Source organism: Pseudomonas sp. LB3P25, from assembly GCF_054897985.1.
Genome location: NZ_CM142711.1, coordinates 3,603,467 through 3,660,088 on the forward strand (window position 1 = coordinate 3,603,467; position 56,622 = coordinate 3,660,088).

Consider the following 56,622-nt stretch of genomic DNA (forward strand, 5'->3'; position numbering starts at 1 on the left):
GCCGTACATCAAAAACTACCTTGAGAATCGCCAGTTGCTACGCGGGCTGGGCAATACGGTTCGGGTGGTGGTGGAAAACACCGACGGCGACATCTATGACCCGAAATACCTGGAGGTGCTCAAGCAGGTCAACGACACGTTGTTCCTGACGCCGGGTGTGGACCGGGCCTGGATGAAGTCTTTGTGGACGCCGGCCGTTCGCTGGACTGAAGTCACGGAGGAGGGCTTCCGTGGCGGCCCGGTCATGCCGGACTCCTACGACGGCTCGGGCAGTGGCGTCGAGCAGCTGCGCTTGAACATTGCCCGCTCCGGCATCATCGGCAGTCTGGTCGGCAACAACTTCAAATCGACCATGATTGTGGTACCGCTGCTGGAGAAGGATCCGGTCACGGGCGCCGCCATCGACTATCACCGTTTTTCGCGGATGCTCGAAGAACAACTGCGTGACAAGTTCGAGTTTGCCGGCAGCAGCGCGGTACACAAGGCGGGTGAAGAGGGCAAGGGCCCGATCAAAATCCGCGTGATCGGATTCGCCAAACTGGTGGGCGATCTGATCGATGGCCTGCTGCTGATCATGATGTACTTTGGCGCGGCAGCGCTGATCGCCACCGCCATCATCTATGCTTTCACCCGTTGCGTGCGCAGCACCACGTTGGTGATTTTGTGCTCAGTGGTCGCGGTCGTCTGGCAACTGGGTTTGATCACTTTGTTCGGTTACGCGCTCGACCCGTTTTCGATTCTGGTGCCGTTTCTGGTGTTCGCCATTGGCGTGTCCCACGGTGCGCAGAAAATGAACGGGATCATGCAGGACGTCGGTCGCGGCACTCACCAATTGATCGCCGCGCGCTATACCTTCCGCCGGTTGTTCCTGGCCGGACTGACCGCGCTGCTGGCCGATGCCGTGGGCTTCGCGGTGCTGATGCTGATCGACATTCCCGTCATCCAGGATCTGGCCGTCACCGCGAGCATTGGCGTGGCGGTGTTGATCTTCACCAACCTGGTGTTGCTGCCGGTGCTGCTGTCTTATTGGGGTGTCAGCCCGAAAGCGGCGGCGCGCAGCTTGCGTCAGGAAAACAAGGAGCTCAAAGGCAAGGGGCTCGGCAGTCTGTGGAACCTGCTCGACCGTTTTACCGAACGCCGCTGGGCGACGGTGGCGGTGGTGGTTGCGGGGTTGATGGCGGTGGGTGGCTTCGTGGTCAGCACGCACTTGAAGATCGGTGACCTCGATCCGGGTGCACCTGAGCTGCGTGCGGACTCGCGCTACAACCGCGATAACGCCTACATCACGGCCAACTACTCACTGTCGAGCGACCAGTTCGCGGTGATGGTCAAAACCGCCAGCGAAGGCTGCCTGAAGTACGAAACCCTGGTGGAAGCGGACCGCCTGGGCTGGTTGCTGCAACAGCAACCGGGGGTGCAGACCACCGTGTCGCTGGTCAATGCGGTGCGGCAAATCACGGCGGGGTCCTACGAGGGCAACCCGAAAATGCTGACCATCGCCCGCAACCAGAACGTGCTCAACTACGGCGCGCAACAGGCCTCGGTGAACAACCCGGAGTTGTTCGACAACGATTGCTCGATGATGCCGGTGATCGCTTATCTCTCGGATCACAAGGCTGAAACCCTCGATCATGTGGTGAAGGTTGCCGATCAGTTCGCCCGCGAACACAGCAATGGCGATCGCCAGTTCATGCTCGCGGCCGGCAGCGCCGGGATCGAAGCCGCTACCAATATCGTCGTACGTGATGCCAACCGCACCATGCTGTTTTATGTGTATGGCGCGGTGATTGTGCTGTGTTTCATCACCTTCCGCAGCTGGCGTGCCGTGGTGGTGGCGGTTGTTCCATTGATGCTGACGTCGATTCTCTGCGAAGCGTTGATGGTCTGGCTGGGTATGGGCGTGAAGGTCGCCACCTTGCCGGTGATCGCCCTGGGCGTCGGTATCGGTGTCGATTACGCGCTGTATCTGCTCAGTGTTCAACTGGCCCAACAACGTGCGGGTCTGTCATTGACCGAGGCGTACAAAAACTCCGTCGCGTTTACCGGCAAGGTCGTGGCGCTGGTGGGTATCACGCTGGCCGCAGGTGTGATCACCTGGGCCTGGTCGCCGATCAAGTTCCAGGCGGACATGGGCATCCTGCTTACGTTCATGTTCATGTGGAACATGATAGGGGCGTTGGTACTGATTCCTGCGTTGTCGCACTTCCTGCTCCGACGCGCATCTTAATACGCAAAAAAAAAGAAGCCCGGCACGCAATACGCTGCCGGGCTTTTAGTTTGCGGCATGGAACGATCTTCTACTTGTCGAAGGAGCGGACGGTCGCAATCAAGTGGACACGTCAGCAAATTGGGACGGGGTGGGGGAGGCTGTGGATTCAACAAGCCGATGCAACAGATTGGCTAAATATTTCATTGGACGCTTGGTTAAACGGTTTCTGATTTTTGAGCTGCTCGATGCAGGTATCAAGCGGGTGATCACCGCCCATTCGCACTAGCCACGCATCGAATGGCGTGACGAACAGCTCTACCCGAAACCGGACAGCACGGGAACGCGGCGCTTCAAACTTCCGGTGACGTTGGCTCTGCTTGAGGTGTTTGAGACCTCAATCGAGCCGCGTCTGGTCTCGCTATTGGAATGAGTTTTTCTTGGACTGTCTTGGCAAGAAACACATTTCCACCGCCCGCAGTTTTGCAAAGAGGCGTAATACTCAAACAGCAGGTATCGACCCAAAGCGGGCGTCAACGATGCGCAGGTCGAACATATTTAGATGGGGGAGATTGGATGCAACTTTTCGTCAAACTGATTGAGCGAGACGAACGTAATAGTCTCTAGCGTGTCCAGCGATCTCAAGTGTTGACGATACTGCTCCAACAAATTTGCGCGGGCCTCTTGGGAGATGTACGGCACGTGATGCGCAACAAAGGTCGGTAACACAGCCATCCCGGTATAAGCCAACGTGCCGCGTAGGATCGGCTTAAGCATATCGTTGAGTTCACCGTGCACGCCGTCCTTGACCAACATGTGAGGTTGACCGCCGATGGTGATGGCGAGCATCGCCTTTTTGCCAGCCAAACCTCCTTGGTCGTAAAAGCGCTTGCCGCCGTAGCAAACGCCGGAAATGAGTACCCGGTCTATCCAGCCTTTCATGATCGCCGGCATCGAGAACCAATAAATTGGGAAGTTGAAGATCACAAGATCAGCTTTGAGCAACTTGTCCAGCTCCTCCTGGATATCAGGTGCAAGCATGTGCTGCGAGTGATTATGACGCTGCTCCAGGGCATAGGTCAGATACTCGGGATTGGCGCGGCTGCCAAAATCGGCGGCGCTGGTGATTGGATTCCATCCCATGGCATAGAGGTCGGAAACCTCTACGGAGTGTCCTTGGGTCTGTAGTTCTTCGACCGCCAGATTCTTCATAGCTGCGTTAAACGACAGCGACTCGTTGTGCGCCTGGACAATAAGAATATGCATGGCTAGCTCTCCATTGAGCTTGGGTTGGTTTCCTCGGTAGTCTGTTTTATAGGTAATGAGGACTCACCCCCCGTGGTCGGGGGGAGAAGAGGCTAGGTGGATTGGATGCGGTTGAGATAGCCATAAATATAGATTTTTAGCAGGATCTCGGGATGGTAAGCCGGTCGGCCGGTACTTACTGGAATGACACCTTCAAAACTCAGCTTGCCCAAGTCGAGTTCGTCGAAGAAGACATCGACTACACGCAGCGGGTTGGTATCCGTGACGTAATCGCCGAGGCTTTCAAGGAGCAATGTACTTTGGCCCCGATGTTCACCTTGGATGGAACGCTTCATGGGCGATCCCTGCGATGAAATCCTCAGAAATCATAGCAAGGTTTCACGAAGGCGTTTTTACACACTCTCGGCCGATACCTGCCATTCGCAAGGGGCCGATTTCGACCCCATTGCTGACATTTTAGATCGCTAAAATCAGCCCAAAGAAGTCCCCCGAGGTGCCCAAAAAATCAGGTGCGATTCACTCACTCAATGGCAAATCATCGGCATGCCTGAATAAACCCAGTATGCCGAGGCTGTGATGCCGCAGACCCGGGCAATGGCCTGCCAACGTCCGTTTTGCCAGAACCACTTGCGCAAATAATTTGTCATCACCGTTGCACCGCCGCCCGGCGTACGCCCGCGACCGCATAACAAACACCGACGAAGTAGACGAGGATGCTGAGCCCCTGCGCAGCGAGCCACAGGTTCTTGCCGGCCTGCACCGGTTCGAAATAGAAATTTGGCCAGATCTTGTTGCCGACGTAAAAGCCCACGCCTGCTGTCACGAGTTCGGCGATAAGGCCATATGCACAGAGCTTGGGCGCGATGCGCTCGAGGCTGGAAACGCTCGGCGAAGCGCCTTGGCGGACCGTGGCCAGATAGCACAACCCAATAGCGAGCATGCCGAGGCTGCCGGTTTTGAGCGTCATCTCGGCCAGGACGGCGGGGCAGCCCCACCACAGCGTGACGTTCTTGAGGAACACCGGGCCAACATCTCCCTGCTGGGCGCCGACCATGTAGTGCAGGATCGGAATGAAACCGACTGCAAATCCGGTGATGAACAGGCCAAGCCCCCAGCGGATAAATGTCCAGCCCAGTTCGGCGGGCGTGACGGTCGCTTCGTCACCGAGGATGGCCATTGTTGCGTTGCTCATATGAATGTTTCCTGTTGTATAGAGGGGGGCCACTAAGGGTGAGTGGCGAGTGACTGTGTCTCTGCCTGGCAGTCACGTGGCGGGTTCAGACCTTTCGCGCGTACCGCAGCGAGTTCCCGCTTGGCGATATCCAGATCGGCGAGGAATACAGGATCAGCGTGCAGACGGGCGACTGCGGCTGCGCCGATGAGCCGCCCCGCGTCGACGTCGCTCTGCCAGTGCACATTGCAAATCACCCGGCTTTGTCCATAGGCAAAACCACGTGCCAGAAGGGCATCGGTACGCTCAGGCGCCATCTCGGACAGGATCAGTGCCCATGCCCAGCCGACGGCGCTGTGTCCGGATGGGTAGGAACCGTCTTTTTTCAAGGGTTCCGCGTCCGGGGCACAGATAGGTGCCTGATTCACCACCAACGGCCGTGCGCGAACGTAAAAATTCTTGGCTGCATAGGTTGCCAGTCCGGCATCGGTCAGCGAGCGACGCAAGAGTTGATACAGGTAGGGTGTGTCTTCGCTGCTGACCGTGGCATTCAATGCACAACTAAACGTCTCGGCAGCTTGCGGAAATCGCAAATCATTGTCGGCGGTTGCCAGAGCCCATCGCGGTGTATCCCGTAAGGCGAGGGTGGCATGAGAAATCGCTTCGTCACGCGCCATGTCTACGGAATTCTGTTCGGGAGGGGCCGGAAGCAGTGCGCGACTGTCGGGTAAGGATTCAGGCGACAGATAACCGGTCAACAGACCGGGACGAAACTCAGGTACGGCTGTCGGTTGAGCAGGCGCCTCGGCATACGCAGCAGCCACACATAGTGCGAGACTGGTTCCCAACCAAAAGGATCGGTGATTCACGGGTTACCTCATTTATCGATTCAAGACGCGTTATGAATGAATCAACGCAATGAGGAAAAACTCACCTCTGGCCTGAAACACGCGTAGTGATTCAACTGGCATTCATTCGCCGTCAGTAACTGCGGCTTTATCTGAAAAGCACTCAGTACGTCGACGAGGATGGGGGTGGCGGCCAACAACAAAATTGCAGAGAACATTATTATTGTTTTCATCTCATCTACCTGCTTGCGAGTAGTGTTGGAGACTCTTCGGAGCATTGAACTGTTATTACCGAAAATTACATGATCTGATTCTTCAGTCCCCCCCTTCGTTGGGGGGGAGGGGCGGGGTCATATCCTAGCTCTGCTCGGCATAAAGCCACTTGCGGTTGCGGTACAGATAGGCAATCAGGCGGAAGTAGGTTTCCGGCATCCAGCGTTTGAGTCGCCAGGCCCATTTGGCGTCAGGCTGGGTCATGACGTAGAGGCGGCCCTTTTCCAGTGCGCGGATCACATCGTCGACGATGTGCTCGGAGGTGAATCGGGACTTTTTCAGTTGGGCCAGCAGGCGCTTTTCCATGGCGCGCTCGCTGGTGAGCGAGTCGCCCAGCGATGTTGCGAACACGGTCGGGCACACCACGGTGACGTCGATATCAAAGCCGCTGAGTTCGGACTTGAGGGTTTCCGATAGAGACACGACGCCAGCCTTGGCCACGTTGTAGGGCGACATTTCAGGCCCGGACAAAGTACCGGCACTCGATGCGGTATTGATGATGCAGCCGCCGCCCTGAGTCTTGAGCAAAGGCACGAAGGCCCGGCAGCCATAAATCACGCTCCACAGGTCGACGTTGATGACTTTTTCCCACTCTTCCAGGGGAAGGTCATCGATGGCGCCAGCAGACGCAATGCCCGCGTTATTGAACACCAGGTCGACTCCGCCCCACAGTTGTTTGACGGTGTTGGCGGCGTCCTGCAAGGACTCTTGCCGGGTGACATCCAACACCATGCTGAAGGTCTCGGCGCCGTGTTTGCGCAGCTGCGCCTCAGCCTGGTCCAGTCTTTTCGCGTTGATGTCGGCGATCAGCAGTTTCCAGCCTCTGCTGGCGAGGTGCATGCAGATGGCCAGACCAAAACCGCTGGCGGCGCCCGTCACGAAGGCGCGTTTTGCCGGGTATTTCTGTTCGAGTTTCATGATTGCTCGCAATGCCGTTGTCGTTGCTGAAATAAACCGGTGGTAGGCGTAATGCTGTTCACTTAAGAGCCGTCCCCACTTTTGTTGTGAGGGGATTTACTGTGGCGAGGGGATTCATCCCCGTTGGGTCGCGAAGCGGCCCCCAGCGTCCGTTCAGACAGACTGAGTTGTTCTGATTTACGACTGCTTCGCAGCCGAACGGGGATAAATCCCCTCGCCACAGATGTACTCAGTGCACAGCCCTGGTCTTGCCTTGCCAATACGCTTTGCGCAGTTCGGTTTTCAGGACCTTGCCCGCCGGGCTGCGTGGCAACTGCTCGGTGAAATCGACGCTTTTCGGGGTCTTGACGCTCCCCAGCCGCTCTTTGACCAGCGCAATCAGGTCGTCTCCCGTGCAACTCTTGCCAGGCTTGAGCTGGACAATTGCCTTCACCGCTTCGCCCCATTTGTCGTCAGGAATACCGATGACAGAACAATCCTGAACGGCGTCATGGGTTGTCAGCACCTGTTCAATCTCGTTCGGATAAACGTTGAATCCGCCGGTGATAATCATGTCCTTCATGCGGTCGACAATCGTGATGTAGCCGTCCTCAGCCATGACCCCGACGTCACCTGTGTGGTGCCAGCCCTGCTGACGGACTTCGGCAGTCGCCTGGGGATTCTTGTAATAGCCCGGCGTCACCAGATCGCCGCGGATGCAGATTTCCCCCGACTCACCGCGCGCCACTTCCTCACCTTCGTCATTCAGGATGGCGACAGTGTTGAGTACACAGGGCCGGCCAATGGATTGCAGGCGTGCTTCATTGATGGTGCCGTCCGCGCCGATGTAGTCCCAGGGCGCCTTGGCGGTAATCGCCGCTGGTGCTTCGGACTGACCAAACGCCTCGGACATGACCGGGCCGAACACCTGCACGGCTTCTTTCAGCTTCTCCAGTGACGTCGGCGCAGCACCGACCAGAAAATGCTTCAGCGACCGGTAGTCCCGCTGGCGGATGTCAGGCAACGCCAGCAGCATGTACAGCACAGTCGGCGGCAGAAAAAGATGGGTGACCTTGTATTTCTCGATCGCGTCGGCAACCGCTTCAGGGACGGCACCGGCCATAATCGCGTTGGTCCCGCCGCGCGCGAAGTGCAGGCACCCGGTGAGGCCGGCGGTGTGCGTCATTGGCGCCACCACCAGATGGCAGGTGGTGTCGTGATAGTCAAAGTGCGCGTAGAAGTTGCTGAAGAACGTGTGGACATTGCGATGGGTGATCATTACACCCTTTGACTTTCCGGTCGTACCGCCTGTGGGGTACAAGGCAAACGTATCGTCCAGGCTGCCCGTTCCCACGGCTGGGGTATAGCTCGCCGGCGCACCTTGCGACCACACCGCGAGAGACGTCCCCACGCCGCAATCGCCGTCGATGCAAACAAGCTCCCGAAGACCGGGGCAACGTTCTTTCAGTTGCGCCGCCTCATTGGCATAGGTGCTATGGAACAGCAGCAGCTCGCCCTCGAAGTCATTGAACAAGTCCGCATTGGCTGACACCGTATTGCGCGGATTGACCGGCAGCCAGACGCAATGCGCGCGGAACACGCCCAACAGTGCCAGGAAGGCGACAGTGCAATTGGGCGCAAGAATGCCGACATGGCCACCGGCGCTGAACCCGTTATGGGCGATTGCGCCGGCAATGGCCTGCGTCACTGGGGCCGCTTGGACATAGGTCACTGCGCTGGCATCGTTGCCAACGTCGACGAAGGCCAGATTGTGCGGGTAAAAACGTACGGCGTTATCGAAGTGATCGATGATCCGCATGGCAAATGCACTCCATTAAACAGGTTTCCACAACGACTGCTTTTTCGACACAGCGTTATCCTCGGGCTGCACATCTGGCAGCCCGGGAATGTGGTTGATTGGGTCGTTGGTGGAATCAGTTGGCGCGTTGGTAGGCGCGGCTCAACCAGCGCATGCCCTTGAGCTTGAGAACGTTAGTTTCGCCATCCTCAATCATCGATGCCCGTGCGTCGCGCATGAGCTTCTCGATCGGGTATTCCTTGGTCAGGCCATTGCCACCGAACAATTGCAGCGCTTCACTGGCGACCTGGAAGGCGGTCTCGGTGACGTAGGTCTTGCTGGTGATCGACGCCAGCAGGTGAGGGCCTTTTTCGCTGTAGTTGTAGGCGAACACGCGATGGGCAATAGCGCGTGAGAGCTCGACCTTCTGCCACAAGTCGAAGGTCCGCAACTGCACGCTCTGATGGTTGATGATCGGCGTGCCGCCTTGCTTGCGCTCGTGCACATACGCCAGCGCATGCTCGAAGGCTGCACGGGCCACGCCGGTGAAGGTCGCCGCCATTTCCATGTTGCCGAACGTCAGGGCGCCGAAGAAGCTGGTGATGGCCGCTTCACCCTCGGCGAGGGCATATTTCCTCGGCACCCGAACTTCATTGAAGTAGATCTCACCCTGGGGTAGGGCACGCTGGCCGAGTTTTTCCAGCGGCTTGCCCTTCGAGACGCCTGGGAGATCAAGCGGAATGAGGATGGCGATGTGATTCAGCCCAGCGCCATTTTCATGTTCCAGGCCATTGCCGTAGTCGCAAGGGATGTAGGCCAAGGCAGTCTGGGCCAGTGGCGCATACGAAACCCATGCCGAGGACTGGCCTTGAATGATCACGTCATCGCCGACGACCCGCGCGTAAAGATTGCCGCGCGATTGTTTGGTGCCACGCGGGACCAGGTCGGCGTCGATGTCGACGATGTCGCTGCCACGGTCAGGCTGGGTCGCGAGCCAGCAGCCGGGGAGTGCGCCAAATCGCTCGATGAGTTCCGGGTTCCCGGAATTGTGCGCCGCATACGCCGGGAAAGAGGACGCCAGCGTGGCGATGGCCAGCCCCGAATCGCCCCAGCCAAGTTCCTCAAAGATGATCGGCATGATGCGCGATTTCTGTTGACTGTCCATCGCTGCAAGCGCGCCCAGATCGAGCAGTCCCGATTGGTGCACCTGACGCATGTAGTCGAACAGGGGAGAGCCCGGTGCAACCACTTCCTCGGCAGCCATTTGGTCCAGCTTGGTGCCAATCGGGCGCATGACGTTCTTGGCGAAGCTGTGCGCCACTTCCTGAATGGCCCGTTCTTCTTCCGTCAAGTCGCTTTCCAGACCGCAAAGGCCCAGCACAGGCTCGACAATTTTCTCCAGATCGAACATCGATAATTCCTCTTGTTGTTGTTCCAACCGATTGACCGAGAGTAATCCGTAACGAAAACGCCGACTTATCGAATCGGGCACAGCACTTGTCCCTGTGACCCTTATTTAAGGGGGCTCGATAAGTCGGGAGGGGGATCTGTTAGATGCGGTTAGCCAGCGCAAATCGGGTGTTGCTCAGGTACCGCCAAAATAGCGCTGCGTAGAGAATATCTCCCGATGCCAAGGCCGGTAACGGCCAGGGGATACTACCCGCCAGCCAGTGGCCATAAATGAGAATCACAAACACCGGTTTCAGGAGCGCCCCGAGCAGGATGTACGGGCGATAGCGCACTGGATCGACGCTGATCATCCAGTACACCCAGCCGAACATGACCACCAGAGCCATGGTGATCTGAATAAACAGGGCAGACGTCGGCGTGATTTCCAGTCCCATCAAATCCGCAACCGGACCCATGGCCACCAGCAATGGAAGACCTGCGAGAACGTTGAAGCAAGCGGCGGATTTGAACAGACCATTGGTGTAATTGTTTGACATGGTGCGTTCCGGAGTCATGGCCTCACTTCCTCGATCTCGCCTGGTCGCCAGGTCTTGTTGAACCACGGCTCAAGTGGTCCGTAGAGGCGAAGTACGGTGTTCCAGCCTTTGCCCGGCGTGGTTTGAACCCAGTTGCTTTCCTTGCCGGGCGGCGCCTTGGGGCCGAAGTACAGGTCCACCGAGGTATCGGGGTTGATGACGATGCCTTTGCGCTGGCTGCCGATACTCGGGAACTGCTGGTCGGTCTGCAGCATCGAGCGCGTCTGATTGTCGTAGAGCACGACCGACCAGAAGTTCTTCGCCGGGATATTGGGCGGCAGGTGCAGCCGGTAGGTCTTGGCTCCATCAAGGGGCTGCTGGTTGGCGTCTACGAATGCCAATGCGTATTGCGACCCGACGCCCACCATTTTGGCGATCATCGCCGGGGTGTTGCCGGTGGCGTAGAAGTAGAAGTACGTGCGTGCGTCGAACAAGCGGATACCGTCCTTCTCGAAACGATGGCTGCCGCCGATGAAAGGCGTGCCCCAGGCGCTGTTCGGATAGAAATACGAATCCTTGATACGCGATCGGAAGGTGAGCGTACGCGCCGTGGCGCTGCCGACGGCTGCAGCCTCGGTGAGGATCTTCTTCATCCGCTCGTCAGGTGCGAAGGGTTTGCCTTTTTCAATGCCGATAGCAGCCAACAGGCCCAGCGTTTCCGGATCCATCGCAGCGTTCGCTTCCTCCTGCACCACTTCGTTGACCTCGTCGAAGAAGGTGATGTCCAGGGCGTGGATGGTATTGAACGCCTTGCCGGAGACATTGACGAAGTTCGTCGCCGGCGGGGTGGCGGCCTGCGCCAGCGGATAGATACGCAGGTGCTGCTTGATGTTCTCGACGCCAGGTTTCGGGTCGCCATTGACCTGAAACGCCCGGGTGATGAATAAGTTACCGATGGTCGGTGACCTCAACACGAAGTAGCCTTCCGGTACGGGGCCGTCGTAACCCGGTGGCAGCAGCAAGTACTTGCCGCCCTTGCCTTTGTCGGGTCCGGCGTTGCCGAGGTCGCCGACGTAACGGAACCAGAAGTCATCGACGATGCTGAGCGTGTTGGGTGGGCTTTCGATGACGATCGGGCCGTCCTTGAGGTCGATCCAGGCCCAGCCGTAGATGCTTTCGCTGTTGCCCGTCAGGAACAGCGACTTGGCATCCATCAGGTCTTCGAACAGCGCAACGGTCTGGTTGGCCGGTCCGAATTGGGTGATGCCCTTGCGTATCGCCGACGCCGAAGCCGCTGGCATGGCCGTGAGGAAAGCCTGGACGCCGCGCTGGAAGTCGAGGTTGTCGTAGACCTTCTGCACTGTCGCCTCGTCCGGGAATCCGTCAGTGAATTTGAGGGGGCCGAGCCGCGTCTCGAGGCTATTGGGTGTCACGATCGAAGGCGGGATGTCCGTTTTGTAAGTCTGGGCGAATGCCGACGACACCGTGGAGGCACCGAGCAGCATCAGCATCGCAAGTCTGGTGTTCATTCATTTATTCCTTATATTGTCCGCGCCAAGGGCTCACTTGATCTCTTCGATTTCACCCGGTTGCCAGGTCTTGTCGAACCAGGCATCGAGCGGACCATAGAGGCGAAAGAGGGTGTTCCAGCCTTTGCCGGGGAGGGTCTGCACCCAGTTGCTGTCTTTGCCGGGCGGAGGCTTGGGACCGAAGTACAGGTCTACCGAGGTATCGGGGTTGATCACGAGGCCCTGTTTCTGGCTGCCGCTACTTGGGAACTGCTGGTCGGTCTGCAGCATTGAGCGCGTCTGATTGTCATAGAGCACGACTGACCAGAAGTTCTTCGCCGGAATGTTCGGCGGCAGGTGCAGCCGGTAGTTCTTGGCCCCATCGAGTGGCTGACCTTTGGCATCGACGAATGCCGCCGCGTATTGCGAGCCGACGCCGACCATCTTCCTTACCAGCGCAGGGGTATTGACGGTGGCATAGAAGAAGTAGAACAAGCGTGCGTCGAGCTGGCGGACGTCGTCTTGCAGGAATCGATAATCACCGCCGGCGAAAAGCTTGCGCCAGGCACTGTTGGGGTAGTGATAGGCATCCTGCGAACGGGGCCTGGTGGCAATCGCGCGCGCCGTAGCGCTACCGACCGACGCCGCTTCTGTGAGAATTTTTTTCATCCGCGCGTCGGGCGCGAATGGCTTGCCTTTTTCGATGCCGATGGCGGCGAGCAGGCCGAGTGTCTCAGGATCGAGCGCCGCGTTCGGCTCCTCCTGCACCACCTCGTTGACCTCTTCGAAGAAACCGAAGTCCATCGAATGGATGGTGTTGATGGTTTTGCCGGAGATGTTGACGAAGGTCGACGCCGGTGGATTGGCGGCCTGGGCCAGCGGATAGATGCGCAACTGCTTCTTGAAGTTCTCGACCGTAGGTTTCGGATCACCGTTCACCACAAAACCACGGCTGGCGAACCAGTTGTTGAAGGTGCGGGATTTGAATACGTGGTAACCCTCAGGCACTTGTCCCTCATAGTCCGGAGGGAGCAACAGGTACTTGCCGCCCTGGCCCTTGTCAGGCCCGGCGTTACCGAGGTCCGTGACATAGCGGTACCAGAAGTCATCGACGAAGCCGAGTGTATTGGGTGGGCTTTCGATCACGACCGGCCCGTTCTTCAGATCGATCCATCCCGAGGCGTAGACACTCTCGCTGTTGCCCGTCAGGAACAGCGATCTGGAGTCCATCAGCGTCTCGGTGATGAACAGCGTTCCGTTGTCTGGACCGAGCGACCTGAGGCCTCTGCGCATTGCCACCTGCGACGCGGCGGGAATCGTCGAGATGAACGCCTGCACACCGCGCTGGAAGTCGAGGTTGTCGTAGACCTTCTGCACGGTCGCCTCGTCCGGGAATCCGTCGGTGAAGCGCAGGGTGCCGAGCCGTGTCTCGAGAGTGTCGGGTGTCACGATCGAAGGCGGAATGTCGGTCTTATAGGTCTGGGCGACTGCCGCCGAAGCCACGAGTAAACCGAGCACGATGAAGAGGGAGGATTCAAGTCTGCGTGTGACGCCTGATCTTCCTGCACGGCTCGTTTGGGGCAATGTCATTCTTCTTGTTCTCCATTGATGCGGACGAAGTCATCCAACCGATTTTGGCTGGCTTATTCTGAGAACTGCACCGCATCAATGGTTTGTTAATGCACGACAAACATTTGTGATTGGATGTCACACGGCCTGAAGCGAGGCCGGATGGACGCGGCGCCAGGCACTCGGCGACATTCCATACCAGCGCTTGAACGCGTGTGATAGCGAGCTTTGCTCGGCATAACCGAGCAACAACGCCACCTGGGAGATTCGCAGCGTCGGATCACTGAGATACAAGGCCGCACGTTCGCGGCGGATATCGTCCACCTGTGTCTCGAATGCCAACCCTTGGTCATCCAGGCGACGCTGCAGGGTACGAACGCTGACGAAGTAATGGCTGGCGATGGTGTCGAGGGTGCAGCGGCCGGTGGGCAGAAGTTTACGAATCAGCGCGTCCATCTGGTGTTCGAGGTCGAGTCCAGACGCGTCTGCAATCCGTTCCAGGTAGTCTGTGACCAGCGCCTTCATCTCTGGATCGTTGCCGTCCATCGGGCGCGCAGTATCACTTGCAGAAAATTCGAAGCCAAAAGCAGCTTGCGAAAATTTCACCGGGCAACCAAAAGTGCGGGAATAGAAATCCTTCGGCTGCAAGGGAGCGTGGGTGAAGAACATCGTCCGCGGCCGAGCATTTGCACCGGCCAGTATTTGAAAAACATTGACGCCCGCCATGAGGCACCATTGTTCGAACTGGCGCGCGATGCCAACCCTGGGCACTTTGACCTGATAGGTCAGACGCAGCCCACTGGCGATGCTCTCGCATTGGAGTTCCACGGCCGGGTTCAGCAGGCTGATGAACCGGGCAGCCGCACCGATCGCCTCGCCTACGGTAGCGCATTGGGTCAATGCCAGCATCACCGGACCGAGCGGCGCGCGACCCTGCACCGTACCGAGGCGAATGCCGAAATCCGGGCATTGCAGGTCGTCGGCGCAAGCTTCCATCAAGCGGATCAGCGCTGAGCCAGGAATCGGTACTTCACTTTGATCAAGCCCTTGCAGCGGCAGTTGGAAGCGTTTTTCGTAACCCGCCACGTCGCCACCCAGTTCTTCTATCAGGTTCGCGAAGCCCTGCAGCACCCAGCCGCGCATGTACGGGGTCATACCACTGCTCCTTGATCTCGTGGCTGCCATAAATGGCATTCAATCACAAATGTTTGGCATGCATTAACAAAATTGGCGCCTGCGCCGGTGCCTAAAATGGTGCCTGTCAGTCGAGGCAATAGCGTTCGTTGCCGAGTTGGACAATCAGAGGTTTTTACATTGACGATAAGCAATGAGTACTGCGATGTGGTTGAAGCGCATCGGACGCTGAAAGACGGCGTTGCGCCGGACACTCCAAACCGTGGTTCATCGATCATTGGTGCCTATGCCATTGCGATTGCTGAAGCGCTCGAAAATCATGGTGCTTGCGCGGATCAGGTCTTTCGCTCCTGCGGGGTGATGTTGCCAGCGACCACCGATCCGATGCTGCGCATCGATAATCAAACCATTGCAAAACTGTATGCCGCGGCCGTACAGGCCACAGGCGATCCGTGTTTCGGCCTGCGGGCCGGGGAAACCTTGCGTCCCGCCAATCTCCATGCGATGGGCTTTGCACTGCTGGCCAGCATTTCGATAAGGGACTTCGCGCAACGGTTGAGTTCGCTCTACCGTGTCATTTCACAGAATGCCAACATCCGCGTAGAGGAACGAAACAACACGTTCCTGCTCATCACTTCAAGCGTTCCGGGTGCGCACGTGTGCCATGAAACACACGACGCCTACATCGCCTTGATCTTTACGCTTTTACGGACCATTTCCGGCAATCGGTTCCGTTTAAGCAAACTCGAATTGATCTGGCCTGCCTCTGAAGGCATGGCACAGGTCTTTGCCGAATACTTCCTGTGCGATGTCGAATTCGGCCGGCCTGAAATCGTGATGACAATGGATCTCGACCTGGTGGACAAGCGGCTCCCGGGCGCCAACGAGGAGCTTGCATTGAGCCATGACCGCACGGTGATGGAGTACCTTCAGCGAATTGAACGGGGCGATATCGTCAATCGTGTCCGGGCCATTGTCAGCAGCGAATTGTCCTCGCGTTCGCTGAACAAGGATCGAGTGGCTGAGCGACTGCACATCAGTACCCGCGGTTTGCAATTGAAGCTCGCTGCCAGGGATACCAGTTTTCAGGAAATCCTCGACCATACACGGCGCACCAATGCGCTGGCCTTCATGTCGCGCAGTTCGGTGTCGGTGACGGAGGCGGCTTTTTCCCTGGGATTTTCCGAAGTCAGCAATTTTACCCGTGCCTTCAAACGATGGACCGGCATGGCCCCGAGCCAATATCGCCAGAGCCTCGGATTGGAGCGCTGATCGGAGCTTCATCTCCAAGCCAGCATCGGAATCTCCACATCTTTCAAGGTCTGCCAAATACTGTGGCGAGGGAGCTTGCTCCCGCTGGGTCGCGTAGCGGCCCCAAAAAGGCCACTGCGTTCTTTCAGAAGGAACTCAGCGCCCTGATTCAGGGCTGCTGCGCAGCCCAGCGGGAGCAAGCTCCCTCGCCACAAGTTTGGTGTGTATTGCGACGAGATGTGTAGATATCTATGCAGGGCAGAGGGCAATCGGGATCAAGTGTCGAAGGCATTGAGCACCTGATACGGGTCGAATGGCACGTAACGCGATTGCCGGTCACGCATGACGCTGACCATCGCGACCTCGGGGTCACGCGGCATAATCAACCGGCCACCGCTGGCCACCAGGTGGTCCAGTAAACTTTCTTTCTCGTCGATCAGGGATTCGGGGTTGCGGTCGTAGGCGCTGGTGACATTCAGTTGCAGCCATCGCAGCCCCGGCACCAGGTCACCGGCAAATATCACTGGGCCGCCCGGCATGTCGATCTCCGGCAAGAGTTGCCCCGGGGTATAGCCATCGCTGACATGGAAGCGCCAGCCAGCGCCGAGCTGCTCGCAGTCGGGGCCTTCGATCAGCTCCAGCCGACCGCTGCTTTCCAATTGCCGCACTATCTGCGGCACAAACCGCGCACGGTCGAGTGGATGGGGCTGCCGTGCCCGTGTCCAGTGACGTTTGCTGGTGATGTAGCGCGCTGCGGGAAACAGCAAGCGAGGTGTCTCGCCGTCCTTGATCATCGCACTCAGGTCGGCCGGTAATTGCGCATGCAGATGAGTCAGCAACACCACATGGATGTCGTGCTCATTCAGGCCATACCGACCCAGGGAATCCAGCAGGCCAGGGCTCCCCGGCTGGCAGCGACAGGTGCGTGGCGCTGGAGCCAGCAGGCCATCGACACCGGCCAGCACGAGGATATTGCGCCCGTTCTGCTGCACCAATAACCCGCGAGAGGCCAGTTCAACCCGGTTGTCATGATCGGGCTTGACCCAGCTGGCCCAGGACTCGCGCGGGGTGCTGCCGAACATTACCCCCCCGTCTAGCTTGCGGCGCTTGCCGTCCAGCGTGGAAATCGTGCAATTCACAATCCGTACCTCTTCGAACGCATACCGATGACATTGACGCTGCGCAATCTCATCGGAAGATGGACACGCCTGATGTTCACGGACGCTGTTTCACTTGCATCAAAGGTTTCCAGTGCAGAAAACCAAAGAGCAGCGTCAGGACCAGACTTGCACCCAGCGAGCCCCGGTAGCGCTTGACGTACTTGAACATGACGATCACCTCAAGCAGATGCGCGAGCAGCAGGACCGCTGCAATGGTTTTCCAGAATGACCATGCAACGGGCAGCAAGCCCACGGCACTTGCGACGCCGAGAACATAGACGCCGATGCACAGGAGTTTCAGCAGTGCTTTCAAAATGAGTTCCCCTTATTACCAGGATCCGACCGGTCGGCAGAGACCACGTGACGTTCATCGCGTGCGTATCTGCCAATCAACCCAGGCTTCAATATTTCTTGAGAATGTGCACGAATCCCGCGCTGCCCAGTCCGCCGTTGTGCTGCAACGCGACCCTTGCCCCCGGGACTTGTCGTGCGCCAGCCTGGCCGCGTAGCTGCCAGGTCAGTTCTGTCAGTTGAGCCAACCCCGTCGCGCCCAATGGGTGCCCCTTCGCCAGCAGGCCTCCCGATGGGTTGATCACCCATTGCCCGCCATAGGTACCGCGCCTGGACGCGACAAAATCATTCAACTCTTCTTGCTTGCACAGACCCAACGCGACGTAAGTGGCCAATTCATTGCTGGCAAAACAGTCGTGCAACTCGATGACGTCGACATCCGACGGCCCGATGCCGGCATCTTCATAGGCTTTGTTGGCCGCATTACGGCTCAGAGCTTGAAACATCACATCCATGACGCTGCCTTCAAAAAAGCTGCGCTGGTCGCTGCACCAGCCCTGACCGACGAGACGTACGTCAGCGCGGATGCCATGGGCGCGGGCAAACTCCGGCGTGCAGACAATCACCGCGGCGGCGCCACAGCTTGGTGGGCAGGCGAAGTTTTTGCGCAGCCCGCGAAAGATCGGTTTCGTCGCCAGGATTTCTTCGACCGTCAACGGTGTGCGAAAAATGGCGTTTTCATTATTGGCGGCGTGCTCGCGGGATCTGACGCACACCTCGGCCAGGGTCTGTTCGGTCACGCCCATTTCCAGCATGGCGTCGATCTGGGCGCCGAACATGCAGACCGCCGGCGGCATTTCGCGCTCCTCGGCGCTCAGGTTCATGAGGTTGGCGATAACCTCCGAATGCCGCGCCAGTGGGCTGACCTTTTCAGGGAAGACCATATCGATCGCGCCGGCGGGCATCTGTTCGAATCCGAGCGCCAGGGCGCATTCGACCTGCTGCCCCTGGACGGCCTGGACCGCCAGGGCAAAAGCCGAGGATCCACTGGCGCAATTATTGTTGACGTTGAAAATCGGGATGCCGCTGATGTCCACCCGATAGAGTGCTGTCTGTCCTGCGCAGCTATCTTCGTAGACGTAGCCACAAAAGGCTTGCTCGATCAGCGCATAGTCGATGCCGGCATCCTTGAGCGCCGCCCTTGTGGCTTGTTCGCCCATGACATCGTAGTTCTGCGATTGACCCGGTTTGCGGAAGGGCACCATGCCTACTCCGGCGATAACAATATCGGTACTCATAGCGACTCCTTCATCGACGTGATGGCCAGTATCCACAATGCTCGACGTTTGTAATTGCAAGGGGAGCAAGCTGATAACAAGTCAGGCACGCCGGGACAAATCGACCTTATCCAGCGTCCGTCTTGCTTGGGACAAGACTTGTGCTTGCAAGGACAAGCCCAGGGGCAGGCGGAGGGATAGTTTGACGGTGAACAAGAAAGCCCATCGGGCATGAGTGAGGAGATTTACCGTGGAATTTACCGGAAAGGTTGTCATCGTTACGGGCGCCGCCAACGGCATTGGTCGTGCTTCAGCCATCCAGTTTGCCCGCCTGGGTGCGTACCTGGTGCTGGCGGACGTGGATGAAAAAGGGTTGCAGGAGACCCTTGAAGTGATTGGCGACAACGCGATCGTTGTTCCCACCAATGTCGCGGATGAAGCTGCCTGTCAGACCATGGTGGACAGTGCGATCGATACGTTCGGGCGGGTTGACGTGTTGTTCAGCAATGCCGGCATCTGCGGGGTTCGCGGACGGACGGCCGATGTGTCCGTGGCCGAGTGGCGCCGTGTCATTGACATCAATCTGAACGGCGTATTCTTCTGCGCCAGGGCGGCGATTCCGGCCATGCTGGCCAACGGCGGTGGGGTCATCATCAACACGGCGTCGGTGGATGGCCTGGTGGGCATGGCGACTCTGCCGCACTACACGGCCGCCAAGCATGGCGTCATCGGGCTGACCAAGGCCTGTGCGCTGGAGCATGGACGACAGAACATTCGCAGCGTCGCCATCGCTCCCGGTTACATCCGCACCGCGATGACCGAGGACAACCTCAGCAAGAACGAGCAGGCTATGTTAGAGGCTATGATTCCCCAAGGTGGCCGTGCGGGCACTCCGGAGGATGTCGCCAACCTGGTGACCTGGCTGGCCTCGGACAAGGCCGCGTATATCAATGGTTCGTGTCACACCGTGGACGGCGGGCTGACTGCAGGCTTTGCGCTGCCGGATTGAGTTTGGCGGTGCAATCGCGATCAATAAAATGAAGCCGCGCAAGCCGTTCCGGGGCTATCGTCTATACGCAAGACCATTACCCTTGGAACAAGTAGCTGAGTAGGGCATTGATGGCATCAACCATCGAAGCCCGGTCTCTTTCACACCGTGAACGGATTGTAGAGAGGCATTGCCAACGTGGATCGCATAGAGCCTGAACTGGTGCTCAAGACAACCCCTCCGCGCAGCCAGAGGGGCGCGCAGTTGCGCGATCGACTCAGCATTGATGCCCCCGAACTGGCGGACAAGGTGGCGATCAGCGTGCAGGGGCCGGCCGGCTTCGGCAAGACGATGCTGTTGGCGCAATGGCGACGGGAGTTTTTGTCGCGCGGGGCAGTGGTTGCCTGGCTGACCCTGGATGCGCGTGACGATGGCAGCCGTCTTGCCCTTGGGCTATCGGCAGCCATGGCTTTGGGCAGCGGCCGGCAGTCCTTTGCAAGTACCAGTGATGGATCCTCCGGCCATGGTCGCGACGAGCTGGAAGGGCTCACCCACTGGCTGGCTGAAGTGGCCGACCTCGGCGGCGAGGCAGTCATGATCCTTGATGAAGCGGACGTATTGCCCGAGCCTACCATCCGCCATTGCCTGACTTACCTGCTGCACAATGCCCCGGCCAACCTGCGCATCATCATGTCTTCGCGTCGTCGCCTGAGCCTTAACACCACTGATCTTCTGGCCCGAGGGCTCTATGTCCGGATCGCGGTGGATGTCTTGCGATTCCGTGCCGAAGAGACCGTCGCATTGCTAAGCACCCGTTTCGGAGCACGCATCGACGCTGATCTGTGCCTGCGCCTGCATGAAATCACTGAAGGTTGGCCGCTGGGGTTGCAACTGGCGATTTCGGCGATTGAGAAGAGTGCCCATCTGGAAACCGCCGTTGAGGATCTCTCGGCGTGTTCCGGTGATATCCAGGGGTATTTCGTCGATAGGCTGGTCACCCGCCTGTCGGCAGAACAGATCGAATTCATTACCTGCCTCTCCCTGCTGGAAGTCATTCATCCTTCACTCTGCGCCGCGCTTACCGGCAGTGAGCGGGCAGGGGAGATGCTGCATGAGTTATGCGCTTCGACGCCAATCTTCGCCGAAGGGGTCGACAGCGACTGGGTTCGCTTTCATCCCTTGGCCCGAGAGTTTTTGCAGAGCCGTTTTCGCGACTACCCGCAGGCGCAACGAAAGGTTCTTCATGAGCGGGCCGCTAACTGGCTGGAGGCGAATGCCTTTTTCGAGGAGGCGGCGCGGCAATACTTGCTGGCCGGGCAGGCCAGCAAGGGCTACTTGATGATCGAACAATGTCTTTACGAGGTCATGCTGCGCGGCCAGTTCAGCCGGGTGCTGGAATGGGTCGAAGAGCTGCCTGCCGAGGAAGTGGAGTCCCGTCCGCGTTTATGCCTGGCGGCGGGCTGGGCTCTGGCGATGAGTGAGCGGCATGTGGAGGCGGCGAGGTTGATCGCCTGCATCGAACAGGACCCGGGCGCGGATGAAGAAACGCGCTGCGAAGCGGCGGCGATAGCGGCCGCTGCAGCCTATTTTGCCGACCAGCCAGACGAATCAATGGCGCTGCTCGCTCCGTGGATGGACAAATTGTCTTCCGGTTCGATCAAGCTGCAAGCCATCGTCGCCAACCTGGTCGCCCGCATTACGTTGTTCCAGGGGCAACCGGAAAAAGCCCGACGCATCTTTCAACGCGCGCCGCACTATACGTGGACTCCCGGGCTCGATGGAATCCGCGGCTATGGTGAGTGGGTCGTGGGTATGACCTATTTGTACGAAGGACGTATGCCGCCGGCCGAGGCCGCTTTTCGCAAGAGCTTACAACGCGCCGATCAGGATATCGGCCGGCGCAGTTCGGTGGCGGTGATGCTCGCCTGTGGACTGGCCACGGTGCTTCTGGAGCGCGGTGAAATACAGGAGGCCACGACGGTACTCGCCAATCGTCTGGATGTCGTCGAGCGGTTGGCGTCGCCAGATGCGATTGCGATGGGTTTTCTCACAGCTGCACGTCTGGCTGCATTGCAGGGGCAGCCACATCGCGGCCACGACTTGCTGACGGCATTGTTCGCGCTAGGCGAGGAGCGGGGCATCGCACGTTTCTGCATGGTGGCCCTGGGTGAGCAAATCCGCCTCCATGCGCTGCATGGCCGAGGTGATACTTGTCAGGCGCTCTGGAGAAGACTGGACGCGCTGGTGCCAGACGTCGCTCGCCAGCAGCACGGCCTGCTGGGACAGGAACTGGCGCTGTTGGCCGGGCTAAGCAACGCCTACGTCTGTCTCGTCCAGCGCGACTGGCAGGCCATGCTGAGCGTGCTCGCTGTGGCAAACGAACTTGCCGAGCGTCTGCAGCGTGGTCGCGAAATCGTTCAGGTCAAGTTGCTCAAGGCCTTGGCGCTCAAAGATTCAGGAGGGGAAGGGCTGCCCTGTTTGCTCGAAGCTGTCAGCCTGGCCGACACCTACGGCCTGCAGCGTATCCTGCAGGACACCCTCCCGATCTCGTGACGTGGGCGCAGAAGGTCCGCAACAAAGATGCTCGATTGCTTGCGCAGGAAACCACCCCGTCAGTTCCGGTTCGACGGCAGGAGCCCGTTGCCACAGGCGTTTCCCCCAGCCGACTGCTGACGCCCAAAGAGCGGGAAGTGTTGCAGTTGCTGGCACGCAACCTGACGAACAAACAGATAGCCCTGGCACTGAACGTCGGTGATGAAACCGTGAAGTGGCATCTGAAAAACCTGTACGGAAAATTTCATGCCGGCACCCGCAGGCATGTGGTGGACCGCGCCTACATGCTGGGTATTCTTGAGTCGTCTGGTTGAGTGTGACGCGTCCGGGTTTACCTGATTCAGACCTGAATATCTGCCAATTACATCGGACTCTCCACTTCTCCAAATCGCGCCAGCGAACTGGCGCGACGTGCTCCTGCGTGGCTGATCAGAGCTTGGTGACAACGGCGCGAGCCAAACCGCGTTCTTCGCAGAAGCCCAGCAGATAGCGGTGACCAAATGCCTTGGAGCCGGACGCGAAGCCCACTTTGGCGGTGTCACCGTCGAGCAGCTTGATCACACCCGCCACCTGCAAGGCACCGGTAGCAATGTAGGCCGTGGTACCGAGCACTTCGGCGCGCACGGCCGAGAGCTGCCCGCGGCCGATCGCGGTGTCGACCGTACGCATCAGGGTCGTGCGCTCGCGTGGCGGCATCGCCGGGGTCGTCGCCTGGACGATGTCCTTGAGTACCTCATCCTGAGCATCAGCCGGAAGATGTTTGTATTCGGCTTCCCACTTCTTATGCAGCGAATGCACCATCTTCATCGCGTCGTTGTCGTAGAAACCGACGCAGGAAACGCAGGAACGTACGCGCGGATCATTCTCGAAATAGATCGGCAACGAGGTGCCGCCCCATGGCAAGGCGAACACCGGTTGTATGAAGTGGGGCGAAGGGATCAAGAACGATGCATCGACCGGGTGTGCCACCAGTTTCTTGTCCCACAGGTAGCAATGCTCGGCGCGGTACATCTCGAAGATCGAAGCGGTGGAACCGACAGTGACCCCGGCGCCGATACCGCGCTGGCCCCGGCACAACGCCGAGGTTTCCAGCGAGTCGATGCCGGGGTGTTCGAGCGCCAGTTCGGCGGCTATTTCCGAGAAGGTATTCATGTACGCCAGTGAAGGCGAAACGAGGAGGCCGGCCTGGGCGTAGCGCTCGCCAAACTGGTCGCGAACACTACGCACGTACGACTGCTCGCCGGTGGTGTCCAGGTAGTGGCAGCCGGCATTAAGCGCGGCCTCGACAGTGGTGAGACCGAATTTGGCGAACGGTCCTACGGTGTTGCAAACGACCTTGGCACCCCGAAATGCCTGAGTCAGCGACTCGACCGTATGGTCGACTTCGATGATTTCGTAGGTGGCAGACTCCAGTCGCACCACACGCTGCGCCATCATTTCACGGGTACGCCCGGCATCGCGCGCCACAGCGGTAAACGCAATGTTCTGATCGATCAGCCAATCCATAATCAGCATGCCGGTGTAACCACTGGCGCCATAGACAACGACGGGATACTTAGCCATTTTTATTCTCTTGATGTTGTTGGGTATGCAAGACAGGCGGAGCGATGCATGACAGTCGGAGGGCCACGATATTCAAGACCTACTTGTTAAAGGCCACGTCGACCTTGTCTGGCATATCAGGGGGTACATCCGATAATGTCGGTGCCGTAACTGCCGTCACTCCGCGCTGCAACTTGAATGTTCAAGTCTTGAATACAGGCTAAGCGGTAGATGACACCGCTCACTGCACCGCCCAAAAATAGTGAGTTCGATACCCTTGACACCCCCCCACGGCGGGGGGCATTGAAATAGTTCAGCATTCTGGGCGCGCCCACAGGATGGGGGCGACGAGGACTGACAAGCGCTCAACGCATGCTGGCAAATAGATCGCGTTATGTGGTTCAGAGTGGGCCGGCGAAGAACCTGTCGTACAGAGTCCGCACAGCCAGCTACCGCAGCAGCGAACGTGGCGGTCACGCGAATGTCCGTTACTCATCCGGGGGTCTTTAGCCCAATCAGGAGCGCCACTTTTGTACACGCTTGTGAATTTACTACCCAATTTCTTGACCGGAAACGGTGCATTTTTGCGGCGGTAATTTATTGGAAATCAAATTGGCGCCAATATTGATTGGGTTTTTGTAAAATTGGTCTGATCCTTGCTCTAGGTCTTGCTCAACCTATTTGAGGGCAGGGCATGAGTGATCAATTTCCGTGTATCGAACTGAGTGGCGGGCCATTTGCCCGAGGCGTGCAGTACGGCAAAGCCTGCCCACAGATCATTGCTCGCAGCATTGAAATCTACGGTCAGCAACTGCTGGACATGGGTTATGACTGGGCCGGTATCAAGCGATTGGTCAATCAATTCATTCCCAATATCGAAGCATTCGAGCCGCAGTACCTGGAAGAGATGCGGGGCATCGCGCAAGGCTCCGGTCACGACTTCGAGGCCATTGTGATGATCAATGCCCGCACCGAGATTATTCACCTGGGGCGGCGTTCAATGCAGGACAAACCGGAACTGGATGGCTGCACCGGCGCAATCGTTCTTCCAGGCGCCACCGCGAACAATGAAGTACTGCACGGCCAGAACTGGGACTGGCGCATGGAGTGCGCGGAGACTGGCGTGGTCCTGCATATTCGTCGTGACGACGGCCCGGATGTGCTGACGTTCACCGAAGCAGGTGGGCTGGCCCGCGCGGGCATGAACTCCATCGGCACGGCGATCACGGGTAATAACCTGGAATCGGATCGTGACTATCAAGCGCTTGGCGTGCCGTTGCCGCTTATCCGCCGCAAGGCGCTGGAAGCCAATCATTTCGCCTTGTCGATGAAAGCCGTGGCGGTGACGCCAAAGTCGGGTTCGAACAACATGATGCTCAGTCATGCCGCCGGCTTTGGCATCAACTACGAATGTGCACCCGATGAAGTGTTCCCGCTGTACGAGGTCGACGATCTATTGGTGCACGCCAACCATTGGCGCAGTCCGGTGGCGCAGATCAAACTGAAAAACACCGGCATCGGTGGTGCACCCGAAAGCTTTTATCGCGATATCCGGGTCGAGAAGCTGCTCAAGCCGTTTCATGGCAGCCTGACGCTGGAACATCTGAAAAGCGCGTTTTTCGATGATTTCGGCAAGCCATTTGCCGTCTGCCGACCACCACGTCCGAGCTCGAGTGGCGAGGACAATCTGTCCGCTACGGTGGCGATGATTTTGATGCGCCCGGCCAGTGGGTTCATGGAAATTGCCTCCTTGCCGGCGATCAACCGTACATTTGGGCAGTACCGCCTCGAGATGGAATCCGATTACGCGCGGTACGCCACCTGGTAAGCATTGATCGGTTGCCTGCCTGAGCACTGCCCGATTGAGCCCTGCCCGATTGAGGGCTGCATCAACATCGAGGAACCCACATGTTTCGTTTGATCATTCAGCGTCTGGCCATGGCGGTCCCGACGTTATTGCTGATCTCTATTGCGGTCTTCGCAATGATCCGGCTGATACCCGGTGACCCGGCGCTCTTGATGCTGGGCGACATGGCTGATCCGGCCAGTCTGGTCAAGCTGCGGCAGTCCCTCGGGCTGGATCAACCGGTGATCGCGCAGTATCTGATCTGGCTCAAGGCAGTGTTCCAGGGGAATCTGGGCTTTTCGATTACCAGTCATGAGGCCGTTTTGCCGCTGGTGCTTGAAAGGTTCAGCGTCAGTGTGACCATCGTTCTGACGTCGGTCGCGCTGGCGGCGGTGATTGCCGTTCCTCTGGGCATGTTGGCGGCGTGGAAACAGGACACGCTGGTTGATTTGGGACTGGTGACGACCGCGACGTTGTTACTGTCGATCCCCGGTTTCTGGATGGGCCTGTTGCTGCTGTATGTGTTTGGCCTGGAGTTGGGCTGGTTGCCGGTGGTGGGGTATGTGCCGTTTTCGGCTGATTTTGGCAAAGCGCTGGCCTACATCATCTTACCGGTGACAACGCTGGTGCTGCATGAAAGCGGCGTGATTATCCGGATGCAGAGGGCCAGCTCGATCGAAGTCTTGCGCCTGGACTACATCGCTCATGCCCGAGCCAAAGGGTTGTCGGAGCGTGCGGTGCTTTGGCGCCATACGTTGCGCAACGCTTTTGCACCCACCTGGACATTGATCGGCCTGATCCTCGGCAACCTGCTGGGCGGGATCGCTGTCATCGAAACGGTGTTCACCATTCCCGGCATCGGGCGCCTGATGGTCGACTCCATTTATGCGCGTGATTACCCCGTACTGCAGGGCTGCCTGTTGCTCATTACGTTCGTCTACGTGTTGGTCAACCTGCTTGTAGATTTGATGTATCCGCTGTTCGATCCTCGGGTGAAAGCATGAAGATTCTAAGCGAAATTGCCGCGCCACCGACCGCAGTGCCGAAGGCACCGGAGCACAAGCGTCCGCTCCCGTTCAACGCGCTGATCGGTGGCAGCCTGCTAGTGGTGCTGGTGCTGCTCGCGGTGGCCGGTATCGTCTGGACACCGTATGACCCGCTGCGTCTGGATCTGGCCCACCGATTTATGGCGCCGTCCTGGCCGCACATTCTGGGTACTGATGAGTTCGGCCGCGATGTCTTCAGCCGCATAATCATCGGTGCCCGCACTAGCCTGTGGATCAGCCTGCTGACGGTGATATTGGCCATCAGCGTTGGCACGCTGTTCGGGTTGCTCGCCGGTTACCTGCGTGGCTGGACGGACCGCCTGTTGATGATGGTTAACGATGCGTTGCTGGCATTCCCCGGGATGTTGCTGGCGCTGGGGTTGCTCGCCATTGTTGGCGCGAGTCAGTACGGCATCGTGCTGGCGCTGGGCCTGGCCTATATCCCCACCGTGGTTCGGGTGGTGCGCAGCACGGTGTTGTCGTTGCGTGAACGAGAGTTCATCGAAGCCTCCAGGGTCATTGGCAATGGCGAGCTCTACACCATGTGGCGGCACATCGCGCCGAACTGCGTGGCACCGTTGATTGTCCTCGCCACCAGCATGTTTGGTTGGGCGATTCTCTCGGAGAGCGCCTTGAGCTTTCTCGGATTGGGCGTTCCGCCGCCTGCGGCCACGTGGGGAAACATGCTGGCCTCCAGCCGGCCGCATCTGGTCACGGCACCGTGGCTGGGCTTCTTCCCTGGTTTGATGATTTCCATTGCCCTGATCGGCATCAATCTTTTCGGTGACGCCCTGCGTGATCGCCTTGACCCCCGGATGAGTCGCTAATGGATACCGTCAAGCCTTTGCTTCGCGTCAGTAATCTTTGCATCCAGGTGGGAACCGAGGGTTCGCTTGCGGTTGACCACCTGAGTTTCGACATGGCACCCGGCGAGATCGTAGCGCTGGTGGGTGAGTCCGGCAGCGGAAAGACGATGGCGGCGCGTGCTGTCATCGGGCTGTTGCCGCCGCCGATGCGCGTCGCGTCCGGTCGTATCGAGTTTGCCGATATCGACTTGTGCACCTTGCCTTACGATCAGTTGCGTGATGTTCGCGGCTCGAAGATCGGGATGGTGTTTCAGGAGCCGATGGTCTCGCTCAACCCGACAATGACGATCGGTCAACAGATGGCGGAAGGGTTGCGTCTGCATACCGATCTGGATGAAAAAACCATTCTTGCCCGGTCGTTGGAGATGCTGCGCCGAATCGGCATGGATGATCCACAACGTTGTTTGAATGCCTTTCCTCACGAGTTCTCCGGTGGCATGCGACAGCGCATCATGCTGGCTTCGGTCATGTTGTTGCGCCCGGCGCTGTTGATCGCCGATGAGCCGACCACTGCCCTCGACACCCTGGCCCAGGCTGATGTCATCGAACTGATGCTCGAACTGACGCGGGAGGAGGGCACCGCGATCTTGTTCATCAGTCATGACTTGTCGCTGGTGGTGCGCCATGCCCACAAAGTCGTGGTGATGCGCAGCGGCAAAGCGATCGAAAGCGGCCCGACCGAACAGATCCTGCTAGGCCCCAAGGCCGATTACACCCGGCAATTACTCGAAGCACTGCCCACCCGAGGCAACCTTGAAAGCGCATCACTGGCCTCGCCGTTGGTCGACATGCGTAACGTCACCATCGAGCACCCGGGGCGCCAGGGTTTCCTGTGGCGCGGTAAAGCCAAACGCGCGGTGGATGGGGTCAGTCTGCAAATCGCTGCGGGTGAAACCCTGGCGCTGGTCGGCGGCAGTGGTTCGGGTAAAACCACCCTTGGCCGTTCGGTTGTCGGGCTGATCAATCCGATTGCTGGCGAGATCTTTTTCGATGGCGTCGACATCCTCAAAAGCGCCAACCGTGAGCATCGATTGCAATGTCAGATGATCTTTCAGGACCCGGTATCGTCCCTCGATCCGCGCGCCAGAATTTCTGAAATTCTCGCTGAACCGTTGCGCCATGTACCGGGCCTTAGTCGCGAGCAGCGTGCCGAGCGCGTGCGCACCATTCTGCACGATGTCGGTCTGGACCCGCTCTTCGCCGACCGCTTCCCCCATCAGCTCTCGGGTGGTCAGCGGCAACGCGTGGCGATTGGTCGGGCGCTGATTCGTCACCCCAAACTGGTCATCGCCGACGAACCGATTTCCGCTCTCGACATGACCATTCAAAAGCAAATCCTGGCGTTGTTCGAGCGGCTGCAAAAGCAGTACGGCTTCGCTTGTCTGTTCATCTCGCATGACCTTGCGGCGGTGGAACGAATTGCCCATCGCGTGGCTGTCATGCAGCAAGGTCGACTGGTTGAAATTGGCACCACCGCACAAGTGTTCGATAACCCGCAACACGCTTTCACTCATCGATTACTGGCTGCCGCCAATCCGTTGGTGCGACTGGCCGATGGGAGCTATCAATTGCGCAGCAGTGCTGCTGTGTGAAGGACTTTAAGGCCGTCGTACCTGTGGCGGCGAACCTGTTTCATCTTTATCAAGGACTCGCTTATGAATCGTTTTTTAGTAAACGCTGTGACGCTGAGCATGATGACCCTGATCGGTTGCGGTATCGCCCAGGCGCAAACCTTGCGTCTGGCGATGAACTCCGATATTCGCAGCCTGGACCCCGGGGTCAATCGTGACGACCGGTCCGATGCGGTCGTGCTGCATATGACCGAAGGGTTGGTGGCCTATGGGGAAAAGGGCGAAGTCAAACCGTTACTGGCACAGAAGATCGATGTCTCTGCTGATGGTCTGACGTACACCTTCACCTTGCGCCAAGGCGTGAAGTTCCATAACGGCGAGCCGTTGACCGCCGCCGACGTGCTATGGAGCTGGAACCGCGACATGGACCCCAAGACTCAGTGGCGTTGCTTGCCGGAGTTCGATGGCAGCGGCTTGACCAAGGTGACCAAGGTAACGGCACCGGATGAGCATACCGTGGTGATGGAACTGGAAAAGCCCAGTGGTATGTTCCTCGCCACGCTGGCGCGTACCGATTGCGGCGGCACCGCGGTACTGAACAAAGCCTCGGTCAACGCTCAAGGTGAGTTTCTGGCGCCGATAGGCACTGGCCCTTTTCAGTTAAGCGAGTGGAAGCGTGGGCAGTACGTCACGCTGACCAAATTCCCTGAATATCAGTCCTTACCCGGTCCACGCGACGGCTATACCGGAGGCAAGAGCGCGCTGACCCATGACGTACGGTTTGTGATTATTCCCGATCAGGCGACGGTCAAGGCGGCGCTCTTTTCGGGCGACCTGGACATGGCTGAAGTCACCGAAACCGACCTGCCCGAAATCAAGACCCACGCAACGCTCAAGGTCTCAACAGACCCCAGCGCGACCATGAATGTGCTGATGTTCCAAACCCGGGATCCGTTGCTCAAGGACAAGCGTATTCGTCAGGCCATTGCCGCCGCCATCGATGTCAAACAACTGGTAGCGACGACGAGCAATGGCTTCGGTGTGCCCAATAACTCAATCATCAGCGTCGCCTCCAACTACTACGGCCCAAGCGAGCAACGCGGCTTCACCTACGACCCACAGAAGGCTGCGCAACTGCTCCAGGAGGCAGGCTATCGCGGCCAACCGCTGACGATCGTCGCCAACAAGCGCTCGATGGTTCCCAGTTATGACCTGGCAATTATTGCCCAGGCGATGCTTCAAGCGGTCGGCATCAACGCGCAGGTTGAAGTGATGGAGTGGGGGACTCAGCTTGAGCGTTACCAGGCTGGGCGTTATCAAGCGATGTCCTTCACCTATTCGGCACGCTTCGACCCGGCGCTGAGTTTTGAGCAGGTGACGGGTAACAAGGACAAAGAGTCGCGCAAGGTCTGGGAGGATCCTGTGGCGATTGAGTTGCTGACCCAGGCACTGAAGGAAGGTGACGTCGCCAAGCGTCAGTCAATCTTCGATCAACTGCATGAGCGCTTCATCGATCAAGTGCCGATGATCGTCATGTACAACGGCCTGGACATCGTCGCGCTGAATCAGAACGTAGAGGGCTACGACGCCTGGATCGGGCAGAAGCCGCGCCTGTGGGGTGTCAGCATCAAGCCTTGAAACTCATTGTTCCAGCGGGGTTTGACGGATGTGCGCCGCGATCAGTCGCTTGAGTTGTTCGCGGTCACCGTTACGCAGGAGGTCAAGGATCTGGAAGTGTTCGCGGCTCGACTGCTCGGCGCGTAGATGTGTGCGCCAGGTACCACCTGGAGACGATGGGGGACGGCTGCGAATTTCTTCAATGAACTCGATCATTACGCGGTTGGTGCACATGTCATAGATCCCGCGATGAAACTCGAGATTCGCGCTGTAGCACTCTTGCATCGTGCCTTCGTTTACCAGGCGGCTGAAGCGCTGCGCGATGACGTCCAGCGCCTGCAAACGCTCCTCGGTGACCTCCATCTGATCGACGGCGGCACATTCGAGTGCGATGCGAACTTCGCGGGTATCCGACACCTGGGTCAAGTCAGGCGTGTGGACGTAATAACCCCGATTGGGGATGTGTTCGACCATATTTTTGAGGACCAACTGGTCTAGCGCACGACGGATGTCCAGTCGAGTACAGCCATAGCGGTGTTCGAGATCGATCTGCTTGAGCCAGCTGCCGGTCGGAAGAATACCAGCATTGATGTCGTTTGAAATCAGCAGCACCAAATGGCTGCGATCAGTCGTTTTTTTGTTCAAAGGTAACTTCCACAAAACTTAGAAGTGGGCGTGTGAGTCGTCGACCGTGCATGACCCTGACCCGCTGTAGTTTTCAATAATGGCACAATTATCAACGAGGTTTCACAATGTTGAGCAACCCTCAAGACACCCCGGAAGCGCGGCATCGTCAGATGTACTACCGAGGTAGCACGACCATTTTTTCGTGCCGTAAGGATCCGCGTTTTGTCTATTGTCTTTATGTTCCGCAAACCTTCGATCAAGCCCCTGAGGGCCACCGTCTGCTGGTCGCGGTCCATGGTACCGGGCGCACGATGGTCGAGTATCGGGACGCGTTTGCCGAGTTCGGGCGTTTCAACCGCTACATCATTCTCGCGCCGCTGTTTCCGGTAGGTCCACTGGGCGATGGCAACCCGCATGGTTTCAAATACCTTAAGGAAGGGGACATTCGTTATGACGAAGTCCTGCTGGCAATGGTTGATGAAGTATCCGAGGCGCTCAGCACGTCGTTCGAGAAGTTTTCATTGTTTGGTTATTCGGGCGGTGGGCACTTTGCAAACCGATTTTACTACCTGCACCCCGAACGTCTACGCTCCGTTTCTATCGGTGCACCGGGGTCGGTGACCTTGATCGATGAGGGGCGCGATTGGTGGGTGGGTACCGGAGGGATTGAGGCAATTTTTGGCAAGCGCCTGAATCTCGATGCGCTGCGTGAAGTGGATGTTCAACTGCTGGTGGGTGCCGCAGACCTGGAAACCTGGGAGATTCACTACGCACCCGGCTCGGTGCAATACATGGACGGTATCAACGACGCCGGGCGTACGAGGGTTGAGCGCAACGCAACTCTGGCACGTAACCTTGAGGCCTATGACATACGTGTTCAGCAAGACATTGTTCCCAACACTGCCCACGCCGGAATATCGGTTGTGCCCTACGTCCAAGACTTTCTATTGCAACTGGGCGATTGAATCAAAACGCTGTCGAGGCCACATAAATTTATGAGCGCTAATTACCAGAAAACCTTTTATGAAACCACGGCCGACATCACCACCTATCCCGCCCAATCGGGTCGTGTAGATACTAAAGTGTGCATCCTCGGTGGTGGCCTGGCAGGCCTGTCTACCGCACTCGGGTTGGCGGAGCGTGGTCTCAATGACGTCGTTGTTCTGGAATCTCATAGCATCGGTCATGGTGCCTCGGGTCGTAATGGCGGCTTCGTCTTCGGAGGCTACAGCCTGGGAAACGCTGACCTTCTCGCCGCCCTTGGCGTTCAAGAGGCGCAACACCTTTACCGGCTAACGCTTGATGCCGTTGAGTTAATCCGTAATCGTGTCAAACAATACGATATCGATTGTGACTTGGTTGACAAGGGTGTGATTCTCGCTAATTGGTTCAACGACCCGTCAAGACTTGAAACACCGCGAAAACTCATGAGTGACGTCTATGGGGTTGATTGGGAATACATGCCGCCAGGCCAGTTGAAAGAGCTACTCAAGACTGAGCGCTATTTCGGCGGCCTGCTGGAGCGTAACGCTTTCCACTTCCATCCTCTCAAGTACGTGTACGGCATTGCTCGTACGGTGGCTGAATTCGGTGTGCGTATCCATGAGCAATCATCCGCCCTGAACATCGAGAAGTGTGGAAAGAAATATGTTGTGCAAACCGTAGGCGGGGAAGTGCATGCCGAGCATGTCATCTTTTCCTGTGGCGGATACGCGCGCGGCGTCTATCGCCCGGTCGAACGTGCTGTATTGCCAATTGCCACCTATGTCGTTGCAACCGAACCTCTCGGGGCTCGCTTGAAAGAAGCTATTGATTGTGAATCAGCAATCTACGACACGCGGTTCGCTTTTGATTACTACCGGCCGCTTCGCGACAGCAGGATTCTATGGGGAGGGCGGATTTCGGTGCTCAATCGGAGCCCGGAAGCGATCGCCAGTCTGCTCAAAACAGATCTTTTAACGGTATATCCCCAGCTGGAAGGTGTAGAAATCCAATATTCCTGGGGCGGGTTGATGAGTTATGGCCGGCATCAAATGGCCCAGATTGGTCAAGATGATGCGGGCGTCTGGCACGCCGTTGGTTTTGGTGGTCATGGCATGGCACCCACGACGGTGGCGGGCGAGGTTCTGGCTGACGCTATCGCTAAGTCCATTCCGATTCCCGACGGTTTCCGCAAGTTCGGGTTGACCCGTACTTTTGGTCTGGCCGGTCTAGTCGCCGCGCAAATGACCTATACCGCATGCCAAGCGCGAGATGCTTTCGACGCTCTGCGCCTTAACAAGTAACGGCAACGATAGTAACGCTATCGGCGATACGGCCTGTTTTGACGAAACAAAGCAGGTCAAAAATTAGTTCGGACAGCTAGAGATTGGCAGCTCTTGGCAGAAGTTCCGCTCTGACACATCATTTAACTTATGGGCGATGTTGAATGTCCATGAGTCGTCCAAAGCCTCTAGCACCGTGGGCTCAACGGTCAAATACAGGTGCATTTGTTCACAGATTTATGTTCATGAGGAGCCCTCAACTATCTATAGAAGGCTTTTTCCTGGAATTAGTACCGCGCCTGCCTGGCGCAGACTGAGAAGTTACTGGGACTGAGGGCACGCCTCAATCAGAAAATAGCTCGAACATCAGCTGGCGAAGCCAACGATTGGCTGGGTCCTTGTTATAGCGTGCATGCCAGAACAAATTTATTTCGATGTTAGGCAGTACCACCGGCGTCGGTAGAACCGCGAGCCCAAAGGGTTGTTCGCAACTGCTGGCGAATCGTTCAGGCACTGTTGCCATTAAGTCGGTGCGTTGAAGGATGTGGCCTACTGCGACGAAATGAGGAACCTCCAGGCGTATGTTTCGCTCGATGCCGGCCCGCGCCAGAAAGGTATCGACTTCGCCATGCCCCGTGTTCGCCGCTACAACGCGAACGTGGTCATAACTGCAAAAACGCTCAAGCGTTAACGGCTCCCTGGTAGCCGGGTGGTCCTTGCGGCACATGCAGACATAGCGATGGTGAAACAGGCGTTGCTGAAAAAATCCAGCTTGCAGGTGCGGCAGTAGTCCAACGGCGAGATCAATCGCACCGTTCTGCAACCCTTCAGCCAAGGTATTGGAGGTGTTGCGCAGTGTACTGATCGAGCAACCCGGAGCGCGTTCAGCCAGAGCGTCCATCAGCCGCGGCATGAAGTAGATTTCACCAATGTCGGTCATCGCCATCGTAAACCTGCGATTGCAGGCGAGCGGGTCAAATTTGTCCTGCCGGCTCAGTGCATCACGTAAGGTCTGAATGGCCAGCGCAACTGGCTCAGCCAACTGCCGGGCATAGGGCGTGGGCTCCATTCCTTGATAAGTGCGAACGAAAAGCTCGTCGTTCAAAGCGACACGCAATCGCTTTAACGCGTTGCTAACAGCGGGCTGGGTCAACTCAAGGCTATCCGCCGCCGTTGATACCCTGCGGTCAATGAGCAGTTGGTTAAACACCAGAAGTAGATTGAGATCCAGTTCACGTAATTCCATAACGCCTCGTGCAGATTGCGCGCTCATAAGGGCTATAAATCTTTGCCCACCGTTGGGTCTGCACCGCTCTGAATTCGCCGCTGCAAGAGCCAAAGCCTAACAAGTGCCAGACCGCCGCGTCCATCGTGAGATCGATGGGACTTTTGCTCCCCTTAGATCTTTATTCACGCTCGAAATAATGCCTATTCACCTGGCTGCATTTATCACGGTCGATCGTTTGCCCATGATCAAATCCATGTCCAGTGCTGAACGCTCTGCGTAACACCATTGGGCACCGCGCAATTTCCGGAGGCATCAGATCCTCCGGCTCTATAACAATGACAAGAAGAGCGATGCCATGCGTACGATTGATGTATCAGCCCTGATTGACGGGGCACGTTTCAATACCTTCCATGCGCGCGTGCTGTTCTGGTGCGCGCTCATCATCATTTTCGACGGCTATGACCTGGTCATCTATGGGGTCGTGTTGCCTTCACTGATGTCCGAGTGGGGCCTCAGTTCGTTACAGGCGGGTGCGTTAGGTAGCTGTGCGCTGGTGGGCATGATGTTGGGTGCTCTGTTTTTCGGTTCACTGTCGGATCGTATAGGCCGACGAAAAACCATCATGATGTGTGTCGCCATCTTCAGCGCAGTCACAGCGATCAACGGGCTGGCACGGAGCCCCGAGGCTTTCGCTTTATGCCGATTCATCGCCGGTCTTGGGATCGGGGGTGTAATGCCCAACGTTGTCGCGTTGATGAACGAGTACGCGCCAAAGAAATCCCGTAGCACTTTGGTCGCGATCATGTTCAGTGGCTACTCGTTAGGGGGAATGCTATCGGCGAGCCTGGGCATGGTGCTGATCCCACAGTGGGGATGGCAAGCCGTGTTCTATGTAGCGCTGATTCCGCTGTTGGCCTTGCCATTTCTGATACGACAATTGCCAGAGTCGATGGATTTCCTGCTGCGCACCGGGCAGACCGTAAAGGCCCAAAACCTGTTGGCACAAGCTGCGCCGTCTTATGAACCAAGCGCAAACGACCAGTTGAACCAGATGGTTGCCAAAGGCACGACTGTGTCGATTGCGCAGCTGTTCCAGGACGGGCGCAAGTTGAACACTTTCATTCTGTGGTTGGCGTTTTTCTGTTGTTTGCTCATGGTTTATGCATTGAGCTCCTGGCTGCCAAAACTCATGAGTGCTGCAGGCTATGGATTGAACTCAAGCCTGGCGTTTCTGCTGGCGCTAAACGTCGGCGCGATTATTGGCGCGGTAGGCGGTGGATGGCTGGGGGACCGAATTGGTATCGCAAAGGTCTTGTTCGCGTTTTTCAGTTGTGGAGCATTAGCCCTGAGCCTCTTAGCGCTCAAGGCGCCGTTACCGATACTTTATTTGCTCATCGCCATCGCAGGGGCTTGCACCATTGGCACGCAGATCCTGGCCAACGCCTGCACGGTGCAGTATTACCCTGCGCACATACGGTCTACAGGGCTTGGTTGGGCGATGGGCGTCGGTCGCACCGGAGCCATCATCGGTCCTTTGTTAGGAGGTGCACTGCACGCTTCTTCATTGCCGCTGCAGGCGAGCTTTCTCATCTTCGCAGTACCAGGTCTGATAGGGGCCATCGCTATTCTGGTGTTTCTGATTCAGAACTCTCCAGGCCGTCAGGCCGCTCCATCCAAGCAACCCGTGTCGCAGTAACGATTGCAGAAAAAGGCGAGCTCAAGGAAGAGCTCGTCTGGCCAATGACTGCTCGTCTTGAAAAGTAATATTCACACTCGTGATGGAATGTATGGTGGTTACGGTATTTATCAATAGCGCTCAGATGGCGATGATTTGGTTACTCCAATAACAATCAGCCTCATGGGTAACTTGCTATGCGTACTTCTCAATCCAAATTGCACATCGGTATTGTTGGCGGCGGTATTGCCGGCGTGGCTCTGGCCCTGGACCTGTGCCGTCATTCCCATCTGAGCGTGCGGTTGTTCGAAGCGGCTCCTGCCTTTGGCGAGGTCGGAGCGGGTGTCTCCTTCGGCGCCAATGCCGTTCGTGCCATCGCGGGTCTGGGTATTGCCGAACCCTACCGCAAGATCGCCGACCAAACGCAGGATCCCTGGCAGGACATCTGGTTCGAATGGCGTCGTGGTGAAGATGCCGGCTATCTGGGCGCAAGCCTGGCCGAAGGGGTAGGGCAGTCTTCGGTACACCGTGCTGACTTCCTCGATGCTCTGGCCAGTCAGTTGCCCGAAGGGATCGCCCAGTTCGGCAAGCGCGCTGTCAGTGTGGAGCAGGATGCCGAACAGGCTCGCGTAGTATTCACCGACGGCACTGAGCATCGCTGCGACCTGTTGATCGCCGCGGACGGTATCAAGTCTTCAATTCGTGATCATGTTCTCAACGGTCTTGGCGAACCCCTTGTAGCACCGCGTTTCAGTGGTACTTGCGCCTACCGTGGGATGATCGACAGCCAACAGCTGCGCGCCGCCTACCGGGATCGGGGTGTCGATGAGCACTTGGTCGACGTTCCGCAGATGTATCTGGGGCTCGACGCACATATCCTCACATTCCCCGTTAAACAAGGCCGGCTGATCAACGTTGTGGCCTTTATTTCCGATCGCAGTCGCCCTGATCCAACCTGGCCAAGCAATTCTCCATGGGTGCGCAATGCCAGCCAGGAAGAAATGCTCTCCGCCTTCAATCATTGGGGAGACGCTGCACGGGTGCTGCTCGAATGCATTCCGGCACCCACCCTTTGGGCTCTGCATGAACTCGATGAGTTGCCAGGCTACGTGCACGGTCGCGTAGGGCTGATCGGCGATGCTGCGCATGCAATGTTGCCGCACCAGGGCGCTGGCGCAGGTCAGGGGTTGGAAGACGCTTGGCTTCTGGCGCGATTGCTGGCCGATCCGCAGGTTCTGGACAGCCAGCCACAAGCGGTGCTCGCGGCTTACGACGCAATCCGTCGTCCCCGTGCCTGCCGTGTGCAGCGCACATCCTGGGAAGCCGGGGAGCTTTATGAACTGCGTGATCCAGCTGTGGCCGATGACGAACAGTTGCTGAGCAAAACCCTCGCCGAGCGTTTCGACTGGCTGTGGAATCACGATATGCAGTCCGACCTTCAAGAGGCTCACGCCCAGTTGGGTTGGCGAGCGCTCGCCTGACGAATTGAACCGACATGTACGGAGGGAGCCTCCCGCAGCTCTCTTCGTTTGTGAGTACCATTAAGATCTGGTGAATCAAGAACGCGAACTGCCGGCGCGCTGGAGCCCCCAGAACGTCGGCAGACTTTGAGCCAGCAGTGACTTACGCTTTGCTGGATGCTTTTGTCGCCATGGCGCCGTCACCCAGCAACGCGACGACCAGTGCTGTCGCCGCCAGGTAGACAGGATATTCCCAGCCACCATTTGCGTTGGTGAAGCTCCAGCCATTGCCGAAGTGGACAGTCGCGACAATGAACAGTTGAACCACCGCCAGAGCGGCCACCCAGCGCGAGTAGACACCCAGTACCAGCATCAAACCGCCGACGACTTCAAAGGCCATGACTGGGTAAGCCAGAAAGCCCGGAAAGCCGATGGATTCAAAAAAGCCTGCTGTGCCTGCCGGGGTGAACACAAGCACTTTGGTCAGTCCGTGAGCGATGAACATGATGCCGAGGGCGAGGCGCATAACCAGTGCGGCATACGGAGCGGTGCGTGAGTCGATCATGGTGCGGTTCCTTTGTTTACTTGGAGAGTGACAGCGTGTGGGTCAGCCATTGCGAGAAGTCCGCCAGTTCTTCAGCGACAATCTCGTGGGCCATGTCGTAGAAATGTGTTTCGTGGGCGACACCGATTCGATTCAGCCAGGCGTCCGATTCTTTCGCCCAAGCCACGGGCAGGACATTGTCCTGATGACCATGGGCGATGAAAGCGCTGACCGACTTGAGTCGCTCGGCGGAAGCGATCCGAGGATCAAGTTCGCGCAGCATTCGTCCGCTCAAAATTGCGAAACCGGCAACCAGCTCGGGCTCGGTGACCCCAAGGCTCGCGCTCATGATGCCGCCCTGGCTGAAGCCGGCGATCACAGTCGGCAACTTGGGCAGTGCTTCGATGAATCGCTGCAACAGGTGCCGACTGGACTCTGCTTGCTCTTGATTGAACGAAGGGCCGTTGCTGGTGAAGTTCACCTGATACCAGGCGAAGCCCTGTGGGCCAACTTGCAGCGGACCGCGCAGCAGAATCACTTCCAGTTCTTCGGGCAGCAATGCGGCCAATGATGCGAGATTCGCTTCGTTTGAACCGACACCATGCAGTAAAAGCAGGCGGCCCCTGGGGGACGAAGTGCTGCACCCTTTGCGGAAAAACAGGCCCGTTTGCGGCTCGCGGGCCGCTTCAGAAAATGTAATGTCACCCATGGTCTGTCATGCCTTAACTGAGTTGAATGGATTCAGATCCATCATTGTCGTTCGAGGTAAACAGGTAGCTGTCCATCGCCAGCACCCCGTAGCTCACGCCGCCTTCCAGGACACGCGTTTCATAGCGTTCGCCGGCCGCACCAAGGGCGATGAGCAACGGTAAAAAATGCTCGTCAGTCGGGGGGGCACGTTCTGCAGAAGGGGCGTGCTGCATATAGTCCAGTAGCAAATCGGTGTTGCCCGCCTGCAAGTTTTGGGCTGTCCAGGCAGCAAACTCTTTCACGTAGTCAGCCCCATGGCTGGCAGCCCCCCGAAACTCATACAAGTTATGGGTCAGGCTTCCGGAAGCGACGATCAGCACGTTCATCTCCCGCAAGGGCTTGAGGGATTTACCCAATTTCCAGGCTTGATAGGTGTCGAGGCCGGCAGGCATCGATACCTGAACGATGGGTATGTCGGCCTCAGGTGCCAGATACAGCAGAGGTACCCAGGCGCCGTGATCCAGACCTCGGCCGGCGTCAAGTCGGGACTTCCATCCCGCATTCTGCAGCAGCCCCACGATATGAGCGGCGAGGGCCGGAGCCCCCGGTCCGGGGTAGCGCAACTGATACAACGCCTCGGGAAAACCACCGAAATCGTGAATGGTGTCGGGGGCGTTGCTCGCCGTAACGCTGATTTCGCCGCGGGTCATCCAGTGCGGAGAAAGGATGACGATGGCATCAGGTCGCGGCAGTTCGCGACCGAGTTCGGCCAGTCGTTGACCCGCCAGACCAGGCTCGATGGCGAAAATCGGAGCACCATGAGACACAAACAACAGGGGGAAAGAAGTGTTCATGTGAATGCTCCTCACGGATTACTGGTAAAGCCAGGCTGGGGCGATCGAAGTGCCCAGGCCGGCGCCGTAGCCGAGGTAGATATTCAGACCTGCCAACGCCGAACCCATGTTTCCGGTACCCACTACTGCAATTTTCATGGCGACCTCATTTGTCTTGATGTGCGTTTCGATGGCTCAGTTTATAGATTGAGATATTGAGACAAATAAGGCCAAATGCGACTAACCGTTCCACTTGGCGAGACAATGATGGACAGAGCGCTGGAGATGCAGGTCTTCTGCACCGTGGTCGATAAAGGCAGTTTTGTCGGGGCGGCCGAGCCCCTGGGGATGTCGAAAGCGGCCATCTCACGTTACGTAAGCGGCCTTGAAGAACGACTGGGTGCGCGACTTCTGCACCGCACAACCCGACGGCTTTCGTTGACGGAGGAGGGGCGCCAGTTTTACCACCAGGCGCGTGAAGTCCTGGCGCTCATGGATCAGGCCGAGGAGGCCGTATCGTCCAACGCACCGGAACCCAGTGGCGTTTTGAGGGTGAATGCACCGGTCAGTTTCGGTGTGCTGCACTTGGCGCCGCTATGGGGCGACTTCATGAAGGCCTACCCCAACGTCGAGCTGGACATCAGCTTGAACGACCGACTGGTGGATCTTGTGGAGGAGGGCTTCGACGCCGCTGTTCGTATTGCCCGTATGGAAAGCTCTTCCTTGATAGGGCGCCGACTGGCGGGCACGCGAATGTGTCTGTGCGCTTCACCCGGCTATCTGGCGAGTCACCCTCAGGTGCGCACTTTGTCTGACCTGACAGAGCACGGCGTGATTGCCTATACTAACTTCGCCAGCGGCAACGAATGGCAGTTCCAGGGTCCTGACGGCAGCGAAAGTGTGCGCACCCGCCCGATTGTTCGCTGCAACAATGGCGATACCTGTCGCAGTATTGCCTTGGCGGGGGGCGGCATCGCGTTACAGCCCAGCTTCATGGTGGCCGAGGATTTGCGGACGGGGGATCTGGTTGAAATCCTGCCCGAGTACCAGTCGGTCGAATTGGGCATCTACGTGGTCTATCCCACCCGCAAGCACTTAGCAACCAAGGTCCGGGTGCTGATCAATTTTCTGGCTGAGCGATTTGCCCACCCGCAATGGGAGCAGTAGCAGGCCTTTGCGGACCCCAGGCATGTCGTGGTTGTGAGTCGATAAGCAACCGCCAGCGAAGGCAGGACTTGCCTGGCTATCGCTGGCAGCAATCGCTCACACGAACTGCAGAACGTCGTTAACGGCTTTACGAGGCTTTTTTGGCCAGTTGGCCGAGCCAGGATAGCCAACGGTGATCAACATCACTGGAATCTCAGTCTCGGAGAGACCAAACGCCTGAGCCACTGCCAACGGGTCGAATCCGATCATGGGCGTCGATACCAATCCTTGACCCTTCGCGGCGAGCATCAGGGTCATGGCGGCCAGCGAGCCTGAGCGGATCGCTTCGTCGCGTTGTAACTGCGGGTTGTCCTGGTACATGCCTTGAGCCGCGCCAACCCACATGTCGTAGATCGCCTGATCAATGATTCCTGCATCCAGCGTCGGCTTCAGGGCTGATGGCAGGGTTTCATGAGGATTGAGGGTGCCACAGACAATAAATATCACGGCTGAATCCATGACCTTTTGTTGACCGAAGGCCAATGGCAGTAATCGCGCCTTTGCTTCGGTGCTGCGTACCGCGAGGAACTTCCAGTTTTGAAGATTAAAGGCGGAGGGGGCGTGCGTTGCCAAATCGATCAGCTCGGCAATTTGTTGATCCGGCAACTGACGTTCAGTGTCGTAGCTGTTGGCGGAAATTCGGGACTTAATAACTTCAGCAATACCGGACATAGGGATCTCTGTGCAGGGAAGGGGATGTGCGCAGTCCCGGTTGTTGCCGTCGAGCCTGCGCCTTCATTGAACTCAGCGGCTGAAACCGTCGAAAGGGGTCATGTATACCGCCCCGAACGGATCAAGGCGTTTGCGGATTTCTGCATCCGGTGTGCCGTAGACCACCAAGCTAGTAACGGTGCACAGCTCGAGAAAACGCTTGCCGAATGGTGCGAAGGTGGTGTCTACGTGACTGACTACAGCCTCGGCGTTATAGCGTTCAAGGATGTGAACGGTGCTGTTGTCGTCGTTGACGCTGTATTCGTAAACCAGTGTGCCAGGCTCGTTGCGGGTAGCTGCCACGATGGTCGCGATCAGCGCCTTGAACTCCGGAAACTCTTCGGGCTTTACCGCGAGGGAGAACAGGCAAGAGATATGTGGGTGCATGAGTAGCCCTTGCGTCAGAGGCTTCATAGAAAGCCTGTTGAGGATGCATCGCTGGCCAAGCCGATGCATTCGGTGCCGATGGCGGTCAGGGTTTCTCGGGCGCGTCCCCGAACAGTTTGCCGGCACCAGCCCAATCCGAAGCCGCAACGTCCTCGAAAATGACGTAGATGTAATTGGCATCTGTACCTGTGTGTTTAACGATGCTTTCGGTGATGTCTGCGGCAACAGCGGCTTTTTGTGCGTGTTCTTTACCTTCGAACCAGCTCACACGTACGACGGGCATGATGGTGTCCTTTTGGGTATTGATGATCGGGAGATAGGTGCGCGACGTACGATCACGATCTGCACCGTTGCATTGCTGGAGCCCATCTTACTGTTGAGTATGCTGGCGATAAACGACCTAAAACTATAATCTGGGTAGATTAAAACTCTACAATTATCGAGCTGGCATGGTACCTATCGATTCGTTTCAAGGCGTCATTACATTCGTCGTGGCGGCGCGCTCGACCAGCTTCACCCAGGCTGCCGAACGCCTCGGAGTGTCAAAATCCGCCGTCGGCAAAGCCATTGCGCGCCTGGAAGAACGCTTGGGCACACAGTTGTTTCATCGTACGACTCGTCGCATTTCCCTGACCGCGGATGGTGAGGCCTATTTCGTGGCGTGCTCTACCGCCCTTGAAGAAATTGGTGCCGCAGAGAGCGGGTTGGGTCCCGGTGGTGGTGAGCCCTCCGGACGCCTGCGAGTCGACATTCCTGTGGCATTCGGGCGTCGGGTCGTGGCTCCATTGCTGTTTGAGGTCGCCAAAAAGTACCCGGCTTTGCAACTAAACCTGACGTTCTCCGACCACCTGGTTGATCCCTTCGAGGAGGGCATCGATTTACTGGTCCGCTTTGGAGAACTGCAAGACACCAGCGGTCTGGTGGCGCGGCGGCTGACACGACAACGCTGGGCCATTTGTGCCGCCCCCGACTATTTGACGCGCTTTGGCATTCCGCAGACCCTGGAAGACCTGAGCCAACACCGTTGCATTGTCGGACATCGACGCGGCCAGCCGCTATCCTGGCGGGTGATGCAGGCGGGGCAGACCGTACGATATGCGCCACCGTCGCCCCATCAGATTGGCGACGGGGAAGCCATGATTCTCGCGGCAGTCGCCGGCACCGGTTTGTGCCAGATGCCACGCAGCCTGTTCCAGGACGATATCGAAGCAGGCAGGCTGGTGGAGGTTCTGCAAGTGTATGAACCGGAAGCTGTCGATGTGCATGCCGTGTGGCCAAAGGTGTCCCATCTGCGGCCGAAAGTCAGGTATGTGGTCGATGAGCTGGTCAAGCTATGTGAGCATTGGCAGTGATTCAGGCTGACGCCGGGTCAATTCCAATTGATTGCTCTAAAGAGCCTTACACATCATTTAACTTGTGCGCGATGACCGATGCTCATAAGCGGCTGTAACCCTGGATTTTGAGACCGGTTAACCAGAAACAGGGTTAGAGTGTTCATCAATGTCTGTTCATAAGGGCCCTCCACTCGATTCGCGTAGTCGCGCCAAGCGGTTCCAGCGAACGAACAGGGTAAAAAAACCGTATATCAATCGTTATGTGAAGAATGAATCGTCCGCTGTTTGTTTCTCTAGATGGGCCCAAGGGAGCCGGCAAAACCACACTGTTGGAGGCCGTTACGAAAGTACTGAGGGCAGACAACAAAAAGGTGATCCGACTTTGCGAGAAAAAAAGCGATCCCTACAGGGGTGAAACAATGGCCCTCGTTAACAAACTCGTCAGAAATCCCACCCGGGATTTGGAGGTGGAGGTTTGTGAGCGCTTTGCTGATAGCCGTACCTGGATTTCCCAGCACGTGCTGGCTAAACAGCCACCAGGCAGCATCATCTTGATCGATCGCTGGTACCCGTCTGATGCCGCGTTTCGCCGGATAGTCCCGTTTGCAGAAATTCTACAGTTGAACATTGATCGAAACGTGCGAGTGCCAGACCTGCATGTCGGGGTTGTCACCGCCCCTGATATTTCATGGGCGAGGGCAGCGGCACGACGGCGTGGGCTGAGCAGTACTGTGATCCATAAGCTGGAAGAACATGTCGCTTGTACCAAGTCGTTCGAGCGAGCGATTGCAGATAACGGCTGGGTTTTATGCCGTAATGAAGGAACGATCGAAGACGCAACGATGCAGGTGATTTCTGAGATCTATAGAGTCCTTCGATGCGCCGCAGGCGAAGTTCGCTGAGAGGCCCTTGGAAGAAGTTCCACCCAGACACATCGTTTAACATAATATACATTACACGTAACAATATGTTTCGAGATTAGCCCGGTTGCTGTCGCGATCAGCAATTCACCGGACATAAATTTTTGAATCGCCGGAATCCTTTAGAAATCATAAACCTGCGGATCTACCCTCAACCTACATCTAGAAATTGCAAATGACCCCCCACGCATAAAATATGGGCCGCTCCTGGTGCTCCTGGTGCTCCTGTGGCTACGATCGCGACGCTAGAGGGGTTTGAGCCTAGAGCGATACAGAAAAAATGCTCATTCACCGGAAAAAAAACGTAGTGGAAAAAGAATTTTGAATCGCCGGAATATTTGCCCTTCAATTGCCCTTGAAGCATGAAAAAGGATCACGTTGGGATGTGCGGAGGCGCCAGATGCGGTATTTAGGCAAGGTAATGTGCTCGTAAACCAAGATTTCGAAGCCCCATAACGCATTTTTTAATCACCGGAAAAAAGATAAAATCGCTCTAAATTATCGGAAATAAGCCTCGTCTTTTACCGATAAAAATTCGGATACGCCCGTAATACCTGGGTTGCGCAAGATTTTTAATTCGCCGGAAAAAAGTGAAAAAAATTATGAATCGCCGGAATTGGTCACCATACGCTGGCGTAAATGGTTCGAGAGCCGATAGTCGTCTGTTCCGCACTCAAGTTGGTGCGGTTCCGCGTAAAACTTAATAGATAAGTCGATAAGCGCCCTGGATTGGTCCGATGGTCAAGTCCCGTTTCGTCCGGGTCGGTGGCAAGCAGAAAAGCAGCGCGGATATCTACCAGGTCAATGTGGCTTGGCGTCCCTTCAGCCAGACCCACCGAAACGTAAGAGACATCTTCCGGGGTCTGCAACGACGGACAGCCGCTACAAGATGGCTCAAGGTTCAGTGGCGCAAGTGTTTGCCGTGTGTGGCAGCTTCTATCAGTACGCCATGGACGAAGGACTCACCGAGGCCAATCCGTTTCGCGCGGTCAAACAAAAAGCCGTTTATAAGCAACGCCATACCCAGGACGTGTCGGGCCGCGCCCTCTCCCACCTCCAATGGGATTATGTGATCGAAACCGCCGAAGAAATGGCGGAAGAAGATCCCGTCCATGAACGTACGCTGTTCATACTCGCGACGTTGTTTGCGATGTACCTGCGGGTTTCCGACCTGGTGGGACGCGACAACTGGGAGCCGACCATGGGGGATTTTCGTCGGGATACCCTGGGCAACTGGTGGTTCCATGTGGTCGGAAAAGGGAACAAGGCGGCCAAAATCAGCGTGCGCGATGACTATATGCACTCTTAATATGACCCGCTATCGCAGACACTTGGGACTAAGCGCCCTGCCCTCGCCGCATGAGACCTATCCCCTGCTGACCACATTGAACGGCCGGGTCGGCCTTTCAGGTCGACATTTACGCCTGTTGCTTCAGCACGTATTTGATCGGGCATTGGTGAAAATGACCGCAGAAGGCCGCAGTGAGGATGAGATCGATAACCTGCGCTCTGCGTCGCTGCATTGGTTGCGACACACGTCAGCGACCTTTGATGCGCCGTTTCGCGATATGAAGGATTTGCAGGCGGACCTTCGGCACAACAGTCTAAGCACCACGCAAAACACCTACTACAATTCGCTCGATGAGCAGCGTGCGCATTCGGTCAAGCACCTAAAGTTAAAATGATGCGCATGGTGGGAGCCTGGCCGTGGAAAAACACCTCATAAGCGACACCTGCGTTCGACAGCCATCGAAAGGTTTTTTTGACGCGCTTGCCTTATGGCCAGATTTGACCGCAGCTGCTGACCTCATCCACCGCAGATTGGACATCAGTTTTTATTACGATCTTGCCTCGCTACTGGGACTCAGTCCCAAAGCCCTGTTTGTCTTGCTTAGTATTCCAGCTGCGGTTCAACGCAGGTGGATAAAGGCTGGCCAGCTCACGGTTAGCAAAAGTGACTATGCATACCGTCAGGCTCTGGTACTACGGGATGCGCTTGCGCTGTTCGAAGGTGATAAGAAAGGGACCATGGTGTGGCTTACGCAGCCGAATCGCGCGCTGAACCGGCTTGCGCCAGGTAGCATGCTCAGTACGTTTGTAGGGATGGACACCGTTACGAAGCTGATCTGGAAAATCGAAAACGGTGTATCTCTTTAAGCGGACCCCACATCAATGTGCGATTGCCCGGGAATGCTTGGCGATTTGCATTCGAACTGGCCACTCGGTTACGTCGCGGCGAGCGACCGATTGCATCGAAGCAGGGCCATGGGGTGACCGCTCGCCATCAGATTTTCGCTCCGAAGGCAGCATCGCTTGAGCAATAGATGAAAGCTCTATCGAGTTTTTAACTCATCCAGCTCCTTCCGGACTCTGCGCAGAAGAGCCTCACCGTCGGTTTGGCTGGTATAGGCTAGCGTGAAAAGCGTCAAGGGATGGACGTGGAGCAGATCGGCTAGTTCTTCCACACGCGCCCAAGAGGGTGCTTTGGCTCCATTTTCCAGTCGGCTGATGTTCGACTGGGCCAGACCCAGCGCATCCTGCGGCATATTACGGGCCAGACGCACGGCCAGCAAAGCCCGACCAAAAGTATGCTTTTGCTTCATTTTTTCCCTTGGCAAATAGCAGCCATAGGGCCACAATGCCGCAAAACGAGCCATGCCCTATAGGGCATATTTTCAGGATTATTATATGTTTGAAACCTATCAGGAGTCGCGTATCCCCCCGCCTCCCTTTTTTGAAGGCAACACCGTTGAATGGGAGTTCGTGACGCTTTCGCTAAATCTGCCCTGGTTCTATGTGTCGTGGGGCTTTCGGTCCTCTGCTCAACCTAGCGAAGCGAGAGTCCAATTAAGATTAATTCCCTACATTTCCCTGCTGAGAAAACACCTTGAAGAGAGTGATCCTGAGTACTTCGTGCAGGACATCCAGTTGGTGTCCCCTCGATGGCTAAATCAATCAGAGCGCACGAAGATGCAGCCACTTGTGAAGTTGATCTCTTATGAAGAGCCGTATGGGACCGACTTGCCCAAGACCGAGTTTGCTTATGAGGTTGCAGGAGGCGCTCGCTATCCAGTGGGGCTCGATTGGGAAAAATTGGAATCTGTACAGATTCTTTTCGAACAACAGCAATTACAAACTTTTTAAATTGAACCTCACGATCCGCATCCGTGCCCCTAACGAACACCATAAGATGGATAGAGCGCTACATACCCATCATCCCGCTCGATCAATCTTCCAGTTCAGATACAGCAGCTATAGATAGTGGAATCTTTGATCGAAATTATTGAGACGTGGACTACAACGAATCTGCATAAGGAGTTCCCCATGAGCCCTGAACACGAAGAGATGCTTTGCAAACCAAATCTAAACCTGTTCCCAGACGCAACATTCGTGAACGGAAGATTCTTTTGGGGGTTCGAATGCCTAGACGGTTGGTATGACCTTCTGAACAATGCTCTTTCACTGGTTTCTGCTCGGTGTGAGATTGCCCCAGATTGCGAACCGGTTACCGTCCTGGAGGTGAAAGAAAAATTCGGTGGCTTGAGAATTTACTACCGCGGTGGCGACGATTATGTGTGCGGCGTCTTCAATTTGGCGGAAGTGATGTCGGTGAATATTTGCACTATCTGTGGCTCTCGTGTAGGCAATCGTCGCATGCACTATCACCACCCCAGATGCGATCTACATTATGGAGATTAAAAAATGAAACTGGCAATGGCAAACCAAGTGGGTTTGATAGACGACTTACGCAGCGATCTTTCAAATAACTCTGAATTGATAGATATAGAAACCATCCGTAGCTATGTTTCTTCGCCCAGGCTAATGGATATTTACGTGAGGCAGTTCCCTGTACAGGACCAGTTTTTTGTGGGGGATTCGTTTTTAGATCAACGAACGATGCTTGCCGACTCACCGCAACGTACGTATGGAGTTTCATTACTGAGCTGGTCGGTACTCCAAACCGACGTTGAGATTGTCGAGGATTATCATTACAGCGACAGCAGTATTGCCAAGGTTCAAATTTGGCCATTTGACCCCCGCTCCCTCACCGAACCTCAAACACTGCTTGCGGTTGCTCTCTCTTATACAAGCCTTGAGCTATACGCCGAGCCGAGGATTATTGGATCGCTTAACGATATTCTTGAGGAAATCGGTTTTTTTGTAGACCCCGAGCGCTACTGACTTTTTTGGTCATCCCACCGGAGAAAGGGAAACCCCTTCCCCTCCAACGCCCGGCCTGAGCGTCGGTCGTCTTTGGGTCAATTTCTTATGTGGATCGCTGCGACAAACGGAAGGTAGCGCGGCTTAAGCGGGAGGGAGCTGGTGCGCTGTAGCTGCCTGACGGTAGTGATCTCTGGCTCATGTGTATGACAGCAAAAGCCGAAAGCAAGTGCTTGTGAGCCGGCGCTGGTGCAGGTGCAGGTGCAGGTGCAGGATAAGACTACGATCTAGAACAAATTACGAGGCGCATGAGCCATGACCACAACCCTTAGTGTTAGCCAGGCTCGCCGTCGACTGCGCCGTGTGATCGCATTGGTCGTCCAAGGTCATACCTTTGTCTTAACTAAAAATGGCAAGGAAATGTGCCGGCTCGTAAGCGCCGAGGACAAGAGCAGAACACACTGAAAAATGAATACTGCAATCGCCCACATATCTCCGTTTCTCTCAACGGTGAAATGACCGACTACATTGACCGAGCTTTAGGGTCTCTCGGGCGTCAACGCCAAATCGTATTGGCGGTTCCGCAATACAGCGCCCTAAAATCATTGCTTGAAGACACGGAAATGCTAGCGTTGCCAAAGCCATGTCGAAACAAGGGGGTTTGCGCATCGATCCCGTTCCGTTAAGCCTCACTGCACTCGATCTATCAATGTCCTGGAGTGCCACGTTGGACAACGATCCTGGCGAACGCTGGCTACGGTCTCGTTTCAGTCATTACCTCAGTGAAAAAAATGTATCGATCAGCGAAATTAGCACTAACAAAGCAGCAGCCTAAAAAATCAGTCAACAATTAGGTTTACTACCCCATAATTATTGCGCTTAATGTAAAGCGGATCCAATTTAAACCAACTTTTTGTTAAATCAGGATTAGACATCACACAACATTAGACTCATCCAATATAACAAATGAACCATTACTTCTTCTTGTTCTTTGACGGGAAATTTCACGCGCCTTAATATCGGCCTCTTATACATTCCGGAAACACCAACAGGAACTTGCACGTGAAAGCACTCATAGAAGGGTTCATCAAGTTCCAGAAGGAAGTCTTCCCACAAAGAACCGACCTTTTCAAGTACCTCGCCACTACCCAAAATCCAGAAACGTTATTCATTACCTGCTCGGACAGTCGAGTTATTCCGGAAATGCTCACACAACAAGAGCCCGGCGAACTGTTTGTTGTTCGCAATGCTGGCAATATAGTGCCGTCGTATGGCCCCCAGCCGGGCGGCGTCACTGCTTCTGTCGAATATGCCGTCGCAGTACTAGAAGTTCATGACATCGTCATTTGTGGTCACTCAGATTGCGGGGCGATGACGGCCGTGTCGAGTGGCAAATCACTAAATCATTTACCAGCTGTAGCTGCCTGGATGAGCTATGCAGAATCCGCGAGGGTGATGAATGCCACCCGAACCCACGCCTCCGATAAAGATCGTGTTAGCTCAATGGTTCGAGAAAATGTGATTGCTCAACTTTCCAACCTCAAAACCCACCCTAGCGTTAGATTGGCTCTGGAGCAAAAAAAGCTGAATCTGCATGGTTGGGTCTATGACATAGAAACTGGATCGATAGACGCACTGGATGGCAGAACCAATACATTCGTTCCACTGGCGGAATTTCCGGAAACAAAGGCGTAGGGCTTCGCCCTCCGCACACGCAAATTTCTTCTCGACCTCAACGTGTCGCTACATCTGGAGCAATCATCATGGCCGAATCTGATATCCGTCCCCCTCTACCACCTTTTGATCGCGAATCTGCAATCCTCAAAGTGCGACTTGCTGAGGATGGCTGGAACACCCGTGATGCAGAAAAGGTTTCTCTGGCCTACACCCCCGATACCAAGTGGCGAAATCGAGTTGATTTCGCAGTTAACCGGGCTGAGGCCGCGGCGTTCTTGACTCGAAAATGGAACAAAGAGCTGGATTATCGGCTTATCAAAGAATTGTGGGCATTTACCGATAATCGTATTGCCGTGCGTTATGCCTACGAATGGCACGATGACTCAGGTAACTGGTATCGCTCGTATGGGAATGAGAACTGGGAATTCGCTGAAAACGGTCTGATGGCTCACCGTTTTGCCTGTGTTAATGACATGCCAATCAAAGAGTCTGAGCGAAAGTTTCATTGGCCGCTAGGCCGTCGCCCGGACGACCATCCAGGTCTTTCAGATTTGGGTCTGTGAAAAGCGCTGGCAGATTTACGCTCGAAAAATGGAGTCGTCTTAGAGACTATTGAGTTGCGTCATGCGGTGGACCCCAACCGATGCAGCGAAAGAGGAAGTGAAGATGGTCAAGATTCTGGTTCTCTATCATTCAATGTTCGGCCACATCGAAACGATGGCGCAGCATGTAGCGGAGGGTGCTCGAAGTGTTCCAGGTGTTGAGGTCACGGTGAAGCGCGTTCCTGAAGTCATGGATCCTGAGGCATTCAAAGCGGCACACGGCAAGACTGACCAGGCCGCTCTGGTAGCAAACCCCGCCGAGTTGGCTGGCTACGACGCCATCATCTTTGGCACGCCGACCCGTTTTGGCAACATGTCAGGGCAGATGCGGAACTTCCTCGATCAAACCGGTGGTTTGTGGGCTACCGGAGCACTAGTTGGCAAGGTCGCCAGTGTATTTACATCCACGGGTACCGGCGGTGGCCAAGAGATGACTATCACCTCTACATGGACGACGCTCGCTCATCACGGCATGGTCATTGTGCCAATCGGCTATTCCGATCCGGCACTATTCGACGTTTCACAACCGGGCGGCGGAACTCCCTATGGGGCATCCACCATTGCAGGCGCTGATGGCTCTCGCCAACCGGACCCGCGTGAATTAGGCATTGCTCATCACCAAGGGCAATACGTCGCAAAAATTGCTGAAAAACTCAAGGAATAGGTTTCCCCACCAGCTATCGAGGCACCCGCATGGTGATAACTTTTTGCTGAGACGATTGCCGGTCAGCGTCACGGAAATCCGAGCTTTTTTGACGTTCAAGAAAGGTCAGGCGGCGCTGTATGTTGGCCGCTCATGATGATCAATATGGTGGGTACCGGAGGTGCTTGTCATTCGGAGGCAGCATGAAACACTTCAGTGGTTTAACTATAACTATCGCACTTTCACTATTTAGCGCAGGCACCGCGCAAGCCGACGAGGTTCTCTCGCAAACCGGCGATACTACTGCGGGCGTGGCATTTGGAGTAGGAACCGGCGTATTGGTTGGCGGTGCAGCAGGCGGCCCCTTGGGTGCGTTAATAGGAGCAGGGATTGGATTGCTGGGAGGACGCGAAGTCCAGAAGGCAAGTGGTCTGGAGGAACGTGCATACACAGTTCGAAGTAGCACAGGTGAGGAGCGAGTAGTGCGCTCTCCGCGCGAAGAGTTTGCCATCGGCCAGCAGGTAAATGTCAAAGGCAGACGACTGCATGCAATTACTCCTTAAAATTACAGCTGTAGAAATAGAGCCCGCCACTCGCGGGCTTTTTTTTCTGCGATCCACGCATTTACGCTTTCGCCTCGTCGGCCAGGTCGAGACGTTGGCTCTACTTTCCCCACCTCAGTTCTAGCAGCTTCGCGAGCGTCTCTGGCAAATCGCCCAGCCAATCTCGGAACGGCCGGACCGTAATCGATTCAGGATCATGTTCATGAGATTGAGTAGCCCAGACCACATCGTACCGAGCGAGAAGTTCAATCATGTCGGTGCGCTGATAAGCGTTTTGTATAGCTGCCGCCGCAAGCTCGCGAAAGGCTTGTTCAACCGCGCCTGGCCATAAAACTGCACCGACAGTACTTGGACCCTTTCCGTACTGATGGATGCGGTGAGCAATCCCGGGGTTGAGTTTTGTAGCCTCGCCTTCTTGAAGTAACGCGATCCGCTGTCGACCGGCACGAATATCCAGTTCGCCCTTGAGTGCCACCACCAGTTTTGTTTCCTGACGATGCATCAACGGTAGGTTGTGAGCATGCAAGGGCAATACAAAGCGCATGGCCGTGCCCGCCCCTCCGATGCTTGCCTGAGCCACGTCAATCCAAACCGGATAGCCGTTGGGGATCAACATTAGCGTTTCTGAGTTTTCAACGTTCATGAACACTCCGACATGCATCTATAGGTAGCGCTTATGCGACGGATTGTATATCGGTCTTGGACGCTATCGAGCAAACGGCAGAAGATTGCTTCACACCCAAGCAACACCTACCTAGCTACACCAACCAAGCAAACCCGATAGGAGAAACACCGTGCAACAGTCCCACGCTTACAACGACACCAGCCTAGAGCTGACCGCCAAAATCCTGGACGCCAAAGCTCGCAAAAATCTGTCCTTCGAGGACATGGCAGAAGGCACCGGCCTGGGCCTGGCCTACGTCACCGCCGCCCTGCTCGGTCAGCACCCACTGCCTGAAGCCGCTGCCAAAGTGATCGGCGAAAAACTGGACCTGGACGCCGACTCGGTCTCCCGTCTGCAAATCATCCCACTGCGCGGCAGCCTGTCGGGTGTTCCAACGGATCCGACCATCTACCGCTTCTACGAAATGATCCAGATCTACGGCACCACCTTGAAAGCCCTGGTTCACGAGCAGTTCGGCGACGGCATCATCAGCGCGATCAACTTCAAGCTCGACATGAAGAAAGTCGAAGACCCGGAAGGCGGTCACCGTGCAGTGATCACTCTCGACGGCAAGTTCCTGCCACTGCGTCCTTTCTAAGGATGCAACCGGACCTGTAAATCGGCCCGCAGCCTTGCGGGCCTGCTTCAAAAAATTTCTTAACCCTTTTCGATCAATCACCACATTTGAATGGAGGATTCGTCATGAAAAAAATTCTGTTTCTCGCCCTGTCCCTGACGGCTTCGCTGTCAGCCTACGCGCAGGAAGCTGTGGTAGCACCTGAGGCCGTTCCATATGCGTATGGCATGCACCTGGATATCGCCAAAGTCATTCACATCACCCCGACGGCTGATGTCTGTGGCCCGACGCCAGTGCAAATGACTTACCGCGATACGCACGGTGAAACCCACATCCTGGAATACAGCGTGATCGGTAGCGGCTGCACCAACTAATTGTCACTCACTCCACACTCAATGAAAGGTAAACATCATGAAAGCGCTCATCGAAGGTTTTTTGAAGTTCCAAAAAGAAGCATTTCCGCAACGCACTGACCTGTTCAAACACTTGGCCACCACGCAACATCCAGGCACGTTGTTCATCACCTGCTCCGACAGCCGTGTTGTACCGGAACTGCTGACACAGCAAGAGCCTGGCGAACTGTTCGTGATCCGTAACGCTGGCAACATCGTGCCGTCCTACAGCCCGCATTCCGGTGGTGTGTCGGCCACGGTCGAATACGCCGTCGCCGTACTGGGCGTGACCGATATCGTGATCTGCGGCCATTCCGATTGCGGTGCCATGACCGCTGTCGCCAAGTGCAAGTGCATGGATCACCTGCCTGCGGTCGCCGGCTGGTTGCAACATGCCGAGTCGGCGAAAGTCATCAACGAATCGCGTCCTCACACCAGTGAAGCCGCCAAAGTCAGTTCCATGGTGCGTGAAAACGTCATCGCCCAACTGGCCAACATTCAGACTCATCCAAGCGTGCGCCTGGCTCAGGAAAAAGGTCTGGTGAATCTGCATGGCTGGGTCTACGACATCGGGACCGGTTCAATCGACGCCCTGGACACCGACAACAAAACCTTCAAGTCACTGGTCAAGCATCCGAACACCGTTGCCGTTCATGCCCGTCCAGCAAAAGCTGTTGCCTAAATCAGCCTCTAATTTTCAGGAGTACGCAACATGATTGAAGTCACTATGTACACCACCACGACCTGCCCCTACTGCCGTAATGCCAAGCGTTTGCTTGATGCCAAAGGGGTTGCGTACAAGGAAATCGATGTACGCTCAGTCGACGTGAAGAACGAAATGATCAACCGAAGCGGTCGCCGTACCGTCCCGCAGATCTTTTTCGGCAACTGGCACGTTGGCGGCTTCGATGACTTGGCTCAACTTGAAAGCGAAGGCGGCATCGACCAGGTACTCAACCCGCGCATGGCGGGATGAGCACCGATGACGCCAGCTCACAAATCCAGCACCAGGGGGGCGTCGCCCCCCTTGGCTTGCGCTGGTACCGCACAGCAAATCAGTACCTCCCCTTCGGCCGGCATCTCAGCCGGCAGGTTCAGATAATGCACTTGGCCACTGACCAATCGGGTCCGGCATGTACCGCACGATCCGCCCCGGCAACTGAAGTCCGGGTTCAGGCCACGGCTCTCGGCCAGTTCCAGTAAACTCCCGCCACCCGGCTCCCAACGAGCTTCCTTCGCCGACGCCGAAAACAGCACTTTGACCGGGCTGCTTGCCGCCGCTATCTGCTCGACCGCCGGGGTTAAATGATCCCGTTGGCGAACCAGGGTCGAAGGACCGAAAGTCTCCGCGTGAATACGATCATCGCCAATACGCAACTGACGCAGACCGTCGTACAGCGCCTGGGTAAAAGCACCAGGGCCACACAGGTAAAAGTCGTAATCGTCCAGGGGCAGCAATGCCTTGAGCAGTTCGACATCCACACGCCCCGCCACCTCAAAATCCTCACCAACGCGAGCATGAGTTTCCGGCTGACTGAGCAGACGCAGCGCACGAATTTTATCCTTGGCACGGGTCGCCAGTTCGTACAGCTCATCGCGAAACCCGAGTTCACTCAGGCTGCGCGCACTTTGGATGAACCAGGTTGGTCGAGTGCGACGGATACGTTCGCCTTCATAAATCACTTCACGCAGCATCGACAGCAGTGGGGTCACGCCCACGCCCGCGGCCAGCAAAACCAACGGTCGATATTCATCGGCTTGCACCGTGAAGCGCCCTTGAGGGGCACGGGCTTCAACCAGATCCCCAACCTGAACGCGGTCGTGCAGATGCGACGAGATGAGTCCATCACGCTTGACGCTGATGCGGAAAAAACTGTCCGACGGCGCACTCGACAGGCTGTAGGTTCTGACCAGAGGCGCCTGTCCTTCAGCAAGGCAAAAGCGCACCGGCAGATGTTGGCCAGCCTCGAACCGCGGTATGCCCGCGCCATCGGCCGGTTCAAAATAGAAGGAGCGAATGGAGCTGCTCTCGTCAACGATCCGCGTCACCCTCAGCGGTCGCCATTGATCGCGCAGGTTATCGGCTTGCAATCGGCCCTCAGCTTGCTCCCAACTGCCCGTCATCAGGCTGTTAGGCGAAAAACCTTCAAACCGCCAACGTAGGGCCAACACAGCCTGACGTCGGACCACCTGTTCCACGGTCAGCGTCCAGAGCCGCTCAGCCCCCTGAAAGGCGGCAATCTCCGGGCCCTCGAGAATGATCTCGGTACGCCCGCTGACTTGCAGCATGTCGCCTGTTTCAAAATCGATGAACACCAGCCCTGCGCGCGGGTTGAGCAGGAAATTACCCAAGGTGTTGAAGTGCAGGTTGCCGGCGAAATCGGGAATCGTCAGCACGTTGCCTTCGATCCTGACGAAACCTGAATTGCCACCCCGGTGAGAAACGTCCACCGAGCGCTGGGATGCATCGCCATCCAGGTCGACATAGCTGGCGAGGAAAAAGGTATCGGCCTTGCTGATGGCCGACTTCGCGGCTTCATCCAGTTCGCTGAGACATTCGGCCGCAACATTTGCAGAGGCGTGGCCAAGGCTGACCGGCTCAACGCCTCGCAACTGAATGTATTGCGGGCAGTTGCCGAAAGCGTGCACCACAGAAACGGCAAAACCGCCTGACGAGGCGGTGCTGATGTTGCCGTTCATGCGATTGCGCCTTCGGGTCTTCAGGTCTATGCCCAGCAGTCCCACCGCAGCGCCTTGCTTAAGGGCCGCCCTAACTGGATCACCCTCGGCGGGCAGGCGGTCGAGTTGCAGCATTCGCGGATCGGGTGAATGGATGAAGCCAGGGGGGCCTTCGATCAATG

Annotated in this window: 55 protein-coding genes and 5 pseudogenes (2 of these 60 only partly in view); 33 read left to right on the forward strand and 27 right to left on the reverse strand. The window is 56.7% G+C overall.

Annotated features, from left to right (window positions below; translation table 11 throughout):
• Both ACYZTW_RS16235 and ACYZTW_RS16240 read left to right on the forward strand, forming a co-directional pair.
• Positions 1-2,227: the 3' portion of an efflux RND transporter permease subunit gene (locus ACYZTW_RS16235; protein WP_462000857.1), read on the forward strand. The gene continues 209 nt to the left of window position 1, outside the view; 2,227 of the gene's 2,436 nt are visible here — the last part of the coding sequence; its start codon lies beyond the left edge, outside the window; the stop codon is at positions 2,225-2,227.
• 223 nt (positions 2,228-2,450) lie between these two features.
• Positions 2,451-2,639 (forward strand): annotated as a pseudogene (locus ACYZTW_RS16240) (metallophosphoesterase family protein); the annotation flags it as partial.
• 125 nt (positions 2,640-2,764) lie between these two features.
• Here ACYZTW_RS16240 and ACYZTW_RS16245 read toward each other — a convergent pair.
• From ACYZTW_RS16245 to ACYZTW_RS16295, 11 genes and pseudogenes are all read right to left on the reverse strand, one after another.
• On the reverse strand, positions 2,765-3,472 hold the full coding sequence (locus tag ACYZTW_RS16245; RefSeq protein ID WP_462000858.1) for an NAD(P)H-dependent oxidoreductase: 708 nt from the start codon (positions 3,470-3,472) through the stop codon (positions 2,765-2,767).
• Between the two features lie 95 nt (positions 3,473-3,567).
• Positions 3,568-3,807, reverse strand: a pseudogene (locus tag ACYZTW_RS16250) (transposase); the annotation flags it as partial.
• A gap of 311 nt (positions 3,808-4,118) precedes the next feature.
• Positions 4,119-4,664, reverse strand: a complete 546-nt coding sequence (locus ACYZTW_RS16255; RefSeq protein ID WP_462000859.1) for a hypothetical protein — start codon at positions 4,662-4,664, stop codon at positions 4,119-4,121.
• Positions 4,665-4,696: 32 nt separating this feature from the next.
• Positions 4,697-5,512, reverse strand: a complete 816-nt coding sequence (locus ACYZTW_RS16260) for an acid phosphatase (RefSeq protein ID WP_462000860.1) — start codon at positions 5,510-5,512, stop codon at positions 4,697-4,699.
• A gap of 336 nt (positions 5,513-5,848) precedes the next feature.
• Entirely contained in the window at positions 5,849-6,682 is an 834-nt protein-coding gene (locus ACYZTW_RS16265) for an SDR family NAD(P)-dependent oxidoreductase (RefSeq protein ID WP_462000861.1), read from the reverse strand.
• Positions 6,683-6,911: 229 nt separating this feature from the next.
• Positions 6,912-8,480, reverse strand: coding sequence for an AMP-binding protein (locus ACYZTW_RS16270; protein WP_462000862.1), 1,569 nt, complete (start codon positions 8,478-8,480; stop codon positions 6,912-6,914).
• A 115-nt stretch (positions 8,481-8,595) separates the two neighbouring features.
• Entirely contained in the window at positions 8,596-9,870 is a 1,275-nt protein-coding gene (locus ACYZTW_RS16275; RefSeq protein WP_462000863.1) for an acyl-CoA dehydrogenase family protein, read from the reverse strand.
• A 139-nt stretch (positions 9,871-10,009) separates the two neighbouring features.
• On the reverse strand, positions 10,010-10,405 hold the full coding sequence (locus ACYZTW_RS16280) for a hypothetical protein (RefSeq protein WP_462000864.1): 396 nt from the start codon (positions 10,403-10,405) through the stop codon (positions 10,010-10,012).
• Between the two features lie 14 nt (positions 10,406-10,419).
• Complete coding sequence (locus ACYZTW_RS16285; RefSeq protein ID WP_462000865.1) at positions 10,420-11,913, reverse strand: DUF1254 domain-containing protein; 1,494 nt, start codon at positions 11,911-11,913, stop codon at positions 10,420-10,422.
• Between the two features lie 33 nt (positions 11,914-11,946).
• Positions 11,947-13,482 carry a DUF1254 domain-containing protein gene (locus ACYZTW_RS16290; RefSeq protein ID WP_462000866.1) on the reverse strand — a complete coding sequence of 512 codons (1,536 nt, stop codon included), beginning with the start codon at positions 13,480-13,482 and terminating at the stop codon, positions 11,947-11,949.
• A 117-nt stretch (positions 13,483-13,599) separates the two neighbouring features.
• Positions 13,600-14,616, reverse strand: coding sequence for an AraC family transcriptional regulator (locus ACYZTW_RS16295; RefSeq protein WP_462000867.1), 1,017 nt, complete (start codon positions 14,614-14,616; stop codon positions 13,600-13,602).
• Between the two features lie 159 nt (positions 14,617-14,775).
• On the opposite strand from ACYZTW_RS16295, the gene ACYZTW_RS16300 reads away from it, so the two are divergent.
• Positions 14,776-15,867, forward strand: coding sequence for an AraC family transcriptional regulator (locus tag ACYZTW_RS16300; protein ID WP_462000868.1), 1,092 nt, complete (start codon positions 14,776-14,778; stop codon positions 15,865-15,867).
• A gap of 254 nt (positions 15,868-16,121) precedes the next feature.
• On the opposite strand, the gene ACYZTW_RS16305 is transcribed toward ACYZTW_RS16300, so the two are convergent.
• The 3 genes from ACYZTW_RS16305 to ACYZTW_RS16315 all read right to left on the reverse strand — a co-directional run bounded on the left by ACYZTW_RS16305 (position 16,122) and on the right by ACYZTW_RS16315 (position 18,595).
• A complete protein-coding gene (locus ACYZTW_RS16305) occupies positions 16,122-16,928 on the reverse strand; it encodes an MBL fold metallo-hydrolase (protein ID WP_462005768.1) in 807 nt (268 codons plus the stop codon).
• 133 nt (positions 16,929-17,061) lie between these two features.
• Positions 17,062-17,319, reverse strand: coding sequence for a hypothetical protein (locus ACYZTW_RS16310; RefSeq protein ID WP_462000869.1), 258 nt, complete (start codon positions 17,317-17,319; stop codon positions 17,062-17,064).
• Between the two features lie 88 nt (positions 17,320-17,407).
• Positions 17,408-18,595 carry a thiolase C-terminal domain-containing protein gene (locus ACYZTW_RS16315; protein WP_462000870.1) on the reverse strand — a complete coding sequence of 396 codons (1,188 nt, stop codon included), beginning with the start codon at positions 18,593-18,595 and terminating at the stop codon, positions 17,408-17,410.
• A gap of 229 nt (positions 18,596-18,824) precedes the next feature.
• On the opposite strand from ACYZTW_RS16315, the gene ACYZTW_RS16320 reads away from it, so the two are divergent.
• From ACYZTW_RS16320 to ACYZTW_RS16330, 3 genes are all read left to right on the forward strand, one after another.
• The gene (locus ACYZTW_RS16320) at positions 18,825-19,583 is read left to right on the forward strand and encodes an SDR family NAD(P)-dependent oxidoreductase (RefSeq protein WP_462000871.1); all 759 of its coding nucleotides are present in this window, start codon (positions 18,825-18,827) and stop codon (positions 19,581-19,583) included.
• A gap of 177 nt (positions 19,584-19,760) precedes the next feature.
• Complete coding sequence (locus ACYZTW_RS16325; RefSeq protein ID WP_462000872.1) at positions 19,761-22,115, forward strand: LuxR family transcriptional regulator; 2,355 nt, start codon at positions 19,761-19,763, stop codon at positions 22,113-22,115.
• A gap of 137 nt (positions 22,116-22,252) precedes the next feature.
• Positions 22,253-22,429 (forward strand): helix-turn-helix transcriptional regulator, encoded by a 177-nt coding sequence (locus ACYZTW_RS16330; RefSeq protein WP_462000873.1) that lies wholly within the window; start codon positions 22,253-22,255, stop codon positions 22,427-22,429.
• Between the two features lie 115 nt (positions 22,430-22,544).
• Here the strand turns inward: ACYZTW_RS16330 and ACYZTW_RS16335 are convergent, their stop codons facing one another.
• Positions 22,545-23,678 (reverse strand): saccharopine dehydrogenase family protein, encoded by a 1,134-nt coding sequence (locus ACYZTW_RS16335; RefSeq protein ID WP_462000874.1) that lies wholly within the window; start codon positions 23,676-23,678, stop codon positions 22,545-22,547.
• A 366-nt stretch (positions 23,679-24,044) separates the two neighbouring features.
• Between ACYZTW_RS16335 and ACYZTW_RS16340 the strand changes: the two are divergent.
• From ACYZTW_RS16340 to ACYZTW_RS16365, 6 genes and pseudogenes are all read left to right on the forward strand, one after another.
• Positions 24,045-24,167, forward strand: a pseudogene (locus tag ACYZTW_RS16340) (OprD family outer membrane porin); the annotation flags it as partial.
• Positions 24,168-24,351: 184 nt separating this feature from the next.
• Positions 24,352-25,485, forward strand: a complete 1,134-nt coding sequence (locus ACYZTW_RS16345) for a C45 family autoproteolytic acyltransferase/hydolase (RefSeq protein WP_462000875.1) — start codon at positions 24,352-24,354, stop codon at positions 25,483-25,485.
• Between the two features lie 80 nt (positions 25,486-25,565).
• Positions 25,566-26,507 carry an ABC transporter permease gene (locus ACYZTW_RS16350; RefSeq protein ID WP_462000876.1) on the forward strand — a complete coding sequence of 314 codons (942 nt, stop codon included), beginning with the start codon at positions 25,566-25,568 and terminating at the stop codon, positions 26,505-26,507.
• Complete coding sequence (locus ACYZTW_RS16355) at positions 26,504-27,376, forward strand: ABC transporter permease (RefSeq protein WP_462000877.1); 873 nt, start codon at positions 26,504-26,506, stop codon at positions 27,374-27,376. Before ACYZTW_RS16350 ends, ACYZTW_RS16355 begins: the two co-directional genes overlap by 4 nt.
• Positions 27,376-29,007, forward strand: a complete 1,632-nt coding sequence (locus ACYZTW_RS16360; protein WP_462000878.1) for a dipeptide ABC transporter ATP-binding protein — start codon at positions 27,376-27,378, stop codon at positions 29,005-29,007. The genes ACYZTW_RS16355 and ACYZTW_RS16360 overlap by 1 nt, the downstream gene beginning before the upstream one ends.
• A gap of 63 nt (positions 29,008-29,070) precedes the next feature.
• Positions 29,071-30,624: an ABC transporter substrate-binding protein gene (locus ACYZTW_RS16365; protein ID WP_462000879.1), complete on the forward strand. Its 1,554-nt coding sequence runs from the start codon at positions 29,071-29,073 to the stop codon at positions 30,622-30,624.
• Between the two features lie 3 nt (positions 30,625-30,627).
• Here the strand turns inward: ACYZTW_RS16365 and ACYZTW_RS16370 are convergent, their stop codons facing one another.
• Complete coding sequence (locus tag ACYZTW_RS16370; RefSeq protein ID WP_462000880.1) at positions 30,628-31,248, reverse strand: GntR family transcriptional regulator; 621 nt, start codon at positions 31,246-31,248, stop codon at positions 30,628-30,630.
• A 107-nt stretch (positions 31,249-31,355) separates the two neighbouring features.
• Between ACYZTW_RS16370 and ACYZTW_RS16375 the strand changes: the two genes are divergently transcribed.
• Positions 31,356-32,195: an alpha/beta fold hydrolase gene (locus tag ACYZTW_RS16375; RefSeq protein ID WP_201188142.1), complete on the forward strand. Its 840-nt coding sequence runs from the start codon at positions 31,356-31,358 to the stop codon at positions 32,193-32,195.
• Positions 32,196-32,225: 30 nt separating this feature from the next.
• A complete protein-coding gene (locus ACYZTW_RS16380) occupies positions 32,226-33,515 on the forward strand; it encodes an NAD(P)/FAD-dependent oxidoreductase (protein ID WP_462000881.1) in 1,290 nt (429 codons plus the stop codon).
• A gap of 322 nt (positions 33,516-33,837) precedes the next feature.
• Here ACYZTW_RS16380 and ACYZTW_RS16385 read toward each other — a convergent pair whose 3' ends face one another.
• Entirely contained in the window at positions 33,838-34,740 is a 903-nt protein-coding gene (locus ACYZTW_RS16385; RefSeq protein ID WP_462000882.1) for a LysR family transcriptional regulator, read from the reverse strand.
• 337 nt (positions 34,741-35,077) lie between these two features.
• Here ACYZTW_RS16385 and ACYZTW_RS16390 point away from each other — a divergent pair, with 337 nt between their 5' ends.
• Together ACYZTW_RS16390 and salA are read left to right on the forward strand one after the other, a co-directional pair.
• Entirely contained in the window at positions 35,078-36,418 is a 1,341-nt protein-coding gene (locus ACYZTW_RS16390) for an MFS transporter (protein ID WP_462000883.1), read from the forward strand.
• A 176-nt stretch (positions 36,419-36,594) separates the two neighbouring features.
• Entirely contained in the window at positions 36,595-37,878 is a 1,284-nt protein-coding gene (salA, locus tag ACYZTW_RS16395; RefSeq protein ID WP_462000884.1) for a salicylate 1-monooxygenase, read from the forward strand.
• A 142-nt stretch (positions 37,879-38,020) separates the two neighbouring features.
• Here salA and ACYZTW_RS16400 read toward each other — a convergent pair whose 3' ends face one another.
• The 4 genes and pseudogenes from ACYZTW_RS16400 to ACYZTW_RS16415 all read right to left on the reverse strand — a co-directional run.
• Positions 38,021-38,422, reverse strand: coding sequence for a DoxX family protein (locus ACYZTW_RS16400; protein WP_462000885.1), 402 nt, complete (start codon positions 38,420-38,422; stop codon positions 38,021-38,023).
• Positions 38,423-38,438: 16 nt separating this feature from the next.
• A complete protein-coding gene (locus tag ACYZTW_RS16405) occupies positions 38,439-39,110 on the reverse strand; it encodes an alpha/beta hydrolase (protein ID WP_462000886.1) in 672 nt (223 codons plus the stop codon).
• 13 nt (positions 39,111-39,123) lie between these two features.
• Positions 39,124-39,945 carry a DODA-type extradiol aromatic ring-opening family dioxygenase gene (locus tag ACYZTW_RS16410; RefSeq protein WP_462000887.1) on the reverse strand — a complete coding sequence of 274 codons (822 nt, stop codon included), beginning with the start codon at positions 39,943-39,945 and terminating at the stop codon, positions 39,124-39,126.
• Positions 39,946-39,963: 18 nt separating this feature from the next.
• Positions 39,964-40,041, reverse strand: a pseudogene (locus ACYZTW_RS16415) (NADPH-dependent F420 reductase); the annotation flags it as partial.
• A 150-nt stretch (positions 40,042-40,191) separates the two neighbouring features.
• On the opposite strand from ACYZTW_RS16415, the gene ACYZTW_RS16420 reads away from it, so the two are divergent.
• Positions 40,192-41,091 (forward strand): LysR family transcriptional regulator, encoded by a 900-nt coding sequence (locus ACYZTW_RS16420; RefSeq protein ID WP_462005769.1) that lies wholly within the window; start codon positions 40,192-40,194, stop codon positions 41,089-41,091.
• Between the two features lie 96 nt (positions 41,092-41,187).
• Here the strand turns inward: ACYZTW_RS16420 and ACYZTW_RS16425 are convergent, their stop codons facing one another.
• The 3 genes from ACYZTW_RS16425 to ACYZTW_RS16435 all read right to left on the reverse strand — a co-directional run bounded on the left by ACYZTW_RS16425 (position 41,188) and on the right by ACYZTW_RS16435 (position 42,511).
• Positions 41,188-41,802: a nitroreductase family protein gene (locus tag ACYZTW_RS16425; RefSeq protein ID WP_462000888.1), complete on the reverse strand. Its 615-nt coding sequence runs from the start codon at positions 41,800-41,802 to the stop codon at positions 41,188-41,190.
• 72 nt (positions 41,803-41,874) lie between these two features.
• Positions 41,875-42,228: a putative quinol monooxygenase gene (locus ACYZTW_RS16430; protein WP_462000889.1), complete on the reverse strand. Its 354-nt coding sequence runs from the start codon at positions 42,226-42,228 to the stop codon at positions 41,875-41,877.
• Between the two features lie 85 nt (positions 42,229-42,313).
• Positions 42,314-42,511, reverse strand: a complete 198-nt coding sequence (locus ACYZTW_RS16435; RefSeq protein ID WP_020723503.1) for a tautomerase family protein — start codon at positions 42,509-42,511, stop codon at positions 42,314-42,316.
• A gap of 166 nt (positions 42,512-42,677) precedes the next feature.
• On the opposite strand from ACYZTW_RS16435, the gene ACYZTW_RS16440 reads away from it, so the two are divergent.
• The 4 genes and pseudogenes from ACYZTW_RS16440 to ACYZTW_RS16455 all read left to right on the forward strand — a co-directional run bounded on the left by ACYZTW_RS16440 (position 42,678) and on the right by ACYZTW_RS16455 (position 46,639).
• Positions 42,678-43,580 (forward strand): LysR family transcriptional regulator, encoded by a 903-nt coding sequence (locus tag ACYZTW_RS16440; protein WP_462000890.1) that lies wholly within the window; start codon positions 42,678-42,680, stop codon positions 43,578-43,580.
• 251 nt (positions 43,581-43,831) lie between these two features.
• Positions 43,832-44,464, forward strand: a complete 633-nt coding sequence (locus tag ACYZTW_RS16445) for a dTMP kinase (RefSeq protein ID WP_462000891.1) — start codon at positions 43,832-43,834, stop codon at positions 44,462-44,464.
• A 737-nt stretch (positions 44,465-45,201) separates the two neighbouring features.
• Positions 45,202-46,167 (forward strand): annotated as a pseudogene (locus ACYZTW_RS16450) (tyrosine-type recombinase/integrase); the annotation flags it as partial.
• A gap of 22 nt (positions 46,168-46,189) precedes the next feature.
• Entirely contained in the window at positions 46,190-46,639 is a 450-nt protein-coding gene (locus ACYZTW_RS16455) for an antitoxin Xre/MbcA/ParS toxin-binding domain-containing protein (RefSeq protein ID WP_462000892.1), read from the forward strand.
• Between the two features lie 176 nt (positions 46,640-46,815).
• Here the strand turns inward: ACYZTW_RS16455 and ACYZTW_RS16460 are convergent, their stop codons facing one another.
• A complete protein-coding gene (locus ACYZTW_RS16460; RefSeq protein ID WP_462000893.1) occupies positions 46,816-47,139 on the reverse strand; it encodes a helix-turn-helix domain-containing protein in 324 nt (107 codons plus the stop codon).
• Between the two features lie 31 nt (positions 47,140-47,170).
• On the opposite strand from ACYZTW_RS16460, the gene ACYZTW_RS16465 reads away from it, so the two are divergent.
• The 8 genes from ACYZTW_RS16465 to ACYZTW_RS16500 all read left to right on the forward strand — a co-directional run bounded on the left by ACYZTW_RS16465 (position 47,171) and on the right by ACYZTW_RS16500 (position 52,128).
• Entirely contained in the window at positions 47,171-47,626 is a 456-nt protein-coding gene (locus tag ACYZTW_RS16465) for a hypothetical protein (protein WP_462000894.1), read from the forward strand.
• A gap of 180 nt (positions 47,627-47,806) precedes the next feature.
• The gene (locus tag ACYZTW_RS16470) at positions 47,807-48,181 is read left to right on the forward strand and encodes a hypothetical protein (RefSeq protein ID WP_462000895.1); all 375 of its coding nucleotides are present in this window, start codon (positions 47,807-47,809) and stop codon (positions 48,179-48,181) included.
• Positions 48,182-48,184: 3 nt separating this feature from the next.
• Positions 48,185-48,664 carry a hypothetical protein gene (locus ACYZTW_RS16475; RefSeq protein WP_462000896.1) on the forward strand — a complete coding sequence of 160 codons (480 nt, stop codon included), beginning with the start codon at positions 48,185-48,187 and terminating at the stop codon, positions 48,662-48,664.
• 294 nt (positions 48,665-48,958) lie between these two features.
• Positions 48,959-49,108 (forward strand): type II toxin-antitoxin system Phd/YefM family antitoxin, encoded by a 150-nt coding sequence (locus ACYZTW_RS16480; RefSeq protein ID WP_462000897.1) that lies wholly within the window; start codon positions 48,959-48,961, stop codon positions 49,106-49,108.
• 597 nt (positions 49,109-49,705) lie between these two features.
• A complete protein-coding gene (locus ACYZTW_RS16485) occupies positions 49,706-50,338 on the forward strand; it encodes a carbonic anhydrase (protein ID WP_462000898.1) in 633 nt (210 codons plus the stop codon).
• 68 nt (positions 50,339-50,406) lie between these two features.
• On the forward strand, positions 50,407-50,883 hold the full coding sequence (locus ACYZTW_RS16490; RefSeq protein WP_462000899.1) for a nuclear transport factor 2 family protein: 477 nt from the start codon (positions 50,407-50,409) through the stop codon (positions 50,881-50,883).
• 103 nt (positions 50,884-50,986) lie between these two features.
• A complete protein-coding gene (gene wrbA, locus ACYZTW_RS16495) occupies positions 50,987-51,586 on the forward strand; it encodes an NAD(P)H:quinone oxidoreductase (protein ID WP_462000900.1) in 600 nt (199 codons plus the stop codon).
• Positions 51,587-51,768: 182 nt separating this feature from the next.
• Complete coding sequence (locus ACYZTW_RS16500) at positions 51,769-52,128, forward strand: hypothetical protein (protein ID WP_462000901.1); 360 nt, start codon at positions 51,769-51,771, stop codon at positions 52,126-52,128.
• Between the two features lie 100 nt (positions 52,129-52,228).
• Here the strand turns inward: ACYZTW_RS16500 and ACYZTW_RS16505 are convergent, their stop codons facing one another.
• Positions 52,229-52,771, reverse strand: a complete 543-nt coding sequence (locus tag ACYZTW_RS16505) for a hypothetical protein (protein ID WP_462000902.1) — start codon at positions 52,769-52,771, stop codon at positions 52,229-52,231.
• Between the two features lie 151 nt (positions 52,772-52,922).
• Here ACYZTW_RS16505 and cynS point away from each other — a divergent pair, with 151 nt between their 5' ends.
• From cynS to grxC, 4 genes are all read left to right on the forward strand, one after another.
• Positions 52,923-53,390, forward strand: coding sequence for a cyanase (gene cynS, locus ACYZTW_RS16510; protein ID WP_462000903.1), 468 nt, complete (start codon positions 52,923-52,925; stop codon positions 53,388-53,390).
• Between the two features lie 104 nt (positions 53,391-53,494).
• A complete protein-coding gene (locus tag ACYZTW_RS16515) occupies positions 53,495-53,743 on the forward strand; it encodes a DUF2790 domain-containing protein (RefSeq protein ID WP_462000904.1) in 249 nt (82 codons plus the stop codon).
• Between the two features lie 37 nt (positions 53,744-53,780).
• Entirely contained in the window at positions 53,781-54,443 is a 663-nt protein-coding gene (locus ACYZTW_RS16520) for a carbonic anhydrase (protein WP_462000905.1), read from the forward strand.
• Between the two features lie 30 nt (positions 54,444-54,473).
• Positions 54,474-54,737, forward strand: coding sequence for a glutaredoxin 3 (grxC, locus tag ACYZTW_RS16525; protein ID WP_462000906.1), 264 nt, complete (start codon positions 54,474-54,476; stop codon positions 54,735-54,737).
• A gap of 17 nt (positions 54,738-54,754) precedes the next feature.
• Here the strand turns inward: grxC and ACYZTW_RS16530 are convergent, their stop codons facing one another.
• On the reverse strand, positions 54,755-56,622 hold the 3' portion of the coding sequence (locus tag ACYZTW_RS16530) for a 2Fe-2S iron-sulfur cluster-binding protein (RefSeq protein WP_462000907.1). The gene runs 205 nt beyond the window's last position; the window shows 1,868 of its 2,073 coding nt (coding positions 206-2,073); its start codon lies beyond the right edge, outside the window; its stop codon occupies positions 54,755-54,757.

Excerpts from the sequence above, each read along its gene's own strand:
- wrbA (WP_462000900.1), top strand. The coding sequence starts at position 50,987 with ATGGTCAAGATTCTGGTTCTCTATCATTCAATGTTCGGCCACATCGAA.
- ACYZTW_RS16480 (WP_462000897.1), top strand. The coding sequence starts at position 48,959 with ATGACCACAACCCTTAGTGTTAGCCAGGCTCGCCGTCGACTGCGCCGT.
- ACYZTW_RS16505 (WP_462000902.1), bottom strand. The coding sequence starts at position 52,771 with ATGAACGTTGAAAACTCAGAAACGCTAATGTTGATCCCCAACGGCTAT.
- ACYZTW_RS16295 (WP_462000867.1), bottom strand. The coding sequence starts at position 14,616 with ATGACCCCGTACATGCGCGGCTGGGTGCTGCAGGGCTTCGCGAACCTG.
- ACYZTW_RS16390 (WP_462000883.1), top strand. The coding sequence starts at position 35,078 with ATGCGTACGATTGATGTATCAGCCCTGATTGACGGGGCACGTTTCAAT.
- ACYZTW_RS16265 (WP_462000861.1), bottom strand. The coding sequence starts at position 6,682 with ATGAAACTCGAACAGAAATACCCGGCAAAACGCGCCTTCGTGACGGGC.
- ACYZTW_RS16420 (WP_462005769.1), top strand. The coding sequence starts at position 40,192 with ATGGACAGAGCGCTGGAGATGCAGGTCTTCTGCACCGTGGTCGATAAA.
- ACYZTW_RS16475 (WP_462000896.1), top strand. The coding sequence starts at position 48,185 with ATGAAACTGGCAATGGCAAACCAAGTGGGTTTGATAGACGACTTACGC.
- ACYZTW_RS16410 (WP_462000887.1), bottom strand. The coding sequence starts at position 39,945 with ATGAACACTTCTTTCCCCCTGTTGTTTGTGTCTCATGGTGCTCCGATT.
- ACYZTW_RS16405 (WP_462000886.1), bottom strand. The coding sequence starts at position 39,110 with ATGGGTGACATTACATTTTCTGAAGCGGCCCGCGAGCCGCAAACGGGC.
- ACYZTW_RS16435 (WP_020723503.1), bottom strand. The coding sequence starts at position 42,511 with ATGCCCGTCGTACGTGTGAGCTGGTTCGAAGGTAAAGAACACGCACAA.
- ACYZTW_RS16385 (WP_462000882.1), bottom strand. The coding sequence starts at position 34,740 with ATGGAATTACGTGAACTGGATCTCAATCTACTTCTGGTGTTTAACCAA.
- ACYZTW_RS16280 (WP_462000864.1), bottom strand. The coding sequence starts at position 10,405 with ATGTCAAACAATTACACCAATGGTCTGTTCAAATCCGCCGCTTGCTTC.
- ACYZTW_RS16285 (WP_462000865.1), bottom strand. The coding sequence starts at position 11,913 with ATGAACACCAGACTTGCGATGCTGATGCTGCTCGGTGCCTCCACGGTG.
- grxC (WP_462000906.1), top strand. The coding sequence starts at position 54,474 with ATGATTGAAGTCACTATGTACACCACCACGACCTGCCCCTACTGCCGT.
- ACYZTW_RS16515 (WP_462000904.1), top strand. The coding sequence starts at position 53,495 with ATGAAAAAAATTCTGTTTCTCGCCCTGTCCCTGACGGCTTCGCTGTCA.
- ACYZTW_RS16335 (WP_462000874.1), bottom strand. The coding sequence starts at position 23,678 with ATGGCTAAGTATCCCGTCGTTGTCTATGGCGCCAGTGGTTACACCGGC.
- ACYZTW_RS16245 (WP_462000858.1), bottom strand. The coding sequence starts at position 3,472 with ATGCATATTCTTATTGTCCAGGCGCACAACGAGTCGCTGTCGTTTAAC.
- ACYZTW_RS16270 (WP_462000862.1), bottom strand. The coding sequence starts at position 8,480 with ATGCGGATCATCGATCACTTCGATAACGCCGTACGTTTTTACCCGCAC.
- ACYZTW_RS16430 (WP_462000889.1), bottom strand. The coding sequence starts at position 42,228 with ATGCACCCACATATCTCTTGCCTGTTCTCCCTCGCGGTAAAGCCCGAA.
- ACYZTW_RS16365 (WP_462000879.1), top strand. The coding sequence starts at position 29,071 with ATGAATCGTTTTTTAGTAAACGCTGTGACGCTGAGCATGATGACCCTG.
- ACYZTW_RS16380 (WP_462000881.1), top strand. The coding sequence starts at position 32,226 with ATGAGCGCTAATTACCAGAAAACCTTTTATGAAACCACGGCCGACATC.
- ACYZTW_RS16465 (WP_462000894.1), top strand. The coding sequence starts at position 47,171 with ATGTTTGAAACCTATCAGGAGTCGCGTATCCCCCCGCCTCCCTTTTTT.
- ACYZTW_RS16255 (WP_462000859.1), bottom strand. The coding sequence starts at position 4,664 with ATGAGCAACGCAACAATGGCCATCCTCGGTGACGAAGCGACCGTCACG.
- ACYZTW_RS16350 (WP_462000876.1), top strand. The coding sequence starts at position 25,566 with ATGTTTCGTTTGATCATTCAGCGTCTGGCCATGGCGGTCCCGACGTTA.
- ACYZTW_RS16360 (WP_462000878.1), top strand. The coding sequence starts at position 27,376 with ATGGATACCGTCAAGCCTTTGCTTCGCGTCAGTAATCTTTGCATCCAG.
- ACYZTW_RS16355 (WP_462000877.1), top strand. The coding sequence starts at position 26,504 with ATGAAGATTCTAAGCGAAATTGCCGCGCCACCGACCGCAGTGCCGAAG.
- ACYZTW_RS16520 (WP_462000905.1), top strand. The coding sequence starts at position 53,781 with ATGAAAGCGCTCATCGAAGGTTTTTTGAAGTTCCAAAAAGAAGCATTT.
- ACYZTW_RS16500 (WP_462000901.1), top strand. The coding sequence starts at position 51,769 with ATGAAACACTTCAGTGGTTTAACTATAACTATCGCACTTTCACTATTT.
- ACYZTW_RS16460 (WP_462000893.1), bottom strand. The coding sequence starts at position 47,139 with ATGGCTCGTTTTGCGGCATTGTGGCCCTATGGCTGCTATTTGCCAAGG.
- ACYZTW_RS16425 (WP_462000888.1), bottom strand. The coding sequence starts at position 41,802 with ATGTCCGGTATTGCTGAAGTTATTAAGTCCCGAATTTCCGCCAACAGC.
- ACYZTW_RS16315 (WP_462000870.1), bottom strand. The coding sequence starts at position 18,595 with ATGAGTACCGATATTGTTATCGCCGGAGTAGGCATGGTGCCCTTCCGC.
- ACYZTW_RS16490 (WP_462000899.1), top strand. The coding sequence starts at position 50,407 with ATGGCCGAATCTGATATCCGTCCCCCTCTACCACCTTTTGATCGCGAA.
- ACYZTW_RS16470 (WP_462000895.1), top strand. The coding sequence starts at position 47,807 with ATGAGCCCTGAACACGAAGAGATGCTTTGCAAACCAAATCTAAACCTG.
- ACYZTW_RS16290 (WP_462000866.1), bottom strand. The coding sequence starts at position 13,482 with ATGACATTGCCCCAAACGAGCCGTGCAGGAAGATCAGGCGTCACACGC.
- ACYZTW_RS16305 (WP_462005768.1), bottom strand. The coding sequence starts at position 16,928 with ATGTTCGGCAGCACCCCGCGCGAGTCCTGGGCCAGCTGGGTCAAGCCC.
- salA (WP_462000884.1), top strand. The coding sequence starts at position 36,595 with ATGCGTACTTCTCAATCCAAATTGCACATCGGTATTGTTGGCGGCGGT.
- ACYZTW_RS16440 (WP_462000890.1), top strand. The coding sequence starts at position 42,678 with ATGGTACCTATCGATTCGTTTCAAGGCGTCATTACATTCGTCGTGGCG.
- ACYZTW_RS16275 (WP_462000863.1), bottom strand. The coding sequence starts at position 9,870 with ATGTTCGATCTGGAGAAAATTGTCGAGCCTGTGCTGGGCCTTTGCGGT.
- ACYZTW_RS16345 (WP_462000875.1), top strand. The coding sequence starts at position 24,352 with ATGAGTGATCAATTTCCGTGTATCGAACTGAGTGGCGGGCCATTTGCC.
- ACYZTW_RS16400 (WP_462000885.1), bottom strand. The coding sequence starts at position 38,422 with ATGATCGACTCACGCACCGCTCCGTATGCCGCACTGGTTATGCGCCTC.
- ACYZTW_RS16445 (WP_462000891.1), top strand. The coding sequence starts at position 43,832 with ATGAATCGTCCGCTGTTTGTTTCTCTAGATGGGCCCAAGGGAGCCGGC.
- ACYZTW_RS16375 (WP_201188142.1), top strand. The coding sequence starts at position 31,356 with ATGTTGAGCAACCCTCAAGACACCCCGGAAGCGCGGCATCGTCAGATG.